49 protein-coding genes (2 of these 49 running past the window's edge) are annotated in these 57,671 nt (G+C 43.3%); 40 read left to right on the plus strand and 9 right to left on the minus strand.

Translation table 11 applies throughout. The features are described from left to right. The 13 genes from ACTWPX_RS07560 to ACTWPX_RS07620 form a co-directional block, all read left to right on the plus strand. Positions 1–543: the final stretch of an NAD(P)-dependent malic enzyme gene (locus tag ACTWPX_RS07560; RefSeq protein WP_443119192.1), read on the plus strand. 657 nt of this gene lie to the left of the window's left edge; 543 of the gene's 1,200 nt are visible here — the last part of the coding sequence; its start codon lies off the left edge, out of view; it ends in the stop codon at positions 541–543. Continuing rightward, complete coding sequence (locus ACTWPX_RS07565; RefSeq protein ID WP_443119193.1) at positions 543–1,319, plus strand: fumarylacetoacetate hydrolase family protein; 777 nt, start codon at positions 543–545, stop codon at positions 1,317–1,319. The genes ACTWPX_RS07560 and ACTWPX_RS07565 overlap by 1 nt, the downstream gene beginning before the upstream one ends. A gap of 237 nt (positions 1,320–1,556) precedes the next feature. After that, the gene (locus ACTWPX_RS07570; RefSeq protein ID WP_443119194.1) at positions 1,557–2,594 is read left to right on the plus strand and encodes a LacI family DNA-binding transcriptional regulator; all 1,038 of its coding nucleotides are present in this window, start codon (positions 1,557–1,559) and stop codon (positions 2,592–2,594) included. A gap of 28 nt (positions 2,595–2,622) precedes the next feature. Then, positions 2,623–3,516 (plus strand): energy-coupling factor transporter transmembrane component T family protein, encoded by an 894-nt coding sequence (locus ACTWPX_RS07575; RefSeq protein WP_443119195.1) that lies wholly within the window; start codon positions 2,623–2,625, stop codon positions 3,514–3,516. Further along, entirely contained in the window at positions 3,516–4,370 is an 855-nt protein-coding gene (locus ACTWPX_RS07580) for an energy-coupling factor ABC transporter ATP-binding protein (RefSeq protein ID WP_443119196.1), read from the plus strand. Before ACTWPX_RS07575 ends, ACTWPX_RS07580 begins: the two co-directional genes overlap by 1 nt. Positions 4,371–4,391: 21 nt before the next feature. Continuing rightward, entirely contained in the window at positions 4,392–5,240 is an 849-nt protein-coding gene (locus tag ACTWPX_RS07585) for an energy-coupling factor ABC transporter ATP-binding protein (RefSeq protein ID WP_443119197.1), read from the plus strand. Next, complete coding sequence (locus ACTWPX_RS07590; protein ID WP_443119198.1) at positions 5,224–6,075, plus strand: nucleoside phosphorylase; 852 nt, start codon at positions 5,224–5,226, stop codon at positions 6,073–6,075. The genes ACTWPX_RS07585 and ACTWPX_RS07590 overlap by 17 nt, the downstream gene beginning before the upstream one ends. Before the next feature lie 28 nt (positions 6,076–6,103). Beyond that, positions 6,104–6,904 (plus strand): MTAP family purine nucleoside phosphorylase, encoded by an 801-nt coding sequence (locus ACTWPX_RS07595; RefSeq protein ID WP_443119199.1) that lies wholly within the window; start codon positions 6,104–6,106, stop codon positions 6,902–6,904. Positions 6,905–6,911: 7 nt separating this feature from the next. Then, positions 6,912–8,351: an amidohydrolase family protein gene (locus ACTWPX_RS07600; RefSeq protein WP_443119200.1), complete on the plus strand. Its 1,440-nt coding sequence runs from the start codon at positions 6,912–6,914 to the stop codon at positions 8,349–8,351. A gap of 2 nt (positions 8,352–8,353) precedes the next feature. Then, positions 8,354–8,956, plus strand: a complete 603-nt coding sequence (locus ACTWPX_RS07605; RefSeq protein ID WP_128524497.1) for a class II aldolase/adducin family protein — start codon at positions 8,354–8,356, stop codon at positions 8,954–8,956. Positions 8,957–8,976: 20 nt separating this feature from the next. Beyond that, positions 8,977–10,053, plus strand: a complete 1,077-nt coding sequence (gene mtnA / locus ACTWPX_RS07610) for an S-methyl-5-thioribose-1-phosphate isomerase (protein WP_443119201.1) — start codon at positions 8,977–8,979, stop codon at positions 10,051–10,053. Between the two features lie 21 nt (positions 10,054–10,074). Continuing rightward, complete coding sequence (locus ACTWPX_RS07615; protein ID WP_128524495.1) at positions 10,075–10,245, plus strand: DUF1427 family protein; 171 nt, start codon at positions 10,075–10,077, stop codon at positions 10,243–10,245. 37 nt (positions 10,246–10,282) lie between these two features. Beyond that, positions 10,283–12,460, plus strand: a complete 2,178-nt coding sequence (locus ACTWPX_RS07620; protein ID WP_443119202.1) for a malate synthase G — start codon at positions 10,283–10,285, stop codon at positions 12,458–12,460. A gap of 246 nt (positions 12,461–12,706) precedes the next feature. On the opposite strand, the gene betB is transcribed toward ACTWPX_RS07620, so the two are convergent. The 6 genes from betB to ACTWPX_RS07650 are packed head-to-tail and all read right to left on the minus strand — an operon-like array spanning position 12,707 to position 17,781. Further along, the gene (betB, locus tag ACTWPX_RS07625) at positions 12,707–14,173 is read right to left on the minus strand and encodes a betaine-aldehyde dehydrogenase (RefSeq protein WP_443119512.1); all 1,467 of its coding nucleotides are present in this window, start codon (positions 14,171–14,173) and stop codon (positions 12,707–12,709) included. A 15-nt stretch (positions 14,174–14,188) separates the two neighbouring features. After that, positions 14,189–14,722, minus strand: coding sequence for a chromate transporter (locus ACTWPX_RS07630; protein WP_443119203.1), 534 nt, complete (start codon positions 14,720–14,722; stop codon positions 14,189–14,191). 5 nt (positions 14,723–14,727) lie between these two features. After that, positions 14,728–15,312, minus strand: coding sequence for a chromate transporter (locus tag ACTWPX_RS07635; protein WP_443119204.1), 585 nt, complete (start codon positions 15,310–15,312; stop codon positions 14,728–14,730). A gap of 4 nt (positions 15,313–15,316) precedes the next feature. Beyond that, positions 15,317–16,318, minus strand: a complete 1,002-nt coding sequence (locus tag ACTWPX_RS07640) for an NAD(P)/FAD-dependent oxidoreductase (RefSeq protein WP_443119205.1) — start codon at positions 16,316–16,318, stop codon at positions 15,317–15,319. A 30-nt stretch (positions 16,319–16,348) separates the two neighbouring features. After that, complete coding sequence (locus tag ACTWPX_RS07645) at positions 16,349–16,708, minus strand: Rieske (2Fe-2S) protein (protein WP_443119206.1); 360 nt, start codon at positions 16,706–16,708, stop codon at positions 16,349–16,351. Further along, positions 16,705–17,781 carry an amidohydrolase family protein gene (locus ACTWPX_RS07650; RefSeq protein ID WP_443119207.1) on the minus strand — a complete coding sequence of 359 codons (1,077 nt, stop codon included), beginning with the start codon at positions 17,779–17,781 and terminating at the stop codon, positions 16,705–16,707. Before ACTWPX_RS07650 ends, ACTWPX_RS07645 begins: the two co-directional genes overlap by 4 nt. Positions 17,782–18,171: 390 nt before the next feature. Between ACTWPX_RS07650 and ACTWPX_RS07655 the strand changes: the two genes are divergently transcribed. Both ACTWPX_RS07655 and ACTWPX_RS07660 read left to right on the plus strand, forming a co-directional pair. Then, the gene (locus tag ACTWPX_RS07655) at positions 18,172–19,689 is read left to right on the plus strand and encodes a BCCT family transporter (RefSeq protein WP_443119208.1); all 1,518 of its coding nucleotides are present in this window, start codon (positions 18,172–18,174) and stop codon (positions 19,687–19,689) included. A gap of 301 nt (positions 19,690–19,990) precedes the next feature. After that, on the plus strand, positions 19,991–20,434 hold the full coding sequence (locus ACTWPX_RS07660; RefSeq protein ID WP_443119209.1) for a DUF6376 family protein: 444 nt from the start codon (positions 19,991–19,993) through the stop codon (positions 20,432–20,434). Here ACTWPX_RS07660 and ACTWPX_RS07665 read toward each other — a convergent pair. Continuing rightward, positions 20,403–20,630, minus strand: a complete 228-nt coding sequence (locus ACTWPX_RS07665; RefSeq protein WP_443119210.1) for a hypothetical protein — start codon at positions 20,628–20,630, stop codon at positions 20,403–20,405. The two genes, ACTWPX_RS07660 and ACTWPX_RS07665, sit on opposite strands and share 32 nt — an antisense overlap. Before the next feature lie 442 nt (positions 20,631–21,072). Between ACTWPX_RS07665 and ACTWPX_RS07670 the strand changes: the two genes are divergently transcribed. The 4 genes from ACTWPX_RS07670 to ACTWPX_RS07685 all read left to right on the plus strand — a co-directional run bounded on the left by ACTWPX_RS07670 (position 21,073) and on the right by ACTWPX_RS07685 (position 26,407). Beyond that, positions 21,073–22,614, plus strand: a complete 1,542-nt coding sequence (locus ACTWPX_RS07670) for a BCCT family transporter (RefSeq protein ID WP_443119211.1) — start codon at positions 21,073–21,075, stop codon at positions 22,612–22,614. 176 nt (positions 22,615–22,790) lie between these two features. After that, positions 22,791–23,162, plus strand: coding sequence for a VOC family protein (locus tag ACTWPX_RS07675; RefSeq protein ID WP_443119212.1), 372 nt, complete (start codon positions 22,791–22,793; stop codon positions 23,160–23,162). A 161-nt stretch (positions 23,163–23,323) separates the two neighbouring features. Continuing rightward, entirely contained in the window at positions 23,324–24,955 is a 1,632-nt protein-coding gene (locus tag ACTWPX_RS07680) for an acetolactate synthase large subunit (RefSeq protein ID WP_443119213.1), read from the plus strand. Between the two features lie 12 nt (positions 24,956–24,967). Further along, positions 24,968–26,407: an aldehyde dehydrogenase family protein gene (locus ACTWPX_RS07685; protein ID WP_443119214.1), complete on the plus strand. Its 1,440-nt coding sequence runs from the start codon at positions 24,968–24,970 to the stop codon at positions 26,405–26,407. Between the two features lie 113 nt (positions 26,408–26,520). Here the strand turns inward: ACTWPX_RS07685 and ACTWPX_RS07690 are convergent, their stop codons facing one another. Then, positions 26,521–27,834, minus strand: coding sequence for a Glu/Leu/Phe/Val family dehydrogenase (locus ACTWPX_RS07690; RefSeq protein ID WP_443119215.1), 1,314 nt, complete (start codon positions 27,832–27,834; stop codon positions 26,521–26,523). A gap of 192 nt (positions 27,835–28,026) precedes the next feature. Here ACTWPX_RS07690 and ACTWPX_RS07695 point away from each other — a divergent pair, with 192 nt between their 5' ends. From ACTWPX_RS07695 to ACTWPX_RS07715, 5 genes are all read left to right on the plus strand, one after another. Further along, positions 28,027–30,030 (plus strand): penicillin-binding transpeptidase domain-containing protein, encoded by a 2,004-nt coding sequence (locus tag ACTWPX_RS07695; RefSeq protein WP_443119216.1) that lies wholly within the window; start codon positions 28,027–28,029, stop codon positions 30,028–30,030. Between the two features lie 851 nt (positions 30,031–30,881). After that, the gene (gene pgsB / locus ACTWPX_RS07700) at positions 30,882–32,132 is read left to right on the plus strand and encodes a poly-gamma-glutamate synthase PgsB (RefSeq protein ID WP_443119513.1); all 1,251 of its coding nucleotides are present in this window, start codon (positions 30,882–30,884) and stop codon (positions 32,130–32,132) included. Between the two features lie 21 nt (positions 32,133–32,153). Next, positions 32,154–32,603 carry a poly-gamma-glutamate biosynthesis protein PgsC gene (pgsC, locus tag ACTWPX_RS07705; RefSeq protein ID WP_128524458.1) on the plus strand — a complete coding sequence of 150 codons (450 nt, stop codon included), beginning with the start codon at positions 32,154–32,156 and terminating at the stop codon, positions 32,601–32,603. Between the two features lie 13 nt (positions 32,604–32,616). Beyond that, positions 32,617–33,873, plus strand: a complete 1,257-nt coding sequence (locus ACTWPX_RS07710) for a CapA family protein (protein ID WP_443119217.1) — start codon at positions 32,617–32,619, stop codon at positions 33,871–33,873. Positions 33,874–33,886: 13 nt separating this feature from the next. Further along, positions 33,887–35,734 carry a gamma-glutamyltransferase family protein gene (locus ACTWPX_RS07715; protein WP_443119218.1) on the plus strand — a complete coding sequence of 616 codons (1,848 nt, stop codon included), beginning with the start codon at positions 33,887–33,889 and terminating at the stop codon, positions 35,732–35,734. Positions 35,735–35,927: 193 nt separating this feature from the next. Here ACTWPX_RS07715 and ACTWPX_RS07720 read toward each other — a convergent pair whose 3' ends face one another. Beyond that, a complete protein-coding gene (locus ACTWPX_RS07720; protein ID WP_443119219.1) occupies positions 35,928–37,319 on the minus strand; it encodes an L-cystine transporter in 1,392 nt (463 codons plus the stop codon). 188 nt (positions 37,320–37,507) lie between these two features. On the opposite strand from ACTWPX_RS07720, the gene ACTWPX_RS07725 reads away from it, so the two are divergent. The 16 genes from ACTWPX_RS07725 to ACTWPX_RS07800 all read left to right on the plus strand — a co-directional run. Beyond that, a complete protein-coding gene (locus ACTWPX_RS07725) occupies positions 37,508–38,491 on the plus strand; it encodes a ring-cleaving dioxygenase (RefSeq protein WP_443119220.1) in 984 nt (327 codons plus the stop codon). A gap of 189 nt (positions 38,492–38,680) precedes the next feature. Continuing rightward, a complete protein-coding gene (locus ACTWPX_RS07730) occupies positions 38,681–40,090 on the plus strand; it encodes a hypothetical protein (protein ID WP_443119221.1) in 1,410 nt (469 codons plus the stop codon). Positions 40,091–40,101: 11 nt separating this feature from the next. Next, complete coding sequence (locus tag ACTWPX_RS07735; protein WP_443119222.1) at positions 40,102–41,520, plus strand: hypothetical protein; 1,419 nt, start codon at positions 40,102–40,104, stop codon at positions 41,518–41,520. Positions 41,521–41,888: 368 nt separating this feature from the next. Beyond that, entirely contained in the window at positions 41,889–43,157 is a 1,269-nt protein-coding gene (locus tag ACTWPX_RS07740) for a surface carbohydrate biosynthesis protein (RefSeq protein ID WP_443119223.1), read from the plus strand. 557 nt (positions 43,158–43,714) lie between these two features. Beyond that, a complete protein-coding gene (locus ACTWPX_RS07745; protein WP_443119224.1) occupies positions 43,715–44,719 on the plus strand; it encodes an SDR family NAD(P)-dependent oxidoreductase in 1,005 nt (334 codons plus the stop codon). 23 nt (positions 44,720–44,742) lie between these two features. After that, positions 44,743–46,272 (plus strand): hypothetical protein, encoded by a 1,530-nt coding sequence (locus ACTWPX_RS07750; protein ID WP_443119225.1) that lies wholly within the window; start codon positions 44,743–44,745, stop codon positions 46,270–46,272. Between the two features lie 83 nt (positions 46,273–46,355). Further along, positions 46,356–47,300 (plus strand): dTDP-glucose 4,6-dehydratase, encoded by a 945-nt coding sequence (locus ACTWPX_RS07755; RefSeq protein WP_443119226.1) that lies wholly within the window; start codon positions 46,356–46,358, stop codon positions 47,298–47,300. A gap of 26 nt (positions 47,301–47,326) precedes the next feature. Further along, the gene (gene pseC / locus ACTWPX_RS07760; RefSeq protein ID WP_443119514.1) at positions 47,327–48,517 is read left to right on the plus strand and encodes a UDP-4-amino-4,6-dideoxy-N-acetyl-beta-L-altrosamine transaminase; all 1,191 of its coding nucleotides are present in this window, start codon (positions 47,327–47,329) and stop codon (positions 48,515–48,517) included. Continuing rightward, positions 48,514–49,563, plus strand: a complete 1,050-nt coding sequence (gene pseG / locus ACTWPX_RS07765) for a UDP-2,4-diacetamido-2,4,6-trideoxy-beta-L-altropyranose hydrolase (RefSeq protein WP_443119227.1) — start codon at positions 48,514–48,516, stop codon at positions 49,561–49,563. The genes pseC and pseG overlap by 4 nt, the downstream gene beginning before the upstream one ends. Then, positions 49,556–50,110, plus strand: coding sequence for a UDP-4-amino-4,6-dideoxy-N-acetyl-beta-L-altrosamine N-acetyltransferase (pseH, locus tag ACTWPX_RS07770; RefSeq protein WP_443119228.1), 555 nt, complete (start codon positions 49,556–49,558; stop codon positions 50,108–50,110). The genes pseG and pseH overlap by 8 nt, the downstream gene beginning before the upstream one ends. After that, positions 50,088–51,137: a pseudaminic acid synthase gene (gene pseI / locus ACTWPX_RS07775; RefSeq protein ID WP_443119229.1), complete on the plus strand. Its 1,050-nt coding sequence runs from the start codon at positions 50,088–50,090 to the stop codon at positions 51,135–51,137. The genes pseH and pseI overlap by 23 nt, the downstream gene beginning before the upstream one ends. A gap of 12 nt (positions 51,138–51,149) precedes the next feature. Beyond that, on the plus strand, positions 51,150–51,881 hold the full coding sequence (locus ACTWPX_RS07780; RefSeq protein WP_443119230.1) for a cytidylyltransferase domain-containing protein: 732 nt from the start codon (positions 51,150–51,152) through the stop codon (positions 51,879–51,881). Between the two features lie 18 nt (positions 51,882–51,899). Further along, complete coding sequence (locus ACTWPX_RS07785) at positions 51,900–52,610, plus strand: hypothetical protein (RefSeq protein WP_443119231.1); 711 nt, start codon at positions 51,900–51,902, stop codon at positions 52,608–52,610. 664 nt (positions 52,611–53,274) lie between these two features. Beyond that, positions 53,275–54,240, plus strand: coding sequence for an AAA family ATPase (locus ACTWPX_RS07790; protein ID WP_443119232.1), 966 nt, complete (start codon positions 53,275–53,277; stop codon positions 54,238–54,240). Continuing rightward, the gene (locus ACTWPX_RS07795; protein ID WP_443119233.1) at positions 54,237–55,502 is read left to right on the plus strand and encodes a DUF58 domain-containing protein; all 1,266 of its coding nucleotides are present in this window, start codon (positions 54,237–54,239) and stop codon (positions 55,500–55,502) included. The genes ACTWPX_RS07790 and ACTWPX_RS07795 overlap by 4 nt, the downstream gene beginning before the upstream one ends. Then, positions 55,502–57,671, plus strand: the 5' portion of a protein-coding gene (locus ACTWPX_RS07800; RefSeq protein ID WP_443119234.1) for a transglutaminase TgpA family protein. The gene runs 26 nt beyond the window's last position; the window shows 2,170 of its 2,196 coding nt (coding positions 1–2,170); the start codon lies at positions 55,502–55,504; its stop codon lies off the right edge, out of view. Before ACTWPX_RS07795 ends, ACTWPX_RS07800 begins: the two co-directional genes overlap by 1 nt.

A 57,671-nucleotide genomic window follows, 5' to 3' on the forward strand; every position in this document is an offset into this window, starting at 1 on the left:
ATTTATGAAGGACGTCCATACCGAATGAACCCGATGAAGGAGCATATAGCGGCAATAACGAATCACGATCGTGTTGAAGGGGAACTAGCTGAAGTGATCAAAGACGCAGATGTCTTTATAGGGGTCTCCGTTGCTGGGGCTTTATCTCAGCCGATGATTGCTTCCATGAATCCTGATCCTATTATTTTCGCTATGGCAAACCCTACACCAGAGATCATGCCCAAGGAAGCGAAAGAAGCAGGGGTAGCGGTAATCGGGACTGGAAGATCTGACTTTCCAAACCAAATCAATAATGTACTGGCTTTTCCTGGTATTTTCAAAGGGGCATTACAAGTGGCTGCAAAAGAAATTAACGAAGAGATGAAGCTAGCTGCAGTAGAAGCCATTGCAGGCTTGGTGGAAGCGGACAAGTTAAGTGGTGATTATGTGATTCCTGATCCTTTGGACACTCGGGTAGTAGAAAGGGTATCGGAAGCTGTTGCCCAAGCCGCCATCCAGAGTGGTGCAGCCAGGAAATCAAATATTAAAGTGGAGGTTAAATGATGAAATTTTTACGGTTTACAGTAAAAAACGAAACGAAACAAGGTGTAATAAAAGGGGATGAAATTCAAGAAATTACCGGGGACATTTTTAATGAGTGGGACTATACCGGTGAGGTGTATTCCGAGAATGAAATTGGTTGGTTAGCTCCTTTGGAATCGAATCATATCATCGGTATCGGTGCGAATTACGTTGCTGAAAGCGATGATTTACCTGAACAAGGACCCGATATGCCTGTGTTCTTCTTCAAGCCGAACAGTTCGGTCATAGGTCCTGCGGCAGATATCAAGATTCCTCAAGCCATAGAAGAAGTAAAATTTGAATCTGAGCTTGCCGTAGTCATCGGAAAAGAGGCAAATGGAATCAATGAAGAAGAAGTCTTAGATCATGTATTCGGCTATACGATCGGAAATGATGTAACTGCTCCTCAATATTTTCATGAAAACGGACACTGGACTCTTGGGAAATCGTTCGATACCTTCACCCCATTAGGACCTGTAATAGAAACAGAGTTCAACCCGCATGGTGCTGTAATAAAAGCATTCCATAACGAAAAGGAAAAGCAGAACAGCCCTGCAAATCTGATGATTGTAACGATAGAAAGAATGATTTCTTATTTGAGTCATATCATGACACTTCAACCAGGTGATGTCATTCTTACCGGGAGCCCGGTCGGGGCAGAATTTTTAAAAGAAAAGGACCAAATTGAGTGTCGTATAGATGGAATTGGATCATTGAGGAACAGTGTCATAAAAGCTAAACAACCCACAAAAGTTTAAAGTAACTGCCCACTTCATTTTATTTGTAGAAACGTTTCCATATTATCTCTGTAATTGTTTCCCTACTATTTCTGAAAATAATCAATATTTTCAGAAAATTGTTGAAATAACATCCTTATCTGAAGTATAATACAAGTAACTAGAAAACGTTTTCATATCGAAGGGGAGAGAGAATCGGGCAAGGCCTTCTCTGGATAGATATAAAAACGTTTCCACAAAGATAGGAAGTGGGAAACCATGGTAACAATCAAAGATGTCGCAAAAGCAGCGAATGTATCAATTTCTACAGTTTCCAGAGTGTTAAATAATAGTGGCTATAGCAGCATGAGTACCAAGGAAAAAGTGAACAAGGCTGTGGAAGAATTGAAATTTCAAAAAAATATGGTCGCAACAGCCATGATTAAAAAGCAGACCTCGACTCTAGGTTTAATCATTCCGGATATCAAAAATATCTTCTATGGTGAGCTGACACGAGCCATCGAGGACCAAGCCCATCAATATGGGTTCAATGTCATTTTATGCAACACCGACAATGACTTGGAAAAAGAGGCGGAGTATTTGAATTTTCTGCTTAGAAAAGGGATCGATGGAATCATATTTTCCACACCTGAAATCAATGATAAAAATATCAAGGAAGTAATGAAGAACCGTCCTGATGTGCCGTTGATTCTGTTAGGAAGTCAAGTGAAAAATGTGCGGCTGGACGAAGTTCTCGTCGATAATTTCGAAGGGGGTTATCAGGCTACAGCACATCTTTTGGATCACGGACATCAAAGAATCGGCTACATTGGCGGTCAAAAAGATTCATATGCAACAGTTGAACGTTACAAGGGCTATGCAAAAGCTTTGGAAGACTATGGTATTGAACCGATGGATGAATATTTGAAGCTTGATGAGTTCAAAATTCATAGCGGTTATCACAGAGGAAAAGAATTGTTAAAGATGTCAGAACCTCCGACAGCTGTTTTTGCGGGAAACGATGCGATCGCTGTTGGTGTTTATAAGGCGGCTAGAGAATTAGGAATCAGTATTCCTGAAGAACTATCCGTCATAGGCTTTGATGATTCTCAGTTTGCTGAAATCGTAGACCCTGAATTGACGACGATTCGTACTCCGATTTCAGAAATGGGAGAGAAGACTGTCGAATTAGCCATCCAAATAGTAAGGGAGGGGAAGAACTTCAAGGAGACTGTAACTTTTCAGCCATCTTTAATTGAAAGAGGATCGACGGCTAAAGTAAACAATCATTATTTAGTGCGAAAATACCCATCATAACCTCATAACCTGTGAAGGAGGAAGAAGCGTGAATAGTTTATACATGCCTAAAGATAGTTTGATTCACAGCTTGGACCCAAGAACAAAAATGATTTTTGTGGCCTTTGTCGTAGCCAGTTCGTTTATCCTGAATGATCCAGCCCTGCAGTTAGTATTACTTGTCGCCCTTTTTCCCTTAGTGGTCATAGCAAAGCTAGTGAAACCTTACCTGATTTCTATTCAGTTCTTACTACTGTTTGCTGTCTTGATTATGACTGTCCATGGAATCTATAATCCTATCGGTGTGACTCCGGTGTTTGAAATTTTTGGTGGTTTAACCTTCAAATATGAATCTATGGTTTATGCATCTGTCATGTCCTTCAGAATTCTCGTCATAGGAACAGGTGCTGTACTATTCGTCATGACCACCCATCCTTCTGATATGGCATCAGCCCTTGTGAAATGGAAAGTCCCTCACTCTTTTGCGTTCATCCTATTATCCACCTTTCAAATCATCCCGATCATCGCCAGGGAAGCAAAAATCGTAATGGAAGCCCAACAGGCAAGATGTTTGGATGTGAAGGGGAATATTATTCAACGAGTCAAGAACCTAGTCCCCATGTTCGCTCCCTTATTCATCATTACATTTATGAAAGTCCACCAGCTATCCTATGTGCTTGAGTGTAGAGCATTCAGCAGAAAAGGAACAAAAACCAGTCTTCGTGAAACTAAAATCGGATCTTTGGATTATTCCTTCCTTATAGGGATGCTTGGAGTACTCGTATTTGAAATCTATCTCAAGTTATTCATGATGGGGTCTTTGCACCTGACTACAGACGCTCTTTTAACATACTCCCTTTTCGGAACTTGGATCGTGTGTGGGCTGATGCTCGTCAAATTCCTATTCAAACAAGTCCAGGGGAAATTCGGAGGTGCTAACTAATGAAAGATGAAAAACAGGCGATTGAAGTCACAAATCTTACTTTTGAATATCCGGATACCGAAGAACCAGTACTGAAGAACGTCAGTTTCACCATTGATTACGGGGAAATCCTTGGAATAATAGGACCAACCGGTGCTGGTAAATCAACGCTGGCCATGTGTGTGAACGGATTAGTCCCTCAAGTAATCAGTGGAGAAATGGAAGGGGAGGTCTTTGTCAAAGGCATCGATGTCCACGAAAGTGATGTGGCAGCAATGTCAGAGCATGTAGGTTTTGTCTTCCAGGAGCCTGAAAATCAACTGAGTCAGATGACTATTGAGGAAGAAATCGCCTTTGGTATGGGGAATCTCGGAGTACCCCGTGATGAGATGCTTGTGAGGATCAAAGACGCTTTGGCTCAAGTAGGGCTTGAAGGATATGAGAAAAGGAGTCCTCTGGCTTTATCCGGTGGTCAGCAGCAGCGACTTGCGATAGCAGCTGTTTTAGCCATGCGGCCGACAATCATGATTATGGACGAGCCAACATCAATGCTTGACCCGAAAGGAAAGAACGAAGTATATGATGTTTTGAAAAATTTAAAAGAATATGGAATGACAGGCATCATTATTGATCATGAGGTAGAGAGAATCGCTGCTTATTGTGATAAGGTCTTAGTTTTAGATAATGGCGAGGTGAAAATGTTCGGCACCACAGAAGAGGTGTTTACAGAAATCGACCAGTTACATGAGTTGACTTTACATGCGCCGCAGGTCACTGAATTCTTAGCTGAGTATAACCATCAGTTTGGTGAAAAGGTGAAACTGGCGACGACAGAGGAAGAAGCTGTTCGAACCTTTGAAAGCATATACAAATAAATGTTAGAGGGGGTAGGGACGATGAAGCCATATATTTCAGTGAAAAATGTGTCCCATGTCTATCCGAATGGAGTGACGGCAATCAAGGATATCAATCTTGATATCTCTGAAGGGGAAGTCGTTGCCATCTTGGGAAGCAATGGTTCAGGAAAAACGACACTCGTTAAACATTTTAATGGATTGCTTACACCTACGACTGGTGAAATTACGGTAGGGGAGCTTAATACAAAGAAAGAAAGGATTTCTAAATTATCAAGTTTAGTCGGTTATGTTTTCCAAAACCCGAACCATCAGACTTTTTTGCCTACTGTCGGAAAGGAATTAGCTTACGGTTGTACGAATCTGAAAATGTCTGAAGAGGAAACAGAGGAACGAGTTAACAGGGCGATTGAGCTCTTTGATCTAGGAGAGCGTTTAGAGGATAATCCCTTTGACTTGAATTCGAGTCAAAGGAAAGAAGTGGCGATGGCATCGATCATGGCCGTCTCTCCTAAAGTCATTGTCCTTGATGAACCTACGACAGGACAGGATCACAAAGGCTGTAAACGAGTGCTGGATCTTGTGAGGATGTTCAAGGAACATGGCCATATCGTCGTCCTTATCACCCATGATATGCATTTAATCGGAGAACTGAACTGTCGCACAGTGGTCATGAATCAAAGTGAAAAAATCGCCGATGATCAAGCGAGTATTGTTTTTTCCGACAAAGGGATTATGGAAGAGGCCGGGCTCCAGCCACCGCAAATCACTACTTTCGCCAATGCACTAACGAATTTAGATTCGAATAAAACATATTTGACTGTTGATTCCATCTTAAAGTGGATCAAGGAAAACAAAGAGGAGGTTGTTCAAGTTGGTTCAGGATCTTAAATGGAAAGCAAAAGCTAATCGACCAGAATCAGAGGATCATTCCCAGTATCATATAAGGTGTCGTCCGGGAGACGTAGAAAAATATGTGTTGCTGCCAGGTGACCCGGAACGTGTCGGCCAGATGGCTGAATATTGGGACGAGAAAAAACATATCGCCACATACCGTGAACATGTTACATATACGGGAAAGGTAGGCGGTGTTGGTATTTCAGCTTGTTCAACAGGGGCAGGCGGGCCATCGACGGCAAGTGCGCTTGAAGAATTAGCTGAAGTCGGGGCGGAAACGTTTTTACGTGTAGGAACCTGTGGAGCAATGCAGGAAAATATCGCTCCTGGAGATTTAATTATTTGTGCAGGTGCTGTACGTTACGACGGCACTAGTGATCAATATGTCGATCAAAAGTTCCCTGCGATTGCTAACCAGGAAGTGGTAATGGCTCTGATTGAGGCTGCTGAACGATTAGGGGTGAATTACCATGTAGGAATCGGTTATACCGCTGCTTCCTTCTTTTGTGGTCAGGGTCGTCCGGGGTTCAACAATTATAACCAAAGCTGGATGAACACCATTATGGATGATATGCAACGTGCAGGGGTGCTGAACTTTGAAATGGAAGCTGCCACTGTGCTTACATTAAGCAGCTTATTTAATTTAAGAGCCGGGGCTATTTTTACAGCTGTAGCTAACCGGGTCAAAGATGAATTTGAGTATAAAGGTGAGGGTGTGGAACAGTCCATCGCCGTGGCTACAGAAGCTACTAAGATTCTCAGTCATTGGGATGATCTGAAAAAAGCTTCAGGGAAATCTTACTTTTTCCCATCTTTACTAAATCAATAATTCAAATAATTTGAGGAGGCCAAAAGCTATGAAAATAGGTATTGTCGGGGGCACAGGTTTTTATAATTTGGTTGATGGAATGAAAGAGAAGAATGTATCCACAGAATACGGAGATGTTGTCGTTTACGAGGGAGAACATGCTGGAAAAGAAATTTACTTCTTACCTCGCCACGGGAAATCTCATGACAGTCTCGCTCACCAAATCAATTATCGAGCAAACATGATGGCGTTAAAAAAGCTGGGGGCTGACCATGTGCTTGCGATGTGCGCGGTAGGGTCATTGAATCCTGACATTCCGGTAGGGGCACTCGCTTTACTTGATCAGTTCATGGATGTGACGACTAAACGGGTTTCCACGTATGATAAATATTCTGTGGAAATTACACAACCTTATTGTCCGGATCTTAATGCAACTTTTTTGAAAGCAGCAGAAGAGCTGAATCTTCAAGTCACACCTAAAGCGAATTATATCTGTGTCGATGGCCCTCGTTATGAAACATCGTTAGAAATCAACATTTACAAGCAGTGGGGCATGGATGTTGTCGGGATGACGAATGCGACAGAAGCCATCCTTGCCAGAGAACTGGGAATTGCTTATGCGGTTGTGACGATGTCAACGGACCTGGCGGCTGGTACGACGGATGTCCCGCCGGATCTTGATACACATAAAAATGTGGTCATTGATAACCAGGATAAAATCAAAGATCTTTTCTTAAAAACGATTGAACTAGCTACTGATGATAAACCTTCCATTGCTCATGAAGCCTATGAAAGAGCTTTGAAAGCCCGTAAAGAAAAGCTGGACAAATTAGAGATTACCCAAGTGTAGGTTCAGCATGAGTATAGTGATTGAAAATGCTGAATGGATAAGTCCACAGTGTGGTGGGGTGAAGAGGGGAAACATCTTCATTAAAGAAGGGAAAATTGAAAAGATTTTTCCTTCAGGCCCTTCTTCTGACAATAACTCTGAAGCCATTGATGCCACGGGACAATTGATCATCCCTGGAATGACCAATGCTCACTATCACTCTTATTCAAATCTACTGAAGGGGACCGAACATGATTTACCACTAGAAGTCTGGTCCTTATATACGGTGGCTTATGGACACTCTTTATCAGATGAAGATATCTATCTTGCTGTTTTGCTTGGTGCCATTGAAATGATCCGTAGTGGTGTGACTGGATGTATTGATCATTTTCCACATTTACCAAGATCCCAAGCAGCTTTAGAAGCTTATCGTGATTCAGGAATGCACGTATCCTTCGCACCTATGCTGCACGATGTTCCCGATCACCATTTCCTGAAGTTGAAACTGCCGGTTGAGTTAAGAGAAGAACTCGAATCTGGGGCTCCTCGCACAGTTTCGGAAATGCATGATTTTTATCATGATCTTATTCGGAATTGGCATACACGGGACGGCAGAATCCATATTATACTCGGACCCAACGCGCCACAGCGTTGTTCATTTGAAGCATTGGATTTATGCAGTCATCTTAGCGAGGAATTTGACCTCAAAGTTCATACACACTTGTTGGAAACGTTGATTCAACGAGATCTTGGAAACGTTCATTACAATGGCGGGATGTTAGCCCACATGGAGAATGCTGGTATTTTGAATGAACGATTATCAGTTGCTCATGCGATATGGCTTGAAGCCAAGGAATTGGATCTCTTGAAAGGAAGAGGAGTATCGGTGATTCATAATCCCGGCAGTAATATGACATTAGGAAGTGGTAAAGCACCGATCGCCGAATTCCTTCAAAGGGGGATTCCGGTGGGGCTGGGAACCGATGCTTCGAACTGTGGGACCTCGCATAGTCTTTTTGAGACAATGAGATTTGCAGCAATGATGCACCGGGTAGATGAGAGGGCATTTGAGAACTGGCCCAAAGCCTCCCAAACTTTTGAAATGGCCACGGTCCATGGAGCGAATATCATGGGATATGGAAATCGCAGAGGTGAAATTCGGGAAGGGTATGATGCTGATCTTGTTTTTCTCAGGAAGAATACGACGACATGGTCGAATACTCACGACGAAATCTCTCAACTAGTGTTCCATGAAAATGGTCAATCCATAGAATCTGTCATGATTCGGGGAGAGTGGGTCCTTAGAAATAATAGAATTACTGCATTCAACGAGCAACAAGTGATTGAGCGTGTTCAGGAACGTGCTGAAGCCCTTCGGAAAAATAGTAGGGAAGCGGTCGGCTTTGCTGATAGACTCAGACCTTATGTGGAGAGCTTTTATAATAATTTTTATAATGGGAGGAAATGAACATGAGCTATGAATTATTGAAAAAGGAACTGCAGCATGTTTCTCATAAAGTGTATCAAAAGGGTTTTACCCAGGCGACAGGTGGCAATATCAGTGTCCGAATCCCGGGGACAGATCATGTATTAATCAAACGAAGCGGTATCAGCTTAGGGGAAGTGAGCAGAGAAGATGCACTAGTCGTCAATATGGATGGTGAGGTGGTTGAAGGGCAAGGAAAACCTTCTAAAGAAATCGGCTTCCACCTGGGGGTTTATAGAGTCCGTCCTGACGTCAATGCCGTAGTCCACTGTCATCCTAACTACGCCATAGGCTATGCGTGTTTGGGAGAGGAACTCCCCCTCCCTACCGTTACTGCACGAAAACTCCTCGGGCACGTTCCAGTCGCTGATGTAGCCCCTTCAGGATCGAAGGAATTGGCCCAACATGTAACAGATGTATTCACCCAATATCCAGATATCAAAATAGCACTCATGAAGGATCACGGGGTCTGTTCGGTCGGACCGACGCTTGAAGCTGCGTATAATGTCGTCGATCTTGCAGAAGCGACCGCGAAACAATCATTCATATTGACTCAATTGCGGGCTGGTGTACCAGTCCCGAATTAATGGGAATAGGAGGGGAATCTATGACGACCATTCATGAGCTTGTCAAACGTTATCAGGGAGAGGAATTGGCACTGCCGATATGGTTTGAAGAAGGTGTCTTAAAACTCATCGATCAAACAAAACTGCCATTCTCTGAAGACATTGTAACTTGTTCCACTGTAGAACACCTAGCAGAAGCGGTCCGTTCAATGATGATTCGCGGGTCAGGAGCTATTGGTATATGCGGGGCCTACGGACTGTATTTAGCTGCTTACGTATCAGATGGAGACCCTGATGAAATAAAACAAGCAGGAAAATTATTGAAAAGTACACGACCGACCGCTGTCAACTTAATGAAAACGGTGGATGAAATGGTTGAAGCCATTAACGGGACGGGCCAGGATCTCGTTGAAGGAATGGAGCAGAAGACTGTAGAGATTTTGGAACGTCAGTTAGCTTTCGAATATGAATTAGGAAAGCATGGAGCAGCGTTGATTGAAGATGGAGATACCATTATGACTCACTGCCATTCCGGTGCCTTAGGCGGTGCGGGGTATGGGGGGAGAGCATTATCGGTCATCCGTACCGCTCATGAACAAGGCAAGAATATCCATGTCATTACATGTGAAACTCGTCCTTACCTACAAGGGGCACGGATTACCGCTTATGAATTGAAAAAATTCGGTATTCCTCACACGTTGATCACTGACAACATGTCTGGATTTTGTATGAACACCGGCCGTGTAGACAAAATTGTCGTAGGATCTGATCGTGTATCGGCAAATGGAGACTTGGCCAATAAAGTCGGGACTTATATGCACGCACTTGCAGCCAAGGAAAATGGGATTCCATTTTATACAGCCACCTCAAGCCATACGATTGATTTTGATACCGAAAGTGGAGAGGATATTGAGGTGGAAATGCGGGATTCGAGCGAAGTTACGGAGATAAAGGGAGTGAAAATTGCTCCAGAAGGTACGGCTGCTCTTTATCCATCATTTGATATCACTCCAAACCATTTGATCAGCGGCATCATTACCGAAAAAGGCGTAATTACAGCACCTTTCACAGATAATTTACAGACAGTCGATCCGAAATTAAATAAAATTCCACAATAAGATCGGGGAGGAGGAACAGAAATGGTAAAAGAAGCACTCCTCGCTATGGTAGCGGGAATTGTAATCGGTGTCGTTTTCAAATTGATAAAACTTCCTTTACCAGCCCCTCCTGTCCTCGCTGGTGTGCTTGGTGTAGCTGGGGTTTATATTGGCGGTAAAATCATAGAAGTCCTTTTTATGAGAGTTCAATGAATGCTGGATACAACTATTTCATGGAGGAGGAATATAAATGAGCGATTATGTGAAAGTCGGCACCTTGCAGGTAGACAGTGCTTTGTATGAATTCATTGTTTCAGAAGCTCTTCCGGAAAGCGGGATTGTGAATGAACAATTCTGGAGTGACTTTGAATCATTACTTGCAGATTTAACACCACTAAATAAAGATCTTCTAGAAAAAAGGGATGCTCTTCAAAGCAAGTTGGATACATGGTACAACGAACATCCTGGAAGTTATGATTTCAAAGAGTACAAGTCTTTCTTGCAGGAAATCGGGTATTTAGAGCCGCAGGTAGAAGACTTCAAGATTACATCCGAAAATGTAGATGACGAGATTTCTACACAGGCGGGACCGCAGTTGGTTGTCCCTGTAGATAATGCCCGTTACGCTTTGAATGCAGCCAATGCCCGTTATGGCAGCCTGTATGATGCGCTTTACGGAACAGACGTCATCAATGAAGAAGATGGAGCGGAACGTGTAGGGGGGTATAACCCTATACGAGGGGAGAAAGTAGTGCTGTATGCGAAGGAAGTGTTGGACCAGATCGCTCCTTTAACTGCATCTTCTCATAAAGACGCAGTTACATATAAGGTCACGAGTGGAGAGCTGTGCGTAACCGTTGGAGATGGTACAGAAAGGAAACTGGAAGAGACTGAAAAATTCAAAGGTTTCCAAGGCCCGGCAGATGATCCTTCAGCGATTTTATTGGAGAATAATGGTCTGCATTTGGAAATTCAAATAGACCGTAAACACCCGATAGGAAAGAATGATGCAGCAGGCGTCAAAGATATTTTGATGGAGTCTGCCACGACGACTATTATGGACTGTGAGGATTCTGTGGCAGCTGTAGATGCAGAGGATAAAGTCCGCGTATATAAAAATTTACTTGGTCTTATGAAAGGTGAGCTGACCTCGACTTTTGATAAAGGTGGCAAAGAAGTCACGCGTCAACTCCAACCTGACCGTCATTATACGAACCCTCATGGGGGAGAGACCTCACTACATGGACGCTCGCTGATGTTCATGCGTAATGTCGGTCACTTGATGACAACTCCTGCCATTCTGGATGGGAATGGAGAGGAAGTTCCTGAAGGGATCATGGATGGGGTTGTTACGAGTCTTGTCGCTAAGCATGATCTGTTAAGAAACAGCCGTTACCGAAACTCTGAGAAGGGTTCCATTTATATCGTTAAGCCAAAAATGCACGGTTCAAAAGAGGTAGCATTTGCTAATGAATTGCTCGATCGCATTGAAGATATGCTGGGGCTTGAGAGACATACGATTAAAATCGGGGTGATGGATGAGGAACGCAGAACGACCCTGAATCTGAAAAATTGTATCCATCAGGTCAAAGAAAGAATCGTATTTATCAATACCGGGTTTCTTGACCGAACTGGGGATGAGATTCATACCTCAATGGCTGCAGGGCCAATGATCCGAAAAAAAGAGATGAAGTCTTCCACATGGCTCCAGTCCTATGAGCAATCAAATGTCAATATCGGGTTGAGTACAGGACTGCAAGGACGAGCCCAAATCGGAAAAGGTATGTGGGCGATGCCGGAAATGATGAAATCTATGCTCGAACAGAAGCACAGCCAGCTGGAAGCGGGAGCGAATACAGCCTGGGTCCCTTCACCAACGGCAGCTACATTACACGCTTTGCATTATCATAAGATCAATGTGAAAGCTGCTCAAGATCAGTTGCTGGAAACAATTCAAGACAAAACGGATGAAATTCTTGAAGTACCAACGGCATTGGATGCGAATTGGACCGAGAAGGAAATTCAGGAGGAGCTTGAAAACAACGCCCAGGGGATATTAGGATATGTTGTCCGTTGGGTCAATCATGGCGTCGGGTGTTCCAAAGTCCCCGATATCGATGACGTGGGTCTTATGGAAGACCGTGCAACGCTTCGGATTTCAAGTCAGCATATGGCTAATTGGCTTCACCATGGAGTTGTGAATGAAGAAAAGGTGAAAGAAACATTAAGGAAGATGGCGAAAGTCGTAGATGGTCAAAACAGTCACGATCCAGAATACCGGCCAATGGCTCCTGATTTTAACCGATCCATTGCTTTCCAAGCTGCATGTGACCTGATCTTTGAAGGAAGAAGAGAGCCGAACGGTTATACCGAACCAATCTTACACAAACGCCGCCGCGAGATGAAATCTGAAACTTATGTAAACTAAAATGAGCAGGGCGCCCTTGTTTAATATCAGGGGCGTCTTTTGTCGATCTCTTGTGGTCTGAGTCATTCAGCTGAGTTTAAGCTGTTAATGCAAAATTATTGAAAAAAAATTACACATTAAAGGCTCAGGTGGTTAGTATCCACCTGAGCCTTTAATGTTTTCGTTGTGGTTATCACGGTCAATTGTTAATTTGCTTTCAAATAAACATGCTGCTCGATTTATTTTTTTTGTTCACTTGAATGGTCATTAAAACCAATGAAGAGGAGAAGGGTTCGTATTCTCATATACATGCTTCACTTCCGTATATTCTTCAAGTCCCTGCTTGCCAAGTTCACGCCCTATTCCCGAAGCTTTATAGCCACCCCAGGGAGCCTGTGCGAAGTAAGGGTGGAAATCATTGATCCATACGGTTCCCATTCTCAAAGCGCCGGCCACTCGTTCGGCTTTTCTTATATCTGTTGTCCAAACTGCTCCTGCCAGTCCGTAAATAGAATCGTTGGCTAATTTAATCGCTTGTTCCTCACTACGGAAACGTTCGATACTCAAGATTGGCCCGAAAGTTTCTTCCTGGACGATTCGCATGGAGGTGTCACAGTTTGTGAAAATCGTTGGTTCAAAGAAGAACCCTGCTTGTAGTTCTTCGGCTGCAGGTCGTTTACCGCCGAGAACCAAGTTTGCTCCTTCTTTGATACCGATGTCTACATAGTTTTCCACTTTTTCACGGTGTTCCTTTGAAATGAGCGGTCCTGATTGTGTGGAGTCATCAAAACCATTGCCGAGCTTGATTTGTTGAGTTCGTTTAACCAAGGCTTCTACGAATTCATCATGGATCGAGTCCTGAACAAGTAAGCGGGCTCCCGCTGAACATACCTGCCCGGCGTGGAAGAAAATTGCATTCAAGGCTTGGTCTAAAGCAGTTTCGAAATCTGCATCAGCAAAGACTATATTCGGGTTTTTCCCACCTAGTTCAAGAGCAAGCTTTTTGAAGTTTCCTGAAGCTGCTTTCATGATTTTGCGGCCGGTTTCGAGCCCGCCTGTAAACGATATAAGGTCAACTTGATGGCTTTCGGCAAGGAGTTGACCTGTGTCCGCCCCGGAGCCTAACACCAGGTTGGCTACCCCTTCAGGAACGCCAGCTTCTTCAATAAGCTCTAATATTTTGATCGTGGTCAATGGTGTGATTTCACTTGGTTTAATGACAAGGGTATTTCCCGCAGCAAGCGCTGGAGCCAGTTTCCAAGAAGCCTGCAATAGCGGGTAGTTCCAAGGTGTAATTTGCCCACAGACCCCTACAGGTTCTCTTACGACTTTGCTTTTTGAATCAGGAATAGGGGAGGCGGTCATTTCTCCGCCATCTTTATCCGCAAGCCCTCCATAATAGCGGAATACTTCTGCGATATCCTTCATGTCATCCAAGCTTTCAGACAATGTTTTACCTGTATCCAATGTTTCAAGCTCAGCTAATTCCTGCTGATCCCGTTCAATCAATTCAACAATTTTCAGGACGATTTTTCCTCGTTCTGTCGCTGGGATATGAGGCCACTCACTATGGTCGAAAGCCTTCCTGGCAGCGTCAATCGCTGATTGAGAGTCGGACTCATCACCTTCAGGAACTTCTGCAATCGCTTCTTGGTTGAATGGGTTTATAATCGTACGTGTATGGCCAGCAGCAGCCAATACCCATTCTCCATTAATGTACATTTTTTTCTTGATCATTTTTTTCCTCCTTTAAAAACCGTAAATCAATATTCCTAACATTCCAGAAAGACAAATCACCCATACAGGGGATACCTTTTTGTGCAGTAAAAACATCGCCATAATTAAAATGAAATATTGTGGGTAATCCTTTAAATTCGTAAATAGTTCATTTTGTAAACCCATCCGGATGCCAGCATAAAATATCAGCGCTGTAATCACGGGGTGAATGCCGTACAGACCATGGTTCAACATTTTGGTTTGGGAATGACGGGCGATTAGTTTGATTAATAGGAGAACAAGAATCAGGGAAGGCAGTAAATTACTGCCTGCAGCTATGACCGCGCCTCCGACTCCTGATGTTTGATAGCCGATAAATAATGCGGAATTAGTGGCAATCGGTCCAGGCGCTGATCCAGCAATGGCTATGATGTCTGTAAATTGTTGATGAGTCAGCCACTGATGGTCACGAACCGCCTGCTCCATAAGGGGAATCATCGCATAGCCGCCACCGAAACCGAATAATCCGATGATGAAAAATTCGATGAATAATTGGAAGGAAACCATTTGTGTCAGCTCCTTCTATTATTCCAGGCATGATATAGCCAGCCAGCTAGAGCTCCTCCAACGATTAAAAAAACCGGGGAGATGGCTAAACTGCCAAGCGAGAAAATTGCAATAAGAAAGAGGAAGAAAGTAAACCGGTCATGAATCGCCCCTTTACCGATTTTAAGACCTGCAAATAAGATGAGTCCGATGATTGCTGGCCGTATCCCTTGAAATGCATCTTGTACAACAGATAAATCTTGATAAGTCAAAAAGAGATATGTCAAAAGGATAATGATCATTCCAGCAGGGAGGAGCATTCCCAGCATCGCTGTAAGTGCGCCGCCGATTCCGCTCACCGTATAGCCGATATAAATCGAAGCATTGATGGCGATGGATCCTGGAGCAGATTGAGAAACGGCGATAATATCCGGAACATCTTCACTTGTGAACCATCTTCTTTTCTCTACGATTTCTGATTCAATGTGCGGAATCATAGCGATCCCACCGCCGAAGGTCAGCGGACTGATTTTCATAAAAGTAAGCAGCAGCTCAAGAAGAACACGTAAATGGTTTTCTGGTGGCGTGGTGAATTTAGTCTGGAACGCCACAGAGTCATTCTCCGCCTAGAACTCTGGTGCTGTGGGGCGGCTGAACTCTTGTGTCAGGGTCTATATAATGTTTTGCTTGGCTGATTGCAGTCGGGGCTTCCCCGAACCCTGTCGCGATAAGTTTCACTTTTCCATCATAGGTAGTTATATCCCCGGCTGCGTAAATTCCGGAAATATTCGTTTCCATTTTCTGATTGACGATAATGGAATTCTTGTCGATTTCCAATCCCCATTCTTTTATAGCTCCAAGACTTGAGAGAAATCCGTGGTTGACGATCAAGGAATCGATTTCCAGCTGTTCGGATAGTTCCCCCTTGGTTTCTTTCAATACGACAGACTCAATTTGGTCTTCTGTGCCGACCAAATCATCAATTGCCATCGGGGTTTTGATTTTGACATTGGTTTCTTTCAATTGATTAAGGCTGTGTTCATGCGCCCTGAATTGACTGCGTCGGTGGACAAGTGTTGTCTCTTGGGCGATTTCTGAAAGCATAAGGGCCCAATCTACCGCTGAATCTCCTCCGCCTGAAATGCAGACTTTTTGACCTTTATGGGCTTGTAAGTCAGTGATGGAGTAGAAAAGATTTTTCCCTTCATATTTATCAGCTGCTTCATGCTTCAGTCGACGTGGTTGAAAGGCGCCGGCTCCGCTTGTAATCAAGACTGTTTTGGCGTAATGTTCATCTTCAGTTGTCGTTACTTTGAAAAGCTCTTCTTCCAATTTTTCGACATTCTGAACGTTTTCTTCTAAGCACATGTGCGGGTCGAACTGTTTTGCTTGTTCCTCCAGTTGGTGGACGAGGTCTTTGGCGAGAATCTTTGGAGATCCGGCCACATCGTAAATGTATTTCTCAGGATATAAGGCCATAAGTTGACCCCCTGGCTGCGGTAAGCTATCAATCAGTTTTACTGACATTTCCCGCATGCCCCCGTAAAAAGCGGCAAATAATCCTGTAGGGCCGCCCCCAATGATGATAACGTCCACTATATTGTCAGTTTGTGTCATTTTTATGTTTCCTCACCTTCTAGTTGGGTATTATTTATAGACGATGACATCTTCATTTTCAACTCGCACTTTGAAGCTTGGCAGCTTTTTATCGGGATTGGCGAGCATCCGGCCATCATTTTTTATATCAAATTCTCTTCCGTGCCATGGGCAGCGAATGATTTCTCCTCTGTGACAATATTGGTATTCGCCTGGTTCGCTTTGATCCGTTGTCGCTCCGCACATCATCCCTTTGTGAAGAGGAGCGCCCTGGTGGGTACATTGGTTCCGAAATGCATAAAAGTCCCCGTCTGGTGTCCGGCAAACCAGGACATTCTGTTTGCCGAAGACGGATTCCATCATTTGCCCGGGCTGGATATCGGTTGTTTTACAAACGACTTGCTCTCTCATGTAATCTCTCCTCCTGAATTCGGTATTTTCGGGTAAAAGTTTCTGGCATTTTCTGAATAAATTTTCTGTTTGAGCTCTGGGTCTAAATTCGGTAGTGCTCTATGAGGGGAGTCGTAATCCCAGTGAGGGTAGTCTGTCGCAAAACAGATCATTTCGTCTGTCCCCATTTGATCGATCAGTGACATGAAGTCTTTTTTATTTAATTCTTCAGATGGTTGTGTACAGAAACGCACCTGGTCTTTCATAATGTCGCTTGGCTTTCTTTTGAGCCACGGCACTTCATGGCGCAAGTCCCTGAACTGCTGATCCATTTTCCACATAAGGTGAGGAATGAACGTGAACCCACCTTCAATCATCATTAGACCGAGGTTAGGGAATTTATCGAACACACCGTTGAAAATCATATTTGTGACTTGTTTCATATGAGCTGTGGGAATCAACGTATGCCATTCGATAAAATATCTTGGCCATTTCCCATAATAGACAGGTGGTTCATTATGGTGCATGCCGATCATCAAGTCATGTTTTTCGGCAGCTTCGAAAATTGGATGATAGTACGGGTCCCCCCACATGATGTCATCGATCGGCAGTAAGACCTGGACCATCTTCGGATGATCACCGACTCTCTCAATCTCTTTTACTGCTTCATCACGATCTTGGGCAGCCACATGCAAAGAGCCGTATAAGCGTTCATCCTGGTCTAACCACTTATCGATTTGCCAATCGTTATAAGCGGACGCTAAAGCTGCGGCCATTTCGTACCAACCGTGCATGGAAGACGGGGAAGGGTCCAAGGCCCCAGTCAAAATCCCGAATTCATGGCCGATATCATCAAGAAGCTGTTCTTGCATGAAGGCTAAATCGGAGCCGGCAGGCCTTCCGTCTGGGACAACCGCATCAGCCCTGTCGACCCCTGCCACGGAAGGTTGTGTGTATGGCATATGTTTTTCCTGTATCCAATGACAATTCGTAATGTAGTGCTTGAATGGCTCGTCCAGGTATTGAAGAAGTTCTTCATATTGGACACGTTCATGGATATCTGTATCTACTAATGGAATACGTTGTTTAGGCATAGAAAAATCCTCCTTGTGGACTGTTTCGCATAATTTAAACCTATCAGCGAAGAGGAAAGTCTCCAAACCTGCTGAGAGCGATTGAGTACCACTCAGTGACGTCAGTGAGCGTCAGTTCGTCTCAGTGAAGCTCAGTGTTCGTTTTTCTTTTCAAAAAAATTCATTCGTTTTGAATATCCAGGATAAATTGAATAGATTTTATATGAATCCTTGTTGTTAAGGGAATCTGGCAGGGGGGAAAGGGTTTGTAACAGGGGAGGGGAGCGTTTGATTTTTGCGGGAAGGCAGTTTGCAATGCAATAGAATACTATGTAACATGTGAAAATGTTGTGGAACCCTTTTCTTTTAACCGGGTTTTTCGACCAAATCTTACATAAGGGGCGAGTATAGATGAAAAGTGTTTCATGGGTTTTTTGGTATGGTCTTGCTGTTTGTGCGCTGGTTGTTTTGTGGGGAGCAGCAGCTCCTGAACATTTAAAATCAGTAACTACTACAGCGACCTCTTTTATTTCCACTCGTTTTGGGTGGTATTACTTACTGATCATTATGTTGATGTTAGCCTTTTGTATTTACTTGATTTTTTCAAGATTTAATCAGATCAAACTGGGTAAACAGGATGAAAAACCTGAGTTTGGCCTCGTTTCATGGTTCGCTATGCTATTTAGTGCGGGGATGGGGATGGGTTTAGTATTTTGGACGACAGCTGAACCTATATCTCATGCCTTTAAGAGTAGCCCGAATGCCGAGGAAGGCAGTGCACAAGCTATTAAGGAGTCCTTGCAATTCTCTTTTTTCCATTGGGGAATCCACGCTTGGGCAGTATATGCGCTTGTGGCATTAGTCCTTGCTTATTTCAAGTTCCATAAAGGTTATGCAGGGTTGATCAGTGCCACCCTTATTCCATTGTTCGGACGAGAGCGGATGGAGGGGCTTATGGGCAGGTTGATCGACACTTTAGCTGTAGTTGCTACAGTCGTTGGTGTTGCAGCTACGCTCGGATTCGGTTCTGCCCAAATCAACGAAGGTCTTGCCTTTCTTTTTAACACCCCGAGCAATTACGGTGTCCAATTGATCATCTTGATTGTCTCTACAGCCTTATTTATAGTTTCAGCCTGGTCAGGAATCAGCAAAGGAATCAAATATTTAAGTAACATCAATATGATTCTTGGCTTTCTTCTGATGATTCTCCTCTTGATCGTCGGTCCTACGTTGTACATCCTGAATATGTTCACCGATTCGATCGGCAATTATATTACGAACTTTTTCAATATGAGTTTCCGAATCGCACCGATAAACGAGGAAAACCGTAAGTGGATTGATGGATGGACGATTTTCTACTGGGCATGGTGGATTTCCTGGTCTCCTTTCGTTGGTATATTCATTGCCAGAATTTCAAAAGGTCGTACCATCAAAGAATTTATGCTGGGTGTATTATTTGTTCCAGCAATTGTTTGCTTTATCTTTTTCGCGGTATTTGGAGTGTCCGCGCTGGACCTAGAACAGCAAGGGATTGCAGCGATTTCTGAATACCCGATGGAGACGGCTACTTTTGCTATGTTAGAACAGTATCCGCTCGGTGTTTTAATGTCTTTTATCACGATATTTGTTATTGCGATATTCTTTATCACTTCCGCAGACTCAGCAACATTTGTACTTGGAATGTTGTCGACATCGGGCTCAATCAATCCTACTGGTATGGTTAAGATTATCTGGGGCCTTTGTCTTTCTTCAATGGCTGCGATCATTGTGTATTTTGGGGGAACCCAAGGGCTGCAAAATGTGTTGATCATCGCAGCTTTCCCTTTCTCAGTCATCGTACTGTTGATGGGTTATTCATTCTATAAATCTGCTAATCAAGAAGTAATATCGAAAAGAAGAAAAAGAAAGAATGAAAAGCAAAAGGCTTAATGAAAGTAGGGCATGAGTAAAGGAAATCTCCCCAGAGTTGAAAAGCTCAAGGAGGTTTCTTTTTTTCGTTTAGGATCGAAACCGTAAACATTTTGAATTTGGTTTCCACGTAGTAGAGTTGTTTGGTGCTCCAAAAGGATGGTATGACTCATTCAAATTTCATATTTATTTTTATAGTGGCCAATAATGCTACTTCTAAGGCAGGCTTAACGAGAGGGGGCGGCACTTGAGAGCTTGTTCTAACACGATTTTCCCTGTGGTATAATAGTTTTCTAGGCTTTTGAAATTAAGGAGGAACGTCATGAAGAAAATAGCCATTGGTTTACTACTTGTAAGCTCCATGCTTGGAGGTTGTTCAATACTCGAGGGAGTGAACAACACGTTGTCTTATGTGGACGAAGCCACGGAATATGCGAATGAAGCCAATACCTTTGCTGAAGAGGCGCCTGCTCTTGCCGAACAAGCTGTAAGGGATGATCAAGCGGCGCAAGAACTCGAAACGAAATTGGAAGATATGAAACAAGATATAGAAGAATTCAATGAACTGGAGTCTCCTGATATGACAGCGGATTTGCACGATCAAGTGGTCGATCACAACAATCGAGCGTTAGAAGGTATCAATGTCTATTTAGACAATATGGAAAATGGTAAGCTTGATTCAAAGGTCATCGAAAATACGGAAGTTTTTCAGACATTGAACGAACTGACGAGCATCATCGATCAAATTCAACAAATAGGGGAATAAAGGAAGAGGCTCCCGTTTTTGGAAACCTCTGAAAAACTCTTTTCACATCTAGAGAAGCGGTGAAATTTTGTTGTTGCTTCTCTAGATTCGCTTGTCGGCGGATGCTTGCCGCGGGCACGGCCTCAGCTGACTTGGTCAAGAAGATCATTTGACAAAGTGGATCTTCGGCTCGCGCTGTCCCCGCAGGCGTCACCACCGAACGCTCATCACGGAATCAACAGAGGCCCCTCTGAAAATTGCTATCATCCATGTATTCTCTAGAATAAGTGCTTGGCAACCGCTCAAAATCCGCACCAAGGCGATTTACACAGTAAATGGAGGTTTGAAAGAGAGACTCATGGAGGAGTAAGAGCCCAAATATCTCATTGAAATTATAGAAGAAGCCGAGTGGGAGGATTTTATCGTCCCACTCGGCTTCTTTATTTGATGTATAACTTAAAAAGTTGCAGTTCTTCAGTGGAGTCCGTTTAGGGGAGCCTCTTTTATTTGATAAAGAAAATTTCATCAAGCCTGTGAGAATTTTTGAATGGACAAGCCACTTTTCAAAGAAATTTCCATCACTTTTTTTGTTATTATCTCCCATTGAGCGGGTAGAAGAAGAGAGACCCTAAGAAATCGTTGATATATAGGAGGATTCGATGGATAAGAAGAAGTTGATTGATTACAAGATTTTTGTCCCCTCATTACTGATTATGATCGCAATCAGTATTCCTTTTGCCATGTATGAGGCAGAGTCATTAAAATTGCTCAATTCCATTTTTGATTATATTGTGGACGTGTTCAGTTGGGGCTATTTATGGTATGGAATCATTCTCGTAGTCGCAGGATTGTATTTTTCATTTTCTAAATATGGTCAGGTCGTACTTGGTGATCCTAAAGAAAAACCCCGCTTCTCGTTATTTGAATATGCATCGATTTTGATTGCCATGGGTGTAGGTTCGACGATTATGCGGACGGGGATGCTGCAATGGACGTCGGTTGCGAACGACCCGCCAGCAGGAGTCGAAGCCGGTTCACCAGAAGCGCTGCTCTGGGGTAATGCCTATAGTATGTTCTTATGGGGATTCCAAGTTTTCGCTATCTTTGTCATGATCGCACCAGCGATGGGGTATATCCTTCACGTGAAAAAAAGACCACTAATGAGGATATCCGAGGCTTGCCGAGTTCTGTTCGGTGATAAGTTTACAGATGGGATTGGCGGAAAGGTTCTGGACGTTTTATTCCTTGTCAGTATTTTAGCTGGAGCTGCCGTGACGCTTGGGCTTGGGGCACCGATTATTACCCAAAACCTTTCCCATCTATTAAATATCGAAGTGAATTTCGGACTGACGATTATAGTTACGATTGTTTGGGTGTTCTTATTTTCACTTAGTGCCTACTTAGGAATTGAGAAAGGTATCAAGCGCTTGAGTACATGGAATATGTATTTGGCCGGGATTTTTGCTATATTCATTCTATTGGGCGGCCCTGGTGTATTCATCTTGAACTATTTCTCTGATAGCTTGTCCTTTTTATTATCCAATTATCTTAACATTTCCTTGAATACTGACTCTGTCCACCAAGGTGAAGCTTCCCACATACAAAGTAATACTGTGTTCTGGTTCGCTTATAGTGCGACATGGGCGATGCTTCACAGTGTATTTGCAGCTAAAATCTCCAGGGGAAGAACAATAAAAGAGATGATTCTCACCTACTTCCTGGCACCTACGTTATTATCATGGGTCGCTACAGGTGTTCTTGGAGGATTAGGCGTGCACAGGTACCTGACAGGGGATTTATCCGTTCTTAACCTTGTGAAAGAAGAAGAACGAATGGCGGCTATCCCGGAAATTCTTTCGACACTTCCATTCGGAGAAATAGCAATTATCATATTTATGGTTGTTGCTCTCATTTTCTTAACGACGACACTCGATTCCACGACGTATACTGTGGCTGCTTATACGAGTACAAGAGATATGAGTAAGTATGAGCCGCCGAAGCTTTTGCGTATCGTCATTGCTGCCGTCATCACAGTGCTTTCACTGGTATTGATGAGAATTGGCGGACTCGCCCCATTAGAAGTTATTTCAGGTCTGATGGGACTGCCAGTGATCATTATTCAATTCATTCTTATTTATGCAGCTAAGAAGATGATTGATGAAGATCAAGCCTGGAAAAATAATATAAGGAAAAGTTCATAATCCTTTATACCCCTCATCAACAGATGAGGTTTTTTCAGTTATATTTTATCCTTGTTATGGTTTTTGTATGATTCCATGGCTGCCTCTTACGGTTACGTGAGTTTATAAAGATTTAAGATTTTGGCTGATGAAAAAAATTACAGTAAACTAAGGGAAAGCGGAAAGGAGAATACAATATGTATGAAGGGATTCATCATGTATCACTATTAGTAACGGACATTGAGAAGTCAAAGCATTTCTATGGAGAAATCTTAGGGTTTGAGGAAAGCCACCATCGACCGGACTTCGATTTCCCTGGTGCATGGTATCAAATCGGGCAAACACAGCTCCATCTAATTGTCCATCCAGAAGGAAAAATACTTCGAGGAACGAGACTGATTGATTCTCGTGATGGTCATTTTGCAATAAGAGTGAAAAATATAAAGCAATTCATAAAAAGAATGGAGAAGAATGAAGTGGAAATTCTCAACAAACCGAATAACAAAACGGATTGGCATCAAGTGTTTATCAGTGATCCTGACGGGAATTTGATCGAATTCAACTGTTGAAATGAGACTTATTCAAATGAGAGTCTGATTCTTTAACCAGCGAATGCTGGCATAGGATCAGGCTCTTTTTGTTGGCTGTATTTTGATAAAAGGAAATATTTTATGGGTATTTTACACAAAATAAACAATGGTCGAAATCAATGTAACGAAAGGGGATTGACATGAATGTTGCACAATTGCTTGTGAAGTGCTTGGAAAATGAAGGTGTAGAGTACATTTTCGGAGTGCCGGGGGAAGAGAATATTGATTTGATGGATGCTTTACTTGATTCTGATATTGAATTCATTGTGACCCGTCATGAAACGAGCGCCGCTTTTATGGCAGGGACATACGGGAGGTTGACAGGAAAACCGGGGGTCTGTTTAGCCACTTTAGGGCCTGGTGCAACCAACTTATTGACAGGTGTGGCGAATGCCAACATGGATCATTGCCCGCTCATAGCAATCACTGGTCAAGCAGGGATGAATCGTCAACATAAAATCTCGCATCAGTACTATGATCTGGTGGATATCTTTGAGCCTGTGACCAAGTGGAATGCCCAAATCAAAACAGGAGAGATTGTACCTGAAGTTGTGAGAAAAGCTTATCAATTGGCTATGCAGGAAAAGCCGGGTGCTACTCACATTGATCTTCCTGAAGATATCGCCAGTATGGAAGTGGATGGGCAGCCTTTGCCTATAACGGGCCATTCATTACCGAATGCTAATGATAAGGTGATTGAAGAAGCTGCAGACCTCATTTTAAAGGCCGATCACCCGCTTATACTCGCAGGGAATGGAATTACTCGCGGTCATGCCTCTGAAGAGCTTCAAAGATTTGCAGAAAAGACGAATATACCTGTGGTCCATACTTTTATGGGGAAAGGTGCGTTGTCCTGGAAGAACGAATTAAGTTTACTGACGGCAGGGCTCAGTGGGAAAGACTATATTACATGTGGATTCAAACAAGCCGATTTGATCATTACTATCGGTTTCGATATGGCAGAAACACCACCGGAGAACTGGAACCCTGAGGGGACTACACCAATCCTGCACATGGATACGGAAGAAGCGGAGATCGATTCTCATTATCCAGTGTCATTAAATGTCGTGGGTGATATTCAGGAGAACTTAAGGAAATTGAATAAAGTGATGCCTCAGAAAGAGAGGGAAATCGATTGGTTCCGTTCAATCAGAGAAGATGCCCTTGAGGAACTGAAGAGTTTTAAACAAGATAATGGATTTCCTGTCAAACCTCAGAAAATCATTTGTGATCTTCGTGAAGTTCTAAAGGACGAAGACATTGCCATTTCAGACGTCGGTGCTCATAAGATGTGGATGGCCCGAATGTTTCACACAGCCCTGCCGAACACGTGTCTGATTTCAAATGGCCTGGCTTCGATGGGTGTGGCTGTACCTTCAGCGATTGCTGCTAAAATGGTTTACCCCGATCGCAGTATTGTAGCTGTTTGCGGTGATGGTTCATTTCTTATGACAGGGGCAGAACTTGAAACGGCTGTGAGATTGAACTTGCCGATTGTCATTTTGTTGTGGAGAGATGATGGGTATGGATTGATTGAATGGCACCAAATGAAAAAATTTCAACGCCCCTCCTATATCGATTTTGGAAACCCGGATTTTGTTAAATTGGCTGAGTCTTTTGGGTGGGAAGGTATAGAAATCGAGAGCTCGGAAGAACTGCGGCCTGCATTGGAGCGAGCAATCAGCCTCAAGAAACCCGTCTTGATCGATTGCCCTGTTGACTATGGTGAGAACATGAAATTAACTGAAAAATTGAGGGATATCAACTGTTAAGGAGGTGACATCATGAGGATTGGTTCAATCATCAATGGAGAGGAAGTCAAAGGGGAAAATCGGGAAGTATTGACCGTCTTAAATCCATACAACCAGGAAGTAGTGGCAGAAGTCGTATTAGCGGTGGTCGAGGACTTGGATAAAGCGATTGAGCAAAGCTTTGAATTTTTTCATCAGACTATGAAAAAGATGCCTGCTTATCAAAGATCTGATATTTTACGGAAAACGGCAGATTTGTTGGCAGAAAGAAAAGAGACTTTCGCCGAAATGGTTACGAAAGAAGCAGGGAAACCGTTGAAGTACAGCAGGGGAGAAGTAGAGCGGTCCATCCAGGTACTGAGGTTCGCGTCAGAACACGCCAAACAGATCAGCAGTGAAGTGATCCCGATGGATGCTGCCATCGGAGGGGAAAACAGGTTAGGAATAACAAAGCGTGAACCACTGGGTGTGGTCGCTGCCATTACTCCTTTCAATTTTCCGTTGAATCTCTCACTTCATAAAATAGCTCCAGCGATTGCAGCTGGTAATACGATCATTTTTAAACCTGCAGAAAAGACACCTGTTTCTGCGTATATGCTCACCCGTTTGTTCCATGAAGCCGGCCTGCCCCCAGGAGCTCTGAACTTGGTGATGGGACGTGGTGAAGTGGTGGGAGATCCACTTGTTGAACATGATATGGTTCATAAAGTAACTTTTACTGGAAGCTTGCCTGTCGGAAGAAGAATCCGGGAAAGAGCTGGATTCAAGAAGGTCACCTTAGAATTAGGGTCAAACTCCCCCAACCTTCTGTTTGACGATATAGAGGTCGAACATGTCGTCACTGATTTAGTCAAAGGTGCTTTCGTATTTTCCGGACAAGTGTGTATTTCAGCTCAACGGGTCTATGTGCATAAATCGTTATATGATTCGTTCTTGGAAGAGTATATAAAACAAACGAAAGCTCTGAACATTGGCGACCCAATGGAAGAAGCGACTGATTTTGGTCCGATGATCAGCGAAGAAGAAGCAGAAAGAGCTAAGCTTTGGATTGATGATGCCGTAGATAAAGGGGCAAAAGTCGAAATTGGCGGAGAACAGAAAGGAACGATTTTGACTCCGACGATCATTACGAATGTCAAAAATGATATGAAGATTATCGCTGAAGAGGTATTCGCACCGATTGTTTCGGTCCTCCCTTTTGAAACGGAAGAGGAAGTTGTCCGGATGGCAAATGATTCGATCTATGGTCTGCAGGCGGGGGTCTTTACGAAGGATATCAGCCGGGCCTTCCGTGTCGCAGATCAATTGGAAATGGGCGGAGTCTGGATCAATGAGATTTCGACTTACCGTCAGGATAACCATCCATATGGTGGTGTTAAGCAGAGCGGGATTGGTAAAGAAGGTGTCAAATATGCTGTTGAAGATATGACAGAAATGAAATTTATCGGGGTCAATTTAAAAGATCGTCTTTGATACATTTCAGTGTGTTATCGCCTGTGATTGGATCGAATAATAAAAGTAACGGAACCCCCTGGAGCCAGCTGGCTTCAGGGGGTTCCGTTTAATGAAAGTACTTAACCGATTCATCAGCTGTCTGATAAGTCGGAGTCTTTAATCCATCCGCGTGCATTCATGGCTTTGACGAGGTGGTTGATTCCAACCATGTACGCCGCTTCTCTCATGAAGCATTTCTTTTCTTCGCGCATAGTAAACACGGTGTTAAAGCCGAATAGCATTTTTTCTTCAAGTTTCTGATTGATTTCTTCTTCTTTCCAATAATAGTTCATAGAGTTTTGTACCCATTCAAAATAGGAAACCGTTACTCCCCCTGCATTACAAAGGATATCGGGAATGACGAAAATTCCTTTTTCCTCGAGGATTTTATCTCCCTCAGGGGTGGTAGGGCCATTGGCTGCTTCAGCGAGAATTTTTGCTTGAATAGTGGGAGCAGTCTCCTTCGTAATTTGGTTTTCCACCGCTGCTGGAACTAAAATGTCAACAGGAAGCCCGAACATTTCTTCATTCGTAATGGCATCGGCGTGCGGGTAATCAGACGCATAATTCTCCTTGTCACCGACAAACTCCAGCAAATCAGGGATGTCTATACCTTCTTTGCGATAAATCCCACCTCTAGCATCTGTGACAGCAACGATTTTGACTCCTAACTCATGTAAAAACTTAGCAGTCATACTACCGACATTGCCGAATCCCTGGATAGCCACCGTGGATTTATCCAGTTCCATACCTAATTCTTTGGCTGCCTCACGAATTGTGAAAACTACCCCGCGCCCGGTAGCTTCTAATCTTCCCAATGACCCACCAATGATGATAGGTTTTCCTGTCAGCATTCCAGGGATATTATAACCGCGAAGTTGATCGAATTCGTCGATCATCCAACCCATTACTTCAGGGTTCGTATTGACGTCTGGTGCCGGGATATCCTTTTGAGGACCGATGATCGGTGTGATTTTCCTAATGTAAGTCCTGCTCAATGTTTCAAGCTCCCGATCTGATAAGCTTTCAGGGTCGACGATGACTCCACCTTTTCCGCCTCCGAGTGGGAGATCGAGAATGGCAGACTTTAAAGACATCCAAATGGATAAGGCTTTCACTTCGTCAATGTTGACCATCGGGTGAAAGCGTATGCCGCCTTTAGTAGGGCCTAAAATGTCAATGTGTTGGGCACGGTATCCTGTGAAGTTCTTAAGAGTACCATCATCCATACGTACTGGAATGGATACCTCCAACATTCTCATCGGTTTTTTCAGCATATGATAGATGTTTTCATGCAAACCGAGCCTTGTAACAGATTCTTTAATTAATGATTTGACAATTTCGTAAGGATTTTGCCCATGTGTGGTAATATCGGATTCTGTTTTTTCACTTTCAGTTCTTTTCATATCTTTTCCCCCTTTTAAAAAAGTTCTTCTTACAAATTAAAATTCCATAAAGTCCATGCTTTTATACCAATATAAACAGGGGGTGTGAAATAAGGTTTAATTTGGAAATTATTTTTCTTTGAGGTAACTTTGATATAATGCTTAATTAAGGAAGATTATTTTGGCTAGATGTTACATAAAAGGGGTGATAGCATGAAGCGTTGGATTTTAGTGATCTTTTCCCTCTTGCTTCTTGGCCTTACTGCATGTTCTGAACAACCGAATCCGGAAGATACGTTCACAGCATATATGAAGGCCTGGGAAAGTGGAGAGTATGCAAAAATGTACGGGATGCTGAGCAAAAGTTCCCAAGGTCTGATGAGTGAGGAAGAGTTTGTCGATCGCTATACAGCAATTTATGAGGGTATAGGGATGAAAGAGCTTGCTGTTACATATGAACTTCCTGAAGAAGATCAAGAATATGATACGGAAGAAAAGCCGTCATTCGAATATGGAGTGAGTATGGATTCCCTAGGTGGAGAAATCCAATTTTCTCATTCCGCTGAGCTTGTATACGAAGAAGGTGAGGAAGAAAATCGCTGGGCTGTGGATTGGAGCTCTTCGATGATATTTCCTGAAATGGAGGAGGGGGACACTGTTCACGCCTGGCCATTGTCACCTGAGCGAGGTGAGATTTTCGATGTGGATGGAAAACCCTTAGCTGTAAATGGTGGAGTGAAGCAAGTCGGTATTGCACCTGGTCAGATGGGAGAAAACTCTGAGGAAGATGTGACCCGCCTGAAACAAGAACTGGCGGAAATCTTGAATATATCTGTTGAATATATTGATGAACAATTAGGGCAATCCTGGGTGACAGAAGACACATTTGTGCCTTTAGCTTCGATTAACGCTGAAGATGAAGAGACCATTGATGCGATTAACGAATTGCCTAGTGGGATTTCCTTTCAAGATGATGAGGACGCTAGACGGTATCCTTTAGGCGAAGCTGCTGCCCACTTGACAGGATACGTCGATGAGGTGACGGCTGAAGATCTTGATGAACACGAAGGAGAAGGATACAGTGCAGGGGACCAAATTGGCAGAAGAGGTTTGGAGTCTGTGATGGAAGACAAACTTCGTGGAGAGCCTGGCGGGATTGTAGTCATCCGTAATAAAGAAGAGGAACGTAAAGCTGTCTTGGCTGAAACCCCCGCTAAGGATGGTGAAGATGTTACATTGACCATTTCATCTGATGTTCAACGGGCTGTCTATGAACAAATGAAAGATGATTCTGGCACGGCTTCTGCGATTGATCCTAGGTCGGGAGAAGTGAAAGCACTTGTCAGCACGCCCTCTTATGATCCGAATGAGGAGATACTGAATCCAAATGGAGCTGAAACGACAATTAACAAATTCAATAAAACTTACTCCCCGGGTTCAACCTTTAAACCGATCACCGCAGCAATCGGGTTGGAGACGGGAAATATAAACCCTGAAGAGAATATGGCCATTAGTGGGAAGACGTATTCGAAGGATGATTGGGGTGGATACAAAGTGACAAGAGTTGATGGTGCAGCTGTCGATGAGCAGGTGAACTTACGTGATGCTTTAATGCGTTCAGATAATATTTATTTCGCCCGGTCTATTCTTAAAATTGGAGGAGAAACGTTTATGAAAGAAACGGATGAATTCGGCTTTGGAGAAGACATTCCTTTCTCTTATCCAATCCAAAGTTCACAAATACTCAATGGAGAGGCATTCGACAATGAGGCACTGCTTGCAGATACGGGATATGGTCAAGGTCAAGTTCAGATGAGCTCCCTTCACCTGGCGATGACTTATACCCCTTTTGTGACAAATGGAACCATGTTAAAGCCCACTCTTTTAAAAGAAGAAGAAACGGGTCAAGCATGGCATGAAAATATTATGAGCGAAGAGACTGCAGCAATAGTAAGGGAACGCTTGAAAGCCGTCGTCCAGGATTCGGAAGGAACGGCACATGATGCGGAGCTAGAAGGGAAGAGCCTTGCTGGTAAAACAGGTACAGCTGAATTGAAGCAGTCACTTGAAGATGAAAATGGTCAGGAAAATGGCTGGTTCATTGCCTGGGATACGGAAAATCCTGACCTAATGATTTCCATGATGATCGAGGATGTTGATGAGGGAAGCCATTATGTAGTTCCAAAAGTGAGAAATGTGTTTGAACAACTTAGATGATTATAGGAATCCAGCCTCTTTTCTGTTTATTTGGAGCAGTAAAGAGGCTGGATTTTATTTGAATAGCGGATTACAAATACATTTAATTTATTTTCAAAGTGATGGATAGCATAAGGTCCTTGTTACAAGGGCTTCTTTTTTTGTTCTCGTTTAGAAATTAATAAAAGTACACTCTCTGGGTTTTTAGCGACTACCCTCTCGAGTCTTGGCCCTACACAAGGTGGGGCGTTCGCCGTTGCAAAAGGACGTTGCGAACTTAGTCGAACTTTCTCTTCCCCTTTGCTGTGGCAAAAAAGCCGCCACTTCAAAGGTTTGCTTAAGCTTGTCGGGGGTGAACAAGGCGCTTACGCTTTTGTTTCATCCAGCTCCAGCGCCTAGCCTCTCGAGGTCTTAAGTCCACCCGTAGCGTGAAGGAAAACCGCTTCACGTTACGGCTGTTCTTAAGCTTGTCGAGGCTGTTCAAGGCGCTTACGCTTTTGACTCATCCAGCTCCAGCGCCTACCCCCTCGAGGTCTTAAGCAAGCCCTTTGCTGTGGCAAAGAGCCGCCACTTCAAAGGTTTGCTTAAGCTTGTCGGGGGTGAACAAGGCGCTTGCGCTTTTGTACTACGACATAAAATTTTGCTGTTGAACGAAATATTTATCGGAAATCAATGTTAAAAGACTTGAATTCAAAATTTTTTCTTGTAACTTCTTTTTAAATACTTTGTAATAGGGTATGGAATAATGGTAGTACTTTTGATGGACGGTGGCGAAATTTGTTATAATTTGATAGTTTTAGAGAAGAGATAGGCATGGTATCGTTGTTTAATAGAGAGGGATGTGAAATTTTGTGGATGAATTAGCCTATTTGATGATCTTTTTCGTTTTTGTATTGATCATAGGATTATGGGAGAAATATAAGCTGGATCGTCGACTGACAAAAATTCCGACGCGGATTCTGGTCAATGGAATCCGGGGTAAATCGACAGTTACTCGTTTGGTGATGGGAATTTTGAAAGAAGATGATCGTAAAGTCATCGGAAAAACGACTGGTACTTCAGCACGTATGTTTTATTGGGATAAAGAGGATGAAGAGCCGATTATACGTGGGTTGCAAGGACCTAATATCAATGAACAGATGAAGATAACGGAGCGTGTCGTGAAGCGAAGGGCGGATGCTTTCGTAAGTGAGTGCATGGCAGTCAATCCTGAATACCAAAAGGTCTTTCAGGAGCGTCTTGTCAAAGCGAACATTACGATAATTGCTAATGTGATTGAAGACCATATGGACGTAATGGGACCGACCCTTGATGATATCGCAGAAGCCTTCAGCTCGACAATCCCGGAGAATGGATACCTTATAATTCCGGAAACGCCCTACCAAAAATATTTTGAAAAAATAGCTCGCCGTAAGAATACGGTGGTCGTTGTTGCTGAAGAGAGCTGGATTGAGGAAGAATATTTGCAGGAATTTCCGTTCATGATTTTCCCTCAGAATGCAGCTTTGGCAATGGCTGTGGCGGATATATTAGGAATCAAGCGTAAGGTAGCCATGGAAGGAATGCTCAACGCTCCAGTCGATCCTGGCGCAATGCGTGTGCACCGCTTCGGAAGGGAAGAAGCACCGAAGTATTTTTTCAATGGCTTTGCTGCCAATGATACTACATCCACATTGAATATTTGGGAGCGGATCCAGGAACTTGATTATCCGAGCGATGAAAGTACAATCGTTATGAGTTGTCGTAGTGATCGTGTTGAGCGGACGATTGATTTTGCGGAAAATGTCTTGCCTTATATTGAAATGGAGCGCTTAATCGTGATGGGAGAGAGTGTATGGCCGATCACCCAAGCCTATGAGGAAGGGAAAATCAGACCTTTGAATCTCATTAACTTGGAAAAAGCATCGACAGAAGTGATTGTAGATCAACTTCAAGAACTTCCTGATCGAAGTGTGATATATGGAATTGGAAATATCGTCGGCGCAGGAGAAAAAGTGGCCGCTGCGATAGAGGAATTGGAAATCACCCCATCACTGACCGAAGAACGCACTGGTTGGGATGAGATTCAGGAAACAACCCGGGAGCGCTCGTTCCAGGGGAGAGTCCTGCAGACGAACAAATAATGGTAGGGAGTTGGAGTCCACGTGTTCGGTACAGATTTATATATAGCAATTGTCATTGGAGTATTACTGAGTCTATTGTACGCAGAGAAAACAGGGATTGTACCTGCAGGGCTGGTCGTCCCTGGTTACATAGCATTAATTTTCGATCAAGTTATGTACGTGTTGGCTGTAGGTTTGATCAGTCTGGTTACTTACCTGCTCGTATCACAAGTTTTAACAAGATTTACGGTTTTATATGGACGTCGCAAATTTGCCGCGATGTTGACAGTCGGTGTTCTTATGAAAATGTCCATGGATTATTTATATCCGCTCACGCCGTTTCCGGTCATGGAGCTGAGGGGAATCGGGGTCATCGTACCGGGGTTAATTGCAAACTCGATTCAAAGACAAGGCGTATTACCGACGTTCAGCGCCACTTTTTTAATTGCGTTCGCGACTTTCGTATTGATTTCGGCGTATCATTTGATTTAGAGGAGCCTTTGTGATGCAGGAAAAAGACTTGAAATATAAAATAAAAGTATGGACGAAAAAGCATAAGAAAAAAGCGGGACTCCACTCCGCAATCTTAGCGGTGATTTTGGCTGTGCCGTTTTTTGGTCACTCGTGGATCGACCGTCCGACCTTACCGGAAGACACTCGACCAAAGGACGTAGATTATCGTATTTCAATGGTAGGGGATATGATGCTCGGCCGACATGTCCGGGATGCTGCTGTAAGAAGTGGGGAGCCGATCGGGCGGGTTTTCGATTATGTCACTCCATTTCTGGAACAATCGGATTATGTGACAGGAAACTTTGAGAACCCTGTCATCAATGTGGATGATCCTGAAGTGAAAAGTGTCATGGAAGACTTTGAGTTACACAATAAAGATATCCACTTGTATGCGGAAAAAGGAGCCGAGCAGGCATTAGAGGATGCTGGGTTCGACTCTGTCAATATGGCGAATAATCATATGATGGACTATGGAAATCTATCATTGGAAGAAACACTGAAACATATGGAAGGCGTCGATGTTGATATGCTAGGCATAGGGCGTGCATTGGATCCTGCTGATGATTTGTTTGATGAAGATGAAACGATGACGGATGCAGGACAAATCCAATATTTCGAAGCAGATGGAAGAAATGTAGCAATCTTAGGTTTCACTGACGTCTTCGTCCAGGGATATAGTGCCAGTGAATATGTTGGTGGTGTTTTGACAAATGCCGGGCTCGGCGTTTTGCAAAGCAGGATCCGTGAAGCAAAAGAACAAGCGGACATCGTAATGGTCCACGCCCATTGGGGCGATGAGTACCAAGTAGGTTCCAACACCACCCAGGAAACGCTCGCCTATTTGATGACAGATATGGGGGCAGACGTGATTATCGGTCACCACTCTCATATATTAGAACCGATCACCCGCGTCCATATTGAAGCGGATGAAGGGGAGCTTGCGAGTGAAGATAAAACGGCGATCGTGATGAATAGCTTGGGAAATTTTGTCTTTGACCAGGGGTGGTCAAGAACGAAAGATTCCACAATGGCACAACTCGATTTTTTGAGCGATGATGGTGTGGAACTATCATTCGTTCCTATGCAGATATCAGATACACGGCCGCGGGAAACGAATGGAATTTTAAAGCCGTTTCGGGATTTCCGTATTTTCCGTACCTTACGTAAAGAGTTGGATAAAGAATATTGGCGGATGGAAGATGGAAGGCTCATTGTCGATTTGAAAAAAGCTGGCGTAATAGAGGGATAGGAGGTCTGGTGGTTTGAATGATTTGAAAGTGACCTATATACTTGCGGGCATCATTTTCATTGGATTGGTCGGGTGGAATGTCTATTTTGAAGATGAATTCGACCAATTTCGTGAGCCTTATACCGTAGAAGACCGTGCTGAAACCGTTGAAGTGGACACTTCTGGTGAGGAAGAGGCATTTGTCTACGGGGTCAGTGCCGTCCACCCGCTTGCTGTTGAAGCAGGGATGAAGGTAATGAACCAAGGCGGGAATGCTGCTGAAGCCGCGATTGCGGTTTCCTTTGTATTGAATGTTGTAGAACCATATGGCTCAGGCATCGGAGGTGGGGGACAAATGGTCGTCCACGAACCTGATGAAGGAGCAGTAACTTATGATTATCGTGAAGCTGCCCCTGAAAGCGGGGCGCGACCGCAGCGGGGGATCGCTGTCCCTGGTTTTGTCAAAGGAATGGAAGCGGTCTATGAAGATTATGGAGATCAGATGGAATGGAGTACTCTTTTAGAAGATGCGGTCACACATAGTGAAGAAGGTATTCAAGTCGGACGTATTTTCAATGAGCAATTGCAAAATTCCAGGCGCTTCATTCAATCAGGAAATGAGGATCCTGAGATTTTTAATAAGTTTTATCCAGAAGATCGACCGTTGCAAATTAATGATACCCTCGTGCAAGAGGAGCTTGCGACCACATTGAAAACCTTGCAGGAAGATGGTCCTGAAGCTTTTTATGAGGGAAAAATTGCAGATGCGTTGACAGCTGAACTTGGCTTTGAAGAGGGGGATCTTTCTTCTTATGAGGTTGGAAAGCGTCCAGCCCCTGAAGGTGAATTCAGAAATCAGACCCTTTACGCGGGTTCTTCCCCGACGTCTGGGATTATAGTTATCCAGGCACTGAAGATGATCGAACAATTGGAAAGCAACTTAGAAGAAGTGCTACAGGCGGAGTACGCCACGGCTAGTGGAGATTTGCCGGCTTTTCTTGCGGGGAATGTACCTGAGAGCATGGAAGAAATCGCCAATGATGAACAGTATGAGGACATATATATCCATTTAGTGAACAAGATCGTCAATACAGTATATAGTGATCGTGTTTATACATTAGGAGATCCCGAATTTGAAGATGTAGAACAAGAAAAGCTGACATCGACGGCTTACGCGGAGGGTTTGTTTGAAGAAGCTTTCTTTGCCGAGGAAGATGCGATGACAAGTTCAGCCGAGATGTTCACGGCTCCTGGAGAAAAAGAGGATAACCGCAATACCACCCATTTTGTCGTGGTGGATAAAAATGGCATGATGGTGTCTACGACCAACTCTCTTGGGAAGTTCTTCGGTTCAGGACTTTATGTAAATGGATTCTTCCTGAACCACCAAATGAACAACTTCGATACCGCAGAAGATTCGATGAACTCCTATGAACCAGGCAAACGACCGCGTTCATTCGTTTCTCCGATGATTTTTGCTGAAGAAGGCCGTGCTGTACTGGGTATTGGTTCTCCGGGTGGGAAAAGAATCCCTGCGATGCTTATCCAGACATTAATCCAATATGAGTACGGGCGCAATGAAGATTCAGGCGAACGTTTGACGTTGCAAGAAGCAATCGGCCGCTCACGTTTTTATACGGAGGATAATGTCGTCCATTTGGAGAATATGATCGAGAATGACCCGATAGCCCGCTTAAGAGATGTGAAGGGCTATTCTGTCATCGAGCATGATTCTCCCGTGTTCTATGGTGGAATTCAAGGGCTTGGTATTCGTAGAGATGGTGATGTTTTGCAAATGTATGGAGGCGGGGACCCGAGGCGTTTAGGAACATGGCAAATCGGGGATCAGGATGGTATGGATGATGTGAGTGTAGCAGAATAGATTTAAAGAAGAGTTCCTTTTTTCAAAGGAGCTCTTCTTGTGTATTCCAATATATGAATTTGTTTTGTGCACCATATTGTCGCCTCCAGTAGTTGATCCTTCACTTTTCTTTATGAGTTGGCAAAAGAACCCCTTGATATCCGGTGACGCACAAAAAACAGCGGCTACTATATTAGTAGCCGCTGAACGTTTATTAGCTGATATCCTTTTCAATAGCATTCTTGTCATTAAAGCGGTCAACGTTCAGTCTGTATAATATTCGTGAAGTAAGTGTCCCTGAAGTCATTGCTCCGTTGACATTCAGCGCAGTACGGCCCATGTCGATCAATGGTTCGACAGAAATGAGCAAACCAGCGAGAGCGACTGGGAGATTCATTGATGACAAGACGATCAAGGCAGCAAATGTTGCTCCTCCACCAACACCTGCGACCCCAAAGGAACTGATAGCAACAATGAGAACAAGTTGAATCAGAAATCCCGGACTCAGTGGATCGATCCCCACGGTCGGTGCAATCATGACGGCTAACATGGCCGGGTAAATACCGGCACAACCGTTTTGTCCGATGGTTGCTCCAAATGAAGCGGACATGTTGGCGATGCCTTCATCGACACCAAGGTTGTTTTTCTGAGCAGAGATATTCAATGGAATCGTGCCGGCGCTCGACCGGGAAGTAAAAGCGAACCCGAGTACAGGGAGTACTTTTTTCAAATACGTAAATGGATTCAAACCGACCACACTAATCAGGACAAGATGTAGAAGGAACATGACACCTAGAGCGACATAAGAGGCGACCACGAATTTACCTAATTCCAATATCCCGGCGACATCGGTTTGGGCGACAGTGACAGCCATGAGACCTAGAATACCGATCGGAGTCAAGCGGAGTACAATCTTGACGATTCTCATGACGACAGCGTAAATCGAATTAACCCCTTTGATAAAAACTTCAGCTTGGTCCGGCTGTCTGCGTTTGACACCTAAAAGGGCGACACCGATGAAGGCTGCAAAGATGACGACTGCAATTGTTGAAGTTGCTCTGTCACCTGTCATATCAAGGAATGGGTTGGCAGGAATAAACTCTAATATTTTTTGCGGGGTCGTCATGTCTTCCACATCAGTAAGGCGTTCCTCCAGATAAAGGCCGCGGCTTTCTTCTGCCTGACCTGCTTCGATTTGACTTGCGTTCAAATCGAATAAAAAAGAACTTCCAATACCTACGAGCGCAGCGATGGCAGTCGTGCCCACCAGGATGCCGATAATCCAGAGCGAAATTTTGCCGAGTTCTGATGATTTTTCAAGATTGATGATGGATTGGATGATAGAAACAAGGATGAGTGGAATGACGATCATCATCAGTAAACGGACGTAACCGCGACCGGCGATATTGTACCAGTCAGTCGTTTGTGAAACAACCGTTGATTCGGTACCGAAGGCGAGCTGTAAATAGACCCCGATTAAGATACCGAAACCTAGACCAGCGAAGACACGTTTACTGAATGAGACATGTTTTTGCTGCATACGGATGAGAACAAAAATAAACGCGAAAATGATAGCGATGTTCACAAACACAAGAAATGTTTCCATAGCGATGAACCTCCTTTTGCAAGATATTCGTGATGGAAAAGAGAAGGGGAATCCTTCTTTCTAAGGTTTATGCTTTTAGAGGTAAATTGAGCACACAGAAATTGACAGAAGAAGAGTAATATATTATATTTATCTTGAAGTTGAGACAATTTGCGGCCGGATGACTATAGATAAATGGAGGGGATGTAATGAACGAATTGAAAGGGATTCACCATGTGACCGCCATAACGAGCAGTGCGGAAAAGAATTATGAGTTTTTCACATATGTGTTGGGGATGCGACTTGTGAAGAAAACGGTGAACCAGGATGATATAGAAACCTATCACCTATTCTTTGCTGATGATAAAGGGAGTCCAGGGACGGACATGACGTTCTTTGACTTCCCGGGAATTCCGAAGGGCTCACATGGGACGAATGAAATTGCCAAAACATCGTTCCGAGTGCCGAGCGATGCGGCGATTGATTACTGGGAGAAACGATTTGACCGTTTGGAGATAAAGCATAAAGGTATTGAAGAACGCTTTGGCAAAAAGGTGCTTCCTTTCGTCGATTTTGACGATCAGGCATATGAACTCGTATCTGATGAAAACGACGATGGAGTAGTTGCGGGGACCCCGTGGCAGAATGGACCGATCCCGCTTGAATACGCGATTACAGGGCTTGGGCCATTGTATGTGCGAGTCGATGACGTCAAGTATTTTAAAGAGATGTTGGAAAAAGTGATGATGTTCAGAGAGGTTGCTGAAGAAGGATCATTCCGTTTGTTTGAAGCCGGAAAAGGCGGAAATGGGGCTTCTGTGGTAGTCGAGTACAATGCAATTCTGCCGCCAGCACGTCAAGGCTATGGCACTGTCCACCATGCTGCCTTTCGTGTAGAGGATCGTGATGCGCTGGAGGAATGGATTGAACGCTTACCAAAATTCGGTTTCCGCACGTCTGGATTCGTCGATCGTCATTATTTCGGCTCTTTGTATGCGAATGTCGCGCCACAAATCTTGTTTGAATTCGCGACTGACGGACCGGGATTCATGGGTGATGAACCATATGAAACACTTGGGGAGAAGTTGGCATTGCCGCCAAAGCTCGAACCGAAACGTGAGGAAATTGAAAATTACGTCCGTCCGATTAATACAGTCAGAAGTACAAAAGTTTTTGAAAAAGAATATGAATGATGAAGAAATCCCAGGGAACTTTTCCTTGGGATTTTTTCATTCAATGGCCAGATATCATCTGAGAGACAGTTACGTTATCCACGAAATTATTAGTTTCATTAATTTTTCTTGCGTTAGTTTCATACGATGATTCAGTATGGGGTTTCCGAATGGGATGTAGTCTGTGGTGAAGAGGAGGTAACAAATAAAATGAATAATTTCGAACGTAACTATTGGCTGTCCTATGCTGAGTTCATTAAAGATTTTAAACGTTTATCTTACTTAGGCATTTCGATTCCTTTGGTTTCCCCCTATTATGTTCTCATTTATGAAAACAAAAAAATTCATGACCATTTACTAAATAGTACGCCAAATACAGGTACAAAAAGAAGTTTGTTAAACAAGGAAAACCATTTGCAATCTTTATTTGATGTCTACCTCTCTCCCGTGAAACAGAAAATAACGAAAAATAAAGGGAAAGTGGTTTTTTATGACAATGTTTTAAGGATACCTGCCCCGTTATTGAAAGCACATTTCCCTTCATCTTCTACTATTCTTCTTAAACCGGCGGTGAAGAAGGTCGGGAAGGAGGATGGGGTTGTAGTAGATGGTCTAAATCGTTATCAGTCTATCAAGGATAATACGATTAAAGCCTACGAAAGGAAAGCTGAAAAATATATAGATGCTGCCAAACCACACCCCATTTATAGTAATAGTAATTTCCGTACTCGATTTATTAACCAAATACCTAAAATAATGAAACAAATCGTGGCCGCAAAAAAGTTTTTTGAATCCAATTCTGTTTCTTGCCTGGTTGTAGGGACCACCAACAGCAGCGATACAAGAATTCTATCATTAGTAGCTTCATCAAAAGGAATCCCGACCGTTTGCCTTCAGCATGGAGTGATCATGTTGGAGTTCGGATACCTTCCTCTGGTGGCTACGTATCAAGCAGTTTACGGGAAATTCGAAAGGGATTGGTATGCCTCAAAGGGTGCCCCTGCTCACGCATTGAAAGAGATCGGGCATCCAAGGTTCGATGAAATCAGCGTTCGGAAACCAATGAAGCCAGATGCCTTTCGGTCCCACTTTGGTGTTAGTGTGGAGGATAAAGCAGTGCTATTAGTCATTCATCACTTGGAAACCGATTTTCCTCAATCTTTTTTAAAACAGATCGGGCAAAAAAAGAATGTAAAAGTCATTGTCAAACAAAGGAACGGAAAACAAAGAAATTCTGCCAAAACAGTAGAGCTTCAGAAGAGCTTCCCACACATTAAATTTGCTGATGATACACACCTTTATGATTTACTGCATAACGTCGATGCAGTAGTCAGTTATGAGTCTACAATTATTTTAGAAGCGATGTTGGCGGGTAAGCCCGTATTTTTATGGAAGTTGAAGACGTTGGTTGAAAGTACAACCAACTATTACAAGGGAATGGCGGAGTATATGTACGAATCCCCACAGCTTATGATTAAACACTTAATGATCACGCTGGAAGGTAAACAGAATCAGAAGTGGGAAGAAAAAAGGAAGGAGTTCCTAGCCGGTCATTATACACAGGACCCGAGGACTGCGAGTGAACAATTGAAGGTATTAATTGATTCGATAACGCTTTAGGGGGGGATAAGATGAATGTTTTTGAACGGAATTTCTGGTCACTTTATCAAGAATTCCTGGAAGTGTTCAAGACCGTTGAGTATCGAGGCTTTTCCATTCCTTATTTGTGTCATTTCAGAAGCTTGATTAGAGATAATGTTTATGTCAAAACCAATCTTACTTCAGAGAAATTTTCAGATCACCTTTCTCACCACACTAAGGATAAACCATCTTTTCAAAAACTCTTCACTGATTATAAAAAGTCTCATACCTCCCATAAGAAACGCAATAACAATGGAAAAGTCGCCTTGTATAATGCTGCCAATCTGCTGCGTTTCCCGAGTGATATCATCTTGAAGCATTTTAAGCCGGAGGATACTTTTGTTATTCGTGATGTCAGGGGTAAAGGGAAAAAGGTAGCGAAAGCCAAGACCAAAGAAGGGCTTACGGCCAGTTATCTGATCGATTATTTGGAAGATGTTGATAAGGATGTGCTAGTTTTACAAAAAATGGCCGAAAATATTATTTCAAAACATAAAGACCACCCAATGTTTAATGACCCGACATTCAAAATCGCTTTTGACCGTCAGATTAATGGGATCGTCCGCCGTATTGTAGAGTCTAAAAATTTCTTACGTAAAGTTCCTGTTTCTTGTATTGTATTTTCTTCAACCCATTACTATCAAAGTCGGACAATAGCGATGGTGGCTGCCGAAGAGAATATACCTACGATTTGCATGCAACATGGTATGGTAGCAAGTGAAATGGGTTATCTACCGAAAGTAGCGGATGTCGATGCGGTTTATGGCCAATTTGAGGTGAATTGGTTCAAGAAAATGGGAGTTTCGGAACAGGCGGTTGATATAGTGGGGCATCCAAGGTTTGATATAATCAACCGAAAACCCTCTTTTACTAGAGAAAAGCTTTATAAAGACTTAGGGTTGGATATTAGAAAGAAGACCATATTAGTCATTGTGAGAGGGCAAGCCTATGTGAAAAAGTGGGGATTGATGGTTCAGGCTCTTCATCAATTGGGTGATTATAATATTATTATAAAAGACTTTCCAGCTTCAAAGCCTCATGAACTGACAACTAAATATACCTATACTTCCTCGTCTAAACAGTATCACTTATATGATTTGCTTCCCTATTCCGATGCAGTAGTTGCTTATATTTCTACAGTCGGGTTAGAAGCGATGATTGCCAATAAACCGGTTTTCATTTTATCGACGACCACCCCAACATACACTGGTTATTATGATCAATTAGAAGAGCTTGTTCAAAAAGACCCGGCAAAGCTGGCAGAAGTCGTGCATCGCTATTTTCAGAAGCGATCGTTACAGAAGAGGGTTGTGTTGAAAAGGAATGAATTCATGGCAACAGCATATCCGATCAAGAAGTCTTCCGCTGAGACTTTAAAGGACCTCATTACACGTTTAACAAAATCATAAACTACAGCCATTTTATTCATAACTTAAATTTGTTCCGTAGACATCCAGGGGTGTTGAAGGACCGATTCCAAGATACAGCGTGGAGAAAGGGGCGTTGGGAAGGGTGGCGCTTTCCGTGGACGTGTGCTGAGCCTTCCTGGGTCTCACCTGACCCGTGTATCTCGCACGAGATTCCCAATTTTTCAACGCCTCCTTGTGATATGAGATGTCGTTAGAATCTGTCAAAACTAAGTCTAAGCTGGTAAGGCGGGGTTAGCTATCCCCCCATGATAGTACCTTTTGATGAGATGGATTGGTGGCTTCGGTATAGTAAACTTCACAAATGTCTTAGTTTAATAAAACCCAGATTAGTAGAAGGGGGCGGTGGTATGGGGGGCATTCTTTACTTGCCTATCGAAATCAAATCAAGGGAATTAGATGGGAAACTGTTATTGGCTTATTATGCCCTTTCAGAAGGTTATCAAGTGATCATAGGTGAGCATAGTAAAGTTCAAGAAGCGTCCAGCATTTACCCTAGAGGTATCTTTTTAGGAAAAGGATATGCACGCGGATTTCGGAAGAAGGTACTGACCCAAGCAGATCAAAGGGGGCATTACGTCGTGGAATTGGATGAAGAAGGGCTGGTTTTTCCTGATGAAAATATTTATTTGAGAAGCCGGATGCATCAGGATCTCCTTCCACAAATCGACCACGTATATTGTTGGGGCGATAGCCAGAAACGAGTTATTGAAAAGGCCTACCCTCAGTTCAAAAGTAATTGTACCGTTACAGGTAATCCGAGGTTCGATCTGCTTAGTCCCAAATATCGTGTCCTTTATCAGGAGAAAGGGGAAGAATTGAAGAACAAGTACGGTCCTTACATACTTATTAACACTCGTTTCACCCTGTACAATACAATAAGTGGGAAAAAGGGTGGCCACTTGAGTCCGCAAGAAGAATATATAAAAAAACTCTACGGTCATTTTATATCGATGATCAAACAGTTGAGTAAAAACCACCCAGCTTTAGCCTTTATCGTTCGTCCTCATCCAGCTGAACGATTGGAAAGCTACCAAGAGGATTTACTTGGATTGGAAAACGTCCAGGTCATTCGAAGTGGGTATGTCCTCCATTGGTTGTTAGGAGCATCAGCGCTCATTCATAATGGGTGTACGACTGGGATAGAGGGATACCTGCTTGATAAAATGGTGATTTCTTATATGCCTGTTCAATCGCCGACTTTTGATGTTCCTCTCACCCAAGACGTTAGTCAAACTGTCACTAGCCTTAAGGAATTACAAATATTGATCAGTCAAAGTGAGTCTTCCTGGATAAAAGGAAAGAGAATAAGAAGGGAAAAGAAGAAGTCAGCACTTTTACCTGAGTTTTACGGCCCGGAAAAGAGAAATGAATTTGCATACAGGATAATTTTAGGACACCTGGCTTCTGTTTCCCTCTCTTCTGAAAATAAGCGACCTTCCAAACATTATCGCTTTAAGAGAGATACCAGGAAAAAGATTAAGCAGATGTTTCCTTCGCTTATTTCTCAGGAAATAGCGGATTTTTTTAAGGGGATCGACCGTATAGAACAGCAAAATCAAACAGAGCATGTGAAGATCACCATGCTTGCTGATCGATTGTTTCATTTAAAAAATTAATATGTGATTATCAAGTATAGATAAGAAATCAATGAAGGGAATTTCTGAACTTAGCGCAGGGCGTTTTCCTGCGCTTTTTGTGTGAGTAATTATAAGTGAAACTTGAGTAGGCACCGCACGATGTGGATGTTCTTAAGCTTGTCGGGGGTAATCAAGGCGCTTCCGCTTTTGATTCGTCCAGCTCCAGCGCCTAGCCTCTCGAGGTCTTAAGTCCCTCCGTTTCGTGAAGAAAACCGCTTCACGTTACGTATGTTCTTAAGCTTGTCGAGACTGATCAAGTCGCTTCCGCTTTTGATTCGTCTAGCTCCAGCGCCTACCCCCTCGAGGTCTTAAGCAAGCCCTTTGCTGTGGCAAAAGGCCGCCACTTCAAAGGTTTGCTTAAGCTTGTCGGGGCTGATCAAGGCGCTTGCGCTTTAGATTCTAGGCTGGAATCTATTATGTTCACCAAATTCTATTTATGGAATATAAATAATAGTCAAAAGTATGTTTGTATCAGGGATAATACTGCCTACTTCATTAGGTGAAAATACTAGATTGCTAAAAAAGGAGAAGGTTCTGTGTTTTTTAAAGGAAAGAAAATATTAGTAATTGGAGGGACGGGGACCATCGGCACGAGTATCGTAAAAACGTTACTTCATGAGTCTCCAAGTGCCATAAGAGTATTCAGCCGTGATGAGCATAAACAACACCAACTCCAAAATGACTTAGGTGAAAGGGAGAATGTCCGCTTTCTAATTGGTGACATCCGTGACTATGATAGACTTCACACCGCGATGCAGGAAATCGACTATGTGTTTCATTTAGCTGCGATGAAGCATGTGCCTGCTTGCGAATACAATCCTTATGAAGCTGTGCTCACGAATGTTCACGGGACGAATAATGTCATTAAAGCAGCACTGGAGCAGAATGTAAGCAAAGTCGTGTTCACAAGCACGGACAAAGCGATATCGCCGACGAATACTTATGGTGCAACGAAATTGACGGCGGAACGATTGATCACAGCTGCGGAATACAGTAAAGGGAACAAGAAAACAGCATTTGCCAGTGTTCGCTTTGGGAATGTCATGGGCTCAAGAGGGTCAGTCATCCCTCTTTTTAAGCATCAAATTTTGGAAAATAAGAAGATCACGGTAACAGACAGCACGATGACACGGTTTATGATGACGCTAGAACAGGCGACAACGCTAACGATTAAAGCCTTGAAGGAAGCTATGGGAGGCGAGATCTTTGTATTGAAAATGCCGGTTGTTTCATTAGCGACCCTAACAAGGGTAGTAATTGACGAAACCTGCCAGCAACATGGCTTAGATTCAAATAAAATAAGTATTGAGGAAATCGGCTTACGACCAGGGGAGAAAATGTATGAAGAGTTAATGACGCATGAGGAATCTTTGACAGCATGGGATTTATCGGATATGTACGTCATCCCTTTTTTCACAAAAGGAAATGTCCGCTACGAAGGCGGAAGGAAAGCCCGGCCCGGGACGTATAGCTCATCTGGAGGTCAGCCGCTAAGTTTAGAGGAGTTGTATCAATTATTGAAAACTCAACGTCTTGTTTAGTTTTTCAGAGAAAGGAGGAAATAATGAATACCTTCGAACAAAACTATTGGTCCTTGTACTTGGATTTTTTAGAAGACTTCAAAGATTTGAATTACAAAGGCTATTCCATTGCATATCTATGTCATTATCGTAGTCTGTTAAATAAAGATTTAAAAGCCGCTGGAGGCATGGCGCATCCCGCATTCAGTAAGAATCTGAGAAACAATGTGAAGAACACATCAGAAGTTCAAGCAAAATTCAGTGCTTTCAAAGCTTTGCATCAAAAACCGCTCAAGAAAAATACGGATGGAAAAGTGATTTTCCACGATGTATATAAACTTCTGCGTTTTCCTAATGAAACGTTCGCGAAATACTTCGATTCAAAAAGTGTCCTTCTTTTTCAAGAAAGGGCGAGAGCTAAGCAAAGGATTCCAAAATCCAAGACACAACCGAAGACATCAAAGAAAAAAATAAAAAAGAACAAAAAGAAGAATCCGAAGAAAAGAACGTCCAGTACAATGAAAAGGACACGTCGCAATGTTAAGGGCAAACAGGTTGTAAAGCAGGTTTCGATGACGCCCAATTATTTTGATAGCTACCAAATTAACAATAAAGCTGCTATCGGTAAAATGAAACAGAAAGCAACTGGCTTGATCAACTCTTTCAAGGGTCATCCGGTTTATAGTGACGAGATATTCAGGAAAAGGTTTTTTATTCAAATCGCAAAAATCATCAATCGAGTCGAGGAAGCTGGGAAGCTATTCCGCAGTGTACCGGTCACGGCGGTTGTTGTCCCCTCTACTCACTATCCGGAAAGTCGGACTTTAGTAATGGTTGCAGCTGCACACGGGATAGCGACGATCTGCATGCAGCACGGCATCATATCAGGTGAATTCGGTTATTTACCGAAAATCGCTGACTACGATGCAGTTTATGGCCCGTTTGAGGTGGACTGGTACAGAAAAAATGGGATAAGTAAAAAAGCTATGGAAATAATCGGTCACCCGAGGTTTGACATGATTCATAGCGCTCCCAAATTGAATAAAGAAAAGCTTGCACAAAAACTTGGAGCCCATCCGAAAAAGAGAAATGTATTAGTCATTGTAAGGGGAAATAATCAGTTGAAAAGCTGGAAGAAGTTCCTTGCAAAATTGAGATCGAATAAAAACCTAAATATTATCGTAAAAGACTTTCCTAATTCCAAGCCTCACAAACTCTCAAAAACTCACTCCTCTATTCTATCTGCCCATGGCTGTCAACTTTATGACCTCATCCAATTGGCCGATGTCGTCGTTTCTTATTCTTCGACTGTCGGGTTAGAAGCAATACTAGCTAAAAAACCTGTTTTTATCCTGAATGAACCTTTTCCAGGATATTCGGGCTATTACACGATCTTGGGTAAACTTGTGCAAAAAGATCCAGGAGTATTAGCAGAGCTTGTTTTAGACTTTTTCAAATCAGATCAAATGAAAAGTTACACCTACAGCAAAATGAATAAATTTTTAGCTCAATCCTATTCGACTAAACAATCTTCTGGCAGACGACTAGCTGATCTGATCCAAAGGTTTCGATGATCCCTTTTCGGTTATTCATCATTCTATGAATAATGTCGCCATTCGAAAAATATGTATGGTCAATATAAGGGAGGGGTGTGCACTTGAACATTCTCGTAACAGGTGGAGCTGGTTTCATTGGAAGATGGGTCGTCAAACGTCTGTTGGATGAAAAACACAACGTCTGGGTGATGGACGATTTATCGAATGGCAGAATTGAGAACATTGATGAACTATTGGCACACAAAAATTTTAAAGCATTCGTGCATGGAGATATCAAAGATGTCAACACGGTGGAAAGTTTATTTTATCCCGGCATCGATCTTTGCTACCATTTGGCAGCAAGTATCAACGTGCAGGACAGCATCGACGATCCGGAAACGACCTTCAATAATGATACAATCGGCACCTTTCATCTATTGGAACAATGCAGGAAGCGTAGTGTGAAGATGGTCTTTATGAGCACATGTATGGTTTATGATCGTGCTCCTGATGAGAAAGGGATCACTGAAAAGGACCGAATCAAACCTGCTTCACCCTATGCTGGTGCGAAAATAGCAGCAGAAAATATGGTCTTGTCCTATTACTATGCGTATGGTCTTCCAGTCACGGTTATTCGTCCTTTCAATACTTATGGACCTTTCCAGAAAACTGGAGGAGAAGGCGGAGTAGTCGCTATTTTCATTAAGAACAAGTTGAATGGACTTCCACTACAAATCTATGGGGATGGTATGCAGACAAGAGATTTATTGTACGTAGAGGATTGCGCCCGTTTTGTTATAGAAGCTGGATATAAAGATGAAACGAATGGAGAGATTGTGAACGCAGGTCTAGGCAAAGACATTCGTATCAAAGAATTGGCAGAGTTGATCGCCGATGATCCAGGAAGAATCAGCTATGTGGAGCATATTCACCCTCAAAGTGAGATTCCTAAGCTTTTGTGTGATTATAGCAAAGCTAAACGACTCTTAGGCTGGGAGCCTTCCGTCACGTTAGAAGAAGGGATACGCCGGACGGAAGAGTGGATTCAAACAACTAAATTAATTTAAAGGGGACGGTGGTAGTGAAAGAAAACATGGCGATATTCGGTGGGAAACCAGTCCGTGATACACTTTTACCTTATGGAAGCCAGTGGATCGATGAAAAAGACATAGAAGCAGTAGTTGCAACATTGCAGAGCGACTTTATTACAACAGGGCCGACAATCGAGCGCTTCGAAAGAAAACTCTCCGATTATGTCGGCTCTAAGTATGCGGTCGCTTTTTCCAATGGTACAGCTGCTCTTCATGCCGCCTGTTTTGCAGCAGGAATTACAGATGGTGATGAAGTGATCACTACACCCCTCACGTTTGCAGCTAGTGCGAATTGCGTCCTCTATATGGGAGGTAAGCCGGTCTTTGCTGATGTCGACCCAAACACTTATAATATCGATCCGGTGTCTGTAGAGTCGTTAGTGACTGGGAGGACGAAAGCGATTATCCCTGTCGATTTCACAGGCCAGCCCGCTGATTATGAACAGCTGCAGAGAATAGCTGATGACAAGGGCCTCGTCATCATAGAAGATGCAGCTCATGCACTGGGTGCTGACTTCAAAGGGAAGAAGGTCGGTTCATTCAGTGATATGACGATGTTCAGCTTTCATCCTGTCAAGCACATAACAACAGGAGAGGGTGGTGCGATCACCACAAACAACCCAGTCTATTATGAGAAGCTTAAGCTATTTCGCACTCATGGGATTACCAGAGATGTGATCCAGCTTGAACAAGAACGGAAAGATTGGGAGTATGAAATGCAATGTTTAGGCATGAATTATAGGCTTACTGATATCCAGGCTGCTCTTGGAGTCAGTCAGTTGAAGAAGTTGGCGGGTTTTGTAGAAAAAAGAAAAGAGTATGCCAGGCAATATACGAAAGCATTTGAAAAGATGGACCATGTGGCGCCCCCTTTTCAAATGGAGGGAAGCCAATCTAGCTGGCACCTTTATATCATTCGTTTGAATGGTCCATTGGCTAAGCAGAGGACCGAGGTATTTCATGCACTAAGAGCAGAAAACATCGGAGTCAATGTCCATTACATGCCTGTTCATACCCAGCCCTATTATCAAAGACTCGGCTATTCTTCAGGGGCTTGTCCGATCGCAGAATCGATTTATGAACAGGTCATAACTCTGCCGCTTTTCCCGAAGATGACAAAGGGTGACGTGAGGGATGTCATCAGGGCAGTGAAAAAAGTCGTTACCCATTATGAAAAAGAGGCGGGCGTATGAGGGTCGGATTCAGAACAGATGCCTCGACGGATTCAGGGACCGGTCATGTGATGCGGTGTCTCACTCTTGCGGAGGAACTTCGTATGCAAGGGGCAGAGGTTTTTTTTATGTGCAGAAGAAGACCTGGCGATCTAGTTGATTTTATTCAACAGAAAAGGTTCGCTGTTTATGCCATTACTGGAGCAGAGGGGATATCGTGGCGTGAAGATGCAGCACGGAGCCTGGGTATTTTGGATAACGTCGGGATTGTTGATTGGTTGATTGTCGATCATTACGATCTTGATGCCAGATGGGAAAGGGTATTGAAATCATCAGTCAAACGTTTGATGGTCATCGATGACCTTGCTGATCGCCCGCATGATTGTCACCTTCTATTGGATCAAAATCTTTATCCCGATATGGATAAAAGATATGAAGGACGGATACCGGATGGGACTGTCAAGTTATTGGGGCCAGCTTATACATTGTTGCGCGAGGAGTTCATCCTGGAAGCTGAACGTTTGAGTAACCCTAATGGCACCCTGGAGCGGATTCTAGTCTCGTTTGGGGGAAGTGACCCTACCAATGAAACATTGAAGGCACTCAAGGCGATTCTGATGTTGGAAAAGCAGCCAGAGGTTGATGTGGTGATCGGCAAGTCTAATCCATATCAAACAGAAATCTTAGCATTTTGCAAAAAGGTCAAGGAGTTTCATCTTCATATTCAAACCAACGAAATCGCCCGTTTAATGCAGAAAGCGGATATAGCAATCGGGGCAGGAGGGGGTTCCGTTTGGGAGCGCTGCTATATGAACCTCCCTTCTATAGTGATCGAAACAGCAAGTAATCAAACCGAAATCATTGCATTTCTGGAAGAGAAAGGCGCCATTTTCAATTTAGGTAAAAGTGAAAAAGTGAGGGTGGAAGACATTTACAAGCAATTGCAGGAACTGGATGATGATTCTTCTATTGTTCTGCAAGCATGGAAGTCAATTCGAGAAATCATGAAAGACCATGAAAGGTATGGAGTTACCAAGTACCTTATGGGTGGAGATCATCATGACTGATTTTTTATTGAGAGATATGGAAGTATCGGATTTGAAGCTTGTATGGAAATGGCGCAATAGAGAAGAGATCAGAAAAAATATGTACAATGACCAACCGATTCCGTGGTTGGATCATGTCGATTGGTTTGATAGGGAAAAAAAGAATCCATCGTCTTATACGAAACTGTTCCTTGGAGAAGGGCGTCCTTTAGGGGTCGTACGGTTTACGGATATCGATCTTGTACATCAGACATGTTATTGGGGTTTTTATATTGGTGAAAAGGACACCCCTAAAGGGTCTGGGACGATGATGGGAATACATGCATTGGATTTTATATTTTCCGAAGTGGATGTACGGAAAGTATGTGCCGAAGTATTGGGATTCAATAAAATCAGCGTCCGTTTTCATGAGAAATTGGGTTTTTTGGAAGAAGGACGGTTGAAAGAACAGATAAGAAGAGGGGATGACTTCATCGATGTAATTCCAATGGGGTTGTTCTACAATCGATGGAAAATGATAAGGAAAGCATTAGGGGGGATGGACAGTGGACATCAAGGTGCAAAGTAAACAAATAGGTGTAGATCATCCTCCTTTCATCATAGCCGAGATGTCAGGAAACCATAATCAATCGTTGGAACGTGCCCTGGAAATTGTAGAACAGGCAGCGGCAAGCGGTGCACATGCATTGAAAATCCAAACGTATACGGCGGATACGATGACGTTGGATCATAAAGGAAAAGAATTTCAAATCAAGGATTCAGAGAGTCTATGGAAAGGGAAAAGTTTGTATCAGCTTTATCAAGAAGCTTACACTCCCTGGGATTGGCATGAGAAGATCTTCAAGCGAAGCAGGGAACTGGGCATGATCGCCTTCAGTACCCCTTTTGACGAAACAGCTGTAGATTTTTTGGAAAGCCTGAATGTACCGCTGTACAAAATTGCATCGTTTGAAAATACAGATCTACCGTTGATTCGAAAAGTCGCTGCCACGGGTAAACCAGTGATCATTTCTACAGGAATGGCTACGGTCGGGGAAATAGAAGAGATGGTTGAAGCGGCACAGGGAGCGGGGTGTAAGGACCTCGTTTTATTGAAATGCACAAGCAGTTATCCGGCATCACCCGCGAATTCAAACATCTCAACCATTCCCCACCTCAAAGATTTGTTCAATTGTCAGGTCGGATTATCTGATCATACCTTAGGGACCGGCGTGGCTGTTGCCAGTGTGGCGTTAGGGGCGACAGTGATTGAAAAACACTTTACGTTGAAACGGGAGGATGGGGGTGTCGATGCCAAGTTCTCTTTAGAACCAACTGAAATGAAAAGTCTTGTGGAAGAGACGCAAAGAGCATGGCAGGCACTTGGAAAGGTGAGCTATGGTCCAACTGCGAGTGAGAAGGCTTCAGGAAAATATCGTCGTTCGTTATACATCACCGAAGATTTAAAGGCTGGTGAATACCTTACAAAAGAGAATCTAAGGGCTATCCGGCCAGGTTTTGGTTTGCCCCCTCACTATTACGATGTTTTATTAGGTAAAAGAGTCAATGCAGATGTGAGCCGGGGGACCCCGATGTCGTGGGATTTTATTGGGTAAGGGGGAGAGATTTTGAAAGTCGTCGCTATTGTTCAGGCCCGAATGGGATCGACAAGGCTGCCGGGGAAAGTATTGATGAAGGTCATGGGGAAGTCGTTGCTCGAATATCAAATCGAACGAATGCAGAGGGCGAAATCGATTACTGAGATTGTGATTGCCACATCAACAAAGCAGAAGGATGACCCGATCATTGACCTTTGTAATCAGTTATCCGTTTCACACTTCCGAGGTTCTGAACACGATGTGCTGGACCGGTTCTACCGGGCGGCTGAAGCATATGATGCAGAGGCGGTGGTGCGATTGACGGCGGATTGTCCACTGATTGACCCTGAAGTCATTGATCAAGTAGTGGATTATTATGTTAAAAATCATTACAGGTATGATTATGGTTCCAATACGGAAATGCGGAGTTATCCACGAGGGATGGATACGAGCATCTTCTCGTTCAAAGCTTTAGAACAGGCCTGCCGGGAAGCTCGTCTCCCATTTGATCGTGAACATGTGACTCCTTTTATCATTAGGAATGAGCAGAGGTTTCCTTCTTTCCACATTACTTACTCGCAGGATGCCAGCCATCATCGTTGGACTGTTGATACAAAAGAAGATTTCCAATTGATCGAGCATATTCTGAAGGAATTATATCCGAAAAATGAAAAGTTCACTTTAAAGGACACGCTCAATGTCTTCGAAAATCATCCAGAGTGGCTGAAAATCAATGATCATATAAGACAGAAGGATTCGTGAGTAAAGGAGTAGGTTCACGTGGCCAATCCTAAAGGGTTTGCCGCTGTTGACAGTGAAGCTGCTATTGTGAAGGTAGAGGTGAAGAAGTGCCGGGATTGGCTTGGCTTTTCATATGCGGATGATGGATGGCATTATTTTTGCGCTACCATCAAGCAATACATCGATGAACCATCCCTTTCATATAAAAAATCAATCTTGCGTAAGTATTATCAGCTTTTTCAACCGAAGTCACTGCGGGAGGGATTGTTTTATAAGGTAGCTGATACACCATTGAAAAAGCATAATCTATGGATGCCTTTACCTTGGGAAAACAACTTAAAGCTACCTGAAGGCGATCATCAGCATTTCGGTCCGAACTCGGAAGCATATGGAGAAACTGAGCTTTTACGGACGCTGCGAGTGTACAAAAAGATAAGGAAAGCAGGCTACCAGCCTCGTCATTTTCCAGACGGTTATATAAGAGGGTACTTTTTGAAAAGTGGAAAAGATTATCGATTTAAACTGACAGCAGGACAACATCGCATGGCTGCCCTCGGTGTCATGGGTCATCAAACGGTCAAAGTAAAAGTACAATCGAAATGGGAGCGGGTGATCGATCCTGCCAAGATCAAAGAATGGCCTCAAGTACGAAACCGGAGGTACACCAAAGAACAAGCTCTTTATATTTTCAATTCATATTTTAAACAGACGGGAAGAGAGAGGGCGATAAGATTAGGGTTGATGAAATAACCATATAGTTTGATATAGAATTAGCAGAGAGCTCTTCGGGGCTTTCTTTTTTTATGCCTGGAGATTTTTCATGTCTTAAGCATGGAAAAAAACACTTTAAAGGGTATCTTAAGGTTGTCGGGGGAATGCGTTCTGTTCAAATTCAAAGACTCATTAAAAAAAGCCTCAGTTTTAAAACTGAGGCTCCCCCTGCCACCTATACCTATACAAACTTTCGTCTCTTATGATTTATTATCTCTAATTAAGATGGCTTGAATTAAAGATACCACAAAATGACAAAATTGTTAACTGTTTTTTAGAGTTTTGTAAATGTCCTTTTGTGAGTGGTAACGACTCTGAATTTAGATCGAGGAAAAAATATCAAACTTCTACTATTGGGAAAGTTTTTTATTTATCCAGCTCTAGACTGCTCCGGAAATGAACATATTTATAGTCTTTATAATATGAAACCAACAAGAAAGTATACCTGAATGTCTTAAATCAGTAAAACCTCCTTTCACTGTTTATCGACAAAATTTTTATCGACATTAAACCCTGTGATGATACCTCTTCCTTTAATATCCAATTGTTCACATCCTTTGTTGAATGAGAAGCGATATAGTATAGTTATAATGAGCGTGATTATTCTGAAAAATTGTTATTTAGGAAGAAAGGGGTACACCAAATGACTCAGCAAACATTTTTGTATCAACCGAAGATTTCGGAAGTGCTTAAGAATATAAGGAAAGTCATGATAGGGAAAGAAGAGGCGGCCTTGTTAAGTGTAGTGGCACTACTGGCAAAAGGCCATGTGCTGCTCGAGGATGTTCCTGGTGTCGGAAAGACGATGCTTGTCAAAACTCTAGCGAAATCCCTCGATTGCGATTTCAAGAGAATTCAATTCACACCGGATTTGCTGCCGTCCGATGTGACTGGTGTATCTATATATAACCCAAAGAATATGGAATTCGAGTTCCGTGCTGGTCCGATCCTGGGAAATGTGGTATTAGCAGATGAAATCAACCGTACATCTCCAAAGACACAATCCGCGTTATTAGAGGGGATGGAAGAAACGAGCATCACCGTAGACGGGAAAACGATCCCGCTCAGTGACCCATTTTTCGTCATGGCCACCCAGAACCCGATCGAATATGAAGGGACGTATCCATTGCCGGAAGCTCAGTTGGACAGGTTCTTACTGAAAATGAAAATGGGCTATCCGACAGCGAAGCAGGAAATGGAAATGCTCTCAAGAACGTCGAACGGCCATCCGATTGAAGAGATTTCAGCCGTGCTGTCAAGGGAGGAACTGGTCGGACTGCAAAAGGAAGTAGCAGATGTGTATGTTGATAATTCTGTAAACCTTTACATCATCGACCTTGTGACAGCAACGAGGAATCATGAAGGGGTTTATCTGGGTGTCAGTCCTCGTGGTTCGATTTCACTAATGAAAGCAGCAAAAGCTTTTGCGTTCGTTCATGACCGTGACTATGTCATCCCGGATGATGTTCAATACCTTGCTCCATATGTGTTGTCACATCGAATGATCCTCACTTCTGAAGCGAAGTTTGAAGGTTCGAGTGCGGAATCGATCATCGAAGAACTCTTGACAGCTACATCCATCCCAGTGAACAGGAATATCAGTGAATGAGACAAACGTTGAATTTTTCAGCTAAGTTGAGCGTTGTCGCGGTTCTGTTCGCGATATTGTTTTCTTATGCTATGTTCCAGGGGGGCTTCGTCAGCTGGTTTCTATTCTATGCCTTCCTTCCTTTTCTTCTCTATATGTTAGGGGTTCTTTTCTATCCGATTCATAATTGGAAGGTGGAGCGCCGTTTATCGAAACGAATCGCGATGGGTGGGGAGACAATCCATGTCGATGTCAGACTGACGAGAAAGGTTCCGTTTCCAATCTATTATTGTGTGATTGAAGAGTACTTGCCGGATTCTTTGAAAAAAGTGGACGAGCACGTCAGCAAGTATGAAGATATGGAAAAAACGGAAGATTACTATGAATCGAGAAAAGTGAAGCGTGTCGCTTTCCCATGGTTCAGTAAACATATCAATTTCAATTACGAGCTGGCGAAGGTTCCGCGTGGGGAACATGCATTAAAAGCCATTCGCGTTAAGACAGGGGATTTCTTCGGTTTTGTAAAAAAAGAAGAAGTATATCAGCAGGAAAATAAGCTGGTGGTCTTTCCTTACCTCAGACCTGTGAAGATGAAAGAACGGGTTTACAGTTTCGAGCAAGGGGCGAGCCCTTCGTTCAAGCTTAATGAGAAGAATACCAATGTCGTTACTGGTGTCAGGGAGTACATGCCGGGAGACCGTTTCGCATGGGTTGACTGGAAGACGACGGCCAAGAAAAACCAAATGATGACCAAAGAGTTCGAACAAGAAAAAAGCGTTGATATGCTGCTTATTTTGAATGCAGCCTATCATCCTGAAATGAACGAATTGAGCTTTGAAGGTTCGGTTGAATTTACAGCTTCATTATTGAATGCTTTTCATAAAAAAGCCTCCCCGCTCGCTTTCATGACCCTCGGAGATGGGCGTAAGTATTTTCCTTTTCACCAGGATCACTCTCCTCACCAACAAATTCAGGGGCATCTGGCAAAGATTCGTCCAATAGGGCGGATTCCTTTTGGTCGGCAATTGGAAAGGGAGCACGCTTCGATTCCGAGCGGAGTCATGATGATGGTAGTTAGTCACCATTTGGACAATGATATTCAAGTGGCATTGAGTAAATTGGCGAAAAAGAGTAAGCGAGTAGTCTTTTTTTATGTTCGTCCTTATAAACGAATGAAGTTCCAAGACCATCAATCTGTGAAACAATTGAAAAACCAAGGGGTCATTGTCAATGTGTTATCAGAAGAGCAATTGACGCAACAAGAATTCGAGGTGAACACATAATGCTTGAACGACACTCGTTCATCTATAAGCTTACCCTCTATATCATAGGGTTTCTATTGTTTTGTGAGTGGCTCAGACCAATGGAGTCCATTTCGCACACCAATGATGTCAGAGTCTTCTTCGTCTACGCCACTTTTTGTTTTTTTGTTTCCTTTTTGCAAATCCAGTGGTGGCTTTCCATTCCGTTGAAGGGCTTGGGGATGGCCTTCATTATTGATGGATTGTATATAGCAGAGAGGATTTTTTCTCGCGACTGGTTTTCAGTCATTTATGAGCAAATCGTTTTCAACATCCAAATGATCCAAGGGCAGGAATGGTGGCAGATGACGCCAATGTTCCGCAGCTTATTGTTCTTAATTTTATTATGGTTGATGAGTTATCTGCTCTATTACTGGTTCGTTGTAGCAAGAAGGATGTTCATCTTCGTGCTTCTCACACTCGTTTTTGTGACTGTGACAGATACTTTCACTGTCTCCGATGGGAAATGGGCGATTGTCCGGACGTTCGTACTGGGGATGATCGCTCTTGGGTTCTCCAGCTTTGCGAAAGAGATGGAGAAGGAGTCTATTTCTTTCAGAGGCCTTCACAAAGCGCAAGTGTGGGCTCTCCCGTTGTTAGCAGTCATTCTCTTTTCATCGGCAGCTGCTTACGCTTCTCCTAAACTAGCACCACAGTGGCCGGACCCTGTTCCATACTTAGAAAGTGCGACAGGGGGATCTGGCCCCGGCGGGAGCGGACGCACACAGAAAGTCGGGTATGGCGAAGATGACAGCCGTTTAGGAGGTTCCTTCGTGCAGGATGACACCCGTGTTTTCCGTGCGACTGCGGATGGAGATCGTTACTGGAGAATCGAGTCGAAAGATACCTATACAGGAAAAGGATGGGAAGATACGTTAGAAGAACCAGTAGCCTCCATGGATCCAGATAATATAACCTATGAAACTTTTACTGATGAAGTAGAAGTGGAAGAGCAGAGGGCAATGATCCAAATGACAAATAATGCGTCCTTCCGCAAGCTTGTCTATCCTTACGGGTTGAGCTCCTTATTAGAATATCCTGCAAAATATGAATTGCGGGTGCATGAAAATACAGGGGAAATGGACACAATCAAAGGAGACTCGCCGGCGAAGGTCAACACATATGTCTTGAATTATGATTTCCCTTCCTTTGAATACGATCAGTTACGGAAAGCAGATGCAGAAGATCCGGCAGAAATTCGTGAAAAGTATCTTCAGCTGCCTGATGATTTACCGAACCGCGTACGTAACCTGGCGAGTCAAATCGTCGAGGAAGAGGATAATCGTTATGATCGTGCGAAAGCAGTCGAATCCTACTTTTCTTCAAATGGCTTCGAGTATTCGACTACCGATGTCCCGGTACCTGAGGAGAATGAGGATTATGTAGATCAATTTTTATTCGATTCCCAGATTGGTTACTGTGACAACTTTTCTACATCGATGGTCGTTCTGTTAAGGTCTGAAGGAATTCCGGCCCGGTGGGTAAAAGGATTCACTAGCGGAGAAAGGATTGATGCTCAGGAAAATCCTTATTCTGACGAGGTTCAGAATGTCTATGAAGTGACTAGTGGAAATGCCCACTCATGGGTGGAAGTTTATTTCCCTGAAGTTGGCTGGGTCCCATTTGAACCGACGAAAGGATTTACCAATAACGCTGATTTCTATTCAGATATAGACTCTGAGGCAGGAGAAGATATGAATGCAACCTCGGAAGAGGAAAATACACCTGAAGACAACATGGGTAACCCTCAGCAGCAAATGGAAGAAGAACAGGAGTCAGGAGATGCAGGTGTCGGAGGTTCTTCCGACAAAAGCTATACGTGGCTATGGGTTACACTTACTGCAATCTTAGTGACCGCTGTCATCCTTTATATCACCCGTTTCCGCTGGATGTCGGCATTGCTCATCCGCCGTTACCGAAAAAATAAGGATGAAGATACGTATGAAAAAGCGTACCACTATTTATTGAAACTGCTTGCCCATAAAGGGCTGAAGCGTAAGCCAGAGCAAACCCTCAGGGATTATGCGGGAACGGTCGATCGACATTTCCAGACAAATGAGATGCGCCGTCTGACGAATCATTATGAGCGTCTAGTATATCGGAATGAATCACAAAGCAGTCAATGGCCAAAAGTCACTGAATTATGGGAAA

Origin of the sequence: Halobacillus sp. H74 (assembly GCF_052246715.1) — a bacterium.
Taxonomy (GTDB): Bacteria; Bacillota; Bacilli; order Bacillales; family Halobacillaceae; genus Halobacillus; species Halobacillus litoralis_A.

Bases quoted from the DNA above. Each gene is read 5' to 3' on its own strand.
- ACTWPX_RS07695 (WP_443119216.1), top strand. From the start codon at position 28,027: ATGAAGCGTTGGATTTTAGTGATCTTTTCCCTCTTGCTTCTTGGCCTT.
- ACTWPX_RS07720 (WP_443119219.1), bottom strand. From the start codon at position 37,319: ATGGAAACATTTCTTGTGTTTGTGAACATCGCTATCATTTTCGCGTTT.
- ACTWPX_RS07675 (WP_443119212.1), top strand. From the start codon at position 22,791: ATGTATGAAGGGATTCATCATGTATCACTATTAGTAACGGACATTGAG.
- ACTWPX_RS07615 (WP_128524495.1), top strand. From the start codon at position 10,075: ATGGTAAAAGAAGCACTCCTCGCTATGGTAGCGGGAATTGTAATCGGT.
- ACTWPX_RS07630 (WP_443119203.1), bottom strand. From the start codon at position 14,722: ATGGTTTCCTTCCAATTATTCATCGAATTTTTCATCATCGGATTATTC.
- ACTWPX_RS07730 (WP_443119221.1), top strand. From the start codon at position 38,681: ATGAATAATTTCGAACGTAACTATTGGCTGTCCTATGCTGAGTTCATT.
- pseH (WP_443119228.1), top strand. From the start codon at position 49,556: ATGACTGATTTTTTATTGAGAGATATGGAAGTATCGGATTTGAAGCTT.
- pseC (WP_443119514.1), top strand. From the start codon at position 47,327: ATGGCGATATTCGGTGGGAAACCAGTCCGTGATACACTTTTACCTTAT.
- ACTWPX_RS07620 (WP_443119202.1), top strand. From the start codon at position 10,283: ATGAGCGATTATGTGAAAGTCGGCACCTTGCAGGTAGACAGTGCTTTG.
- ACTWPX_RS07670 (WP_443119211.1), top strand. From the start codon at position 21,073: ATGGATAAGAAGAAGTTGATTGATTACAAGATTTTTGTCCCCTCATTA.
- mtnA (WP_443119201.1), top strand. From the start codon at position 8,977: ATGACGACCATTCATGAGCTTGTCAAACGTTATCAGGGAGAGGAATTG.
- ACTWPX_RS07580 (WP_443119196.1), top strand. From the start codon at position 3,516: ATGAAAGATGAAAAACAGGCGATTGAAGTCACAAATCTTACTTTTGAA.
- ACTWPX_RS07600 (WP_443119200.1), top strand. From the start codon at position 6,912: ATGAGTATAGTGATTGAAAATGCTGAATGGATAAGTCCACAGTGTGGT.
- ACTWPX_RS07685 (WP_443119214.1), top strand. From the start codon at position 24,968: ATGAGGATTGGTTCAATCATCAATGGAGAGGAAGTCAAAGGGGAAAAT.
- ACTWPX_RS07655 (WP_443119208.1), top strand. From the start codon at position 18,172: ATGAAAAGTGTTTCATGGGTTTTTTGGTATGGTCTTGCTGTTTGTGCG.
- ACTWPX_RS07565 (WP_443119193.1), top strand. From the start codon at position 543: ATGAAATTTTTACGGTTTACAGTAAAAAACGAAACGAAACAAGGTGTA.
- pgsB (WP_443119513.1), top strand. From the start codon at position 30,882: ATGATCTTTTTCGTTTTTGTATTGATCATAGGATTATGGGAGAAATAT.
- ACTWPX_RS07650 (WP_443119207.1), bottom strand. From the start codon at position 17,781: ATGCCTAAACAACGTATTCCATTAGTAGATACAGATATCCATGAACGT.
- ACTWPX_RS07645 (WP_443119206.1), bottom strand. From the start codon at position 16,708: ATGAGAGAGCAAGTCGTTTGTAAAACAACCGATATCCAGCCCGGGCAA.
- ACTWPX_RS07690 (WP_443119215.1), bottom strand. From the start codon at position 27,834: ATGAAAAGAACTGAAAGTGAAAAAACAGAATCCGATATTACCACACAT.
- ACTWPX_RS07595 (WP_443119199.1), top strand. From the start codon at position 6,104: ATGAAAATAGGTATTGTCGGGGGCACAGGTTTTTATAATTTGGTTGAT.
- ACTWPX_RS07710 (WP_443119217.1), top strand. From the start codon at position 32,617: ATGCAGGAAAAAGACTTGAAATATAAAATAAAAGTATGGACGAAAAAG.
- ACTWPX_RS07750 (WP_443119225.1), top strand. From the start codon at position 44,743: ATGAATACCTTCGAACAAAACTATTGGTCCTTGTACTTGGATTTTTTA.
- ACTWPX_RS07795 (WP_443119233.1), top strand. From the start codon at position 54,237: ATGAGACAAACGTTGAATTTTTCAGCTAAGTTGAGCGTTGTCGCGGTT.
- ACTWPX_RS07790 (WP_443119232.1), top strand. From the start codon at position 53,275: ATGACTCAGCAAACATTTTTGTATCAACCGAAGATTTCGGAAGTGCTT.
- ACTWPX_RS07605 (WP_128524497.1), top strand. From the start codon at position 8,354: ATGAGCTATGAATTATTGAAAAAGGAACTGCAGCATGTTTCTCATAAA.
- ACTWPX_RS07735 (WP_443119222.1), top strand. From the start codon at position 40,102: ATGAATGTTTTTGAACGGAATTTCTGGTCACTTTATCAAGAATTCCTG.
- ACTWPX_RS07660 (WP_443119209.1), top strand. From the start codon at position 19,991: ATGAAGAAAATAGCCATTGGTTTACTACTTGTAAGCTCCATGCTTGGA.
- ACTWPX_RS07585 (WP_443119197.1), top strand. From the start codon at position 4,392: ATGAAGCCATATATTTCAGTGAAAAATGTGTCCCATGTCTATCCGAAT.
- ACTWPX_RS07740 (WP_443119223.1), top strand. From the start codon at position 41,889: ATGGGGGGCATTCTTTACTTGCCTATCGAAATCAAATCAAGGGAATTA.
- ACTWPX_RS07640 (WP_443119205.1), bottom strand. From the start codon at position 16,318: ATGACACAAACTGACAATATAGTGGACGTTATCATCATTGGGGGCGGC.
- ACTWPX_RS07680 (WP_443119213.1), top strand. From the start codon at position 23,324: ATGAATGTTGCACAATTGCTTGTGAAGTGCTTGGAAAATGAAGGTGTA.
- ACTWPX_RS07725 (WP_443119220.1), top strand. From the start codon at position 37,508: ATGAACGAATTGAAAGGGATTCACCATGTGACCGCCATAACGAGCAGT.
- ACTWPX_RS07570 (WP_443119194.1), top strand. From the start codon at position 1,557: ATGGTAACAATCAAAGATGTCGCAAAAGCAGCGAATGTATCAATTTCT.
- pseG (WP_443119227.1), top strand. From the start codon at position 48,514: ATGAGGGTCGGATTCAGAACAGATGCCTCGACGGATTCAGGGACCGGT.